A 57671-nucleotide genomic window follows, 5' to 3' on the forward strand; every position below is an offset into this window, starting at 1 on the left:
CCACCAACGCGGCGCGACTTAACTTCGACAGTCGGGCGAACGTTGTCCAGAGCTACTTCAAAAGCTTCCAGATGATCTTTACCAGAGCGCTGAGCCAGGGTCTCCAGCGCGGTATAGACGATTGCTTCAGCAGTAGATTTTTTACCATCTACCATCAGGATGTTTACAAATTTGGCCAGCAGTTCTGATCCGAACTTAGGATCCGGCAGAATTTTACGTTGACCAATGACGCGACGACGTGGCATGGAAATACTCCGTTGTTAATTCAGGATTGTCCAAAACTCTACGAGTTTAGTTTGACATTTAAGTTAAAACGTTTGGCCTTACTTAACGGAGAACCATTAAGCCTTTGGCTTCTTCACGCCGTATTTGGAACGGGATTGCTTACGGTCTTTAACACCTGAGCAGTCCAGCGCGCCACGAACGGTGTGGTAACGCACACCTGGCAGGTCTTTAACACGACCGCCACGGATCAGGATCACGGAGTGCTCCTGCAGGTTATGACCTTCACCACCAATATAGGAGGTAACTTCAAAACCGTTAGTTAAACGAACACGACATACTTTACGCAGTGCGGAGTTCGGTTTTTTAGGGGTGGTAGTATATACACGGGTACATACGCCACGTTTCTGCGGGCATGCTTCCAGCGCCGGAACGTTGCTTTTAGCAGCCTTCAGGGAGCGTGGTTTGCGTACCAGCTGGTTAATCGTTGCCATTCAAAAAGCTCCTGGGTTTTGCTTCGTAAACACGTAATAAATCGCCTCATGTTTGCGCAAGGCAAAGTATGAGGACGCAGAATTTTAGGGCTGGCAGTGGAAGGAGTCAAGAAATATACAAAAATTCGGCGTTACCACGCGAGTTGCTGCGGGTGTTCCACTGTCAGTTGGACAAACTGATTATAGTCAATGAGCGTCACATTGTTTGAAATTTGTTCAGTCATTCCTCTTGCCGCCGTATCAGGCTGGAGCGCGTAGAGAAGAACCGCTGAATCAAGGAGACGCTGAATAATATCTCCACCAGCTAGCGCAGCGATAACACCGTCTTGCAATAAGACCAACGCATCACCCTGACCCAAAGTGAGCAGAAGTGCATCCAGGTCAACGTGATAAGGAGAACGTGAGAGCGTATGCAGCATATAAAAGGAGAAATCCGTCGCTAGAATGAAAGGATGGAATGATAATCGGCCAACTTACTACGCCATGCTTGCGGCGCTAATAGCTCTACATCCAAAACCCAGTCTGTTTCTATACTCAACCCACGCTGGCGCGCAGAAGTCTCGCACAGATAACAAGCTTCGATATCGTACAAGGGCAGCACACCAAACGTTGCGATGTAATTACGCATCAAAATCTTTTCCGGCTGTTGATGCGGCAGCAGTTGAAGTACGCCATCGCCAACAAAAAATACGCCAATCTCTTCCGTCAGTGCTGACATCGCTAATAGTGCATCCAGCCCCTCTCGCCCAGCAGCACTCCCATGTGGAGAATGCGTAAAAACAAATGCGACTCGCTTCATAACGCTACCTTAAAACTGAATAACCCGATCGCAGGTCAGCACCGATTGCGCCAGCTCCCCCAGCCCGCTCAGAACAAAGCCGGGTTGCAGATTCGCGCCAGCAAGGTTGAGCTGAGTCGCTTGCTGCGCATCGGTCACACCTCTGCGTAATGCAGCGGCGACACAGACATTCAGCGCCACCTGATGCATTTCACCCAACTTCTGCCAGGCGCGTACAAGATCAAACTCATCATTAGCGGGTGACGTTAGCTGGTTGGCATTTAGCACACCCTCGCGATAGAAGAACACACTTTTCAGTCTGTGCCCTTCAGCCAACAGCGCCTGTGCAAACTGCAACGCGCTGCTTGCCTGCTGTGTGCCATAAGCCGGGCCAGTCACCAGCAAACAGTAACTCAGCATTAACGTTCGTGCCCGCTGAAGTCGCCGCTTTTGAATTGACGGATATAAAGGTAGACCGTGTGTTTGGAGATATTGAGGCGTTCGGCGACCTGGTTGATGGCGTCTTTAATATCAAAGATGCCTTTCTCATAGAGGCTCAGTACGATTTGGCGATTTTTCGCATTATTGGAGACGTTGCGATCCGCATTAACTTCCTCAATCGAAAACTCCAGCGTTTGTGCCACGAGATCATCAACGGATGACGCAAAGTTAACGGAAGAAGCGGCATCATGCGTTTCAGGTGGAATAAAGGTCTGCACGATTTGGGAGAAAGGCACATCCAAATTCATGTTGATACACAGCAGCCCGATCACGCGCTGATCGCGATTGCGAATGGCAATCGTCACTGACTTCATCAACACGCCGCTTTTTGCGCGGGTAAAATAGGCTTTCGACACGCTGCTATCTTCACCTGCCATGTCATGCAGCATGCGCAATGCAAGATCCGTAATCGGCGAGCCAATCTTCCTACCCGTATGTTCTCCATTGGCAATACGCACGGCAGAACATTTAAGATCCTCAAGCGAGTGCAACACAATCTCACAATGCTCGCCAATCAACATGGCCAAGCCATCAACCACCGCTTCATACGATTTCAGGATCTCATAGTCCGTTTGACTGAAAGGACGTTCATCCAGCAAATCAAGCTCATAAGATTCGCCAGATACAAGCGAATTAGACATGGCAGACACCACCCTCAACGTCATTATCCCCTAAATAATTCGAGTTGCGTGAAGGCGGCAACCGCGCAAATCGCCAGGAGCTTACTTAGGTAAGTGACTGGGGTGAGTAAGGGCGGCCAACGCACAAGCAGCTTGAAGTATGACGGGTCCATTTATTTTGTATTGACAAGGGGCATAGTCTAGCAAATGTCCACACTCGCGTCCCTGAATTTAACGGGCTACCTCTTAAGGTTGTATTAATTTAACCCCGCTAGAGTCAGCGTCTTCTTTCCTCTCCATAATGGAAATCACGAGAGACGTGTATGAAAAATCCAATACCGATGGGCAGACCACACCTGAACAGCATTACGTTCGTGCTGGTATTTTCTGCCTTTATTACTCTGGTCCAAAACATCGCCTACTATCGTCAGACGCTGCAACTGCTGGATATGACAGACTGGATCAGTATTCCTTTCTTTCTCAGCATGCCCGTTGTGATTTTCGCGGTGCTGAATATTATTTTCACACTGCTGGCAGTCCCTTATCTGCGTAAGGCCGTCATTGTTCTCTTCTTGCTGACCGGTGCCGCCGCGCAATACTTTATGCTGAACTACGGCATTATCATTGACCGAACCATGATCCAGAATATCCTGGAGACAACAGCTGGCGAATCCTTTTCACTACTTACGCCGCAGCTTGTCGCCTGGGTATTCTTTATTGGCGTCATTCCCGCAGCGCTCGCCATATGGATAAAAATAAAGCCCGCCAAGCCGACAACTGTCTATATTGGCATGCGCTTTCTCAGCGTCATTATTTCGCTATTTGCCATTTTATCTGTCGCGGCATTCTTTTATAAAGATTACGCCTCGTTCATGCGTAATAACAAAGAGTTGGTCAAAGCGATTACGCCCAGCAATATTGTGGCGGCCAGTTTGTCGTACCATAAACATAGTGTGCTGGCTAATTTGCCTCTGGAGCAAATTGGTCTGGATGCCCACAAAGCGGCCCCACCATCCCCGACGGCAAAGAAGAACCTGGTTATTCTGGTCGTAGGTGAAACCTCGCGGGCGCAAAATTTTTCGTTGGGTGGCTACGGGAAAGAGACCAATCCGCTGCTGGCGAAAGACAACGTTATTTATTTTGAAAACACATCATCGTGCGGCACATCAACAGGCGTTTCCGTTCCCTGCATGTTTTCCAACATGCCGCGCCAAAGTTTTAATGGTGACTTAGCCAGCCATCAGGAAGGGTTGCTGGATATATTACAGCGGGCAAAAGTTAACGTGCTCTGGCAGGAAAATGATGGCGGCTGTAAAGATGCCTGTACACGTGTGCCAACGGTTGATGTGACATCGCTGAAACTGCCGGGACTATGCACCAATGGTGAATGCCACGATGAAGCGTTATTCCACGGCGTCGAAGACTATATTAATAAGCTCGATAACGACGGCATTATCGTATTACATACGATAGGCAGCCACGGCCCGAGCTATTATCAGCGCTATCCTGACGCCTTTAAGAAATTTACCCCAACGTGTGATACCAATCAGATTCAAACCTGTACGCAGGAAGCACTGACCAATACGTATGACAACACGATTCTGTATGTCGATTTTGTTCTGGATAAAGCGATCAATGTACTGAAACAGCATCAGGATAAATTTAATACATCACTGGTTTACCTGTCAGACCACGGCGAATCGTTAGGGGAAAACGGCATCTACCTGCATAGCATGCCCTACTCTATTGCGCCGAAACAGCAAACGCACGTCCCGATGTTGATGTGGTTATCAACGGGTTATCAGCAACAACAAGCCATTCAGGACACCTGCCTGCGCCAGAACGCGAAACAGCTGGATTACTCGCAAGATAATCTTTTCCATACCATACTGGGGATGTTTACTATCGCCACGAAAGAATATCAGCCTCAGCTCGATATCCTTCAGCCGTGCAGGGATAAGGCAACATGAAATTATTGATTGTTGAAGACGATAAGCTGTTGCAGGAAGGATTATTATTGGCGTTGAGTCATGAAGGTTATGCCTGCGATTGCGCAGGCACGGCCAAAGAAGCAGACGCGCTCATCAGCAGCGCGCATTACAGTCTGGTTATTCTCGATCTTGGCTTACCGGATGAAGATGGGCTCACTCTGCTCTCACGCTGGCGTAAGAATCATTACCAGCATCCCGTGCTCATCTTAACAGCGCGGGATAAGGTAAACGATCGCGTCAGCGGGCTGGATGTCGGCGCAGACGATTACCTTGCCAAGCCTTTCGCTCTGACGGAATTACAAGCGCGCGTACGCGCACTGATTCGCCGCAATCAGGGTTCAAGTAACAGCACAATACAGGTCGACAACATTACGCTGGATTTAAACAATCAACAGGTGTTGCTGGATGACAAGCCGGTGGTGCTGACGCCGAAAGAGTTTGCGATCCTGTCCCGCCTGGTGCTGAAAGCCGGCTCTCAGGTACACCGTGAGGTTCTGCATCAGGATATTTATGCCTGGAATGATGACCCGTCTTCCAACTCGCTGGAAGTGCATATCCACAATCTGCGTCACAAGATAGGGAAAGACCGCATCCGAACCCTGCGAGGCTTTGGCTATCTGCTGACTAAAGGTGAACAACCATGAAGGGCGATACCGACGCCGTCACTAGCATGCGTCGTCGTTTGGTGCTGGCTCTAGGCGGCATCCTGCTCGTCTGCCAGATGATTAGCGTATTCTGGCTTTGGCACGAAAGCGAAGAACAGATTGGGCTGCTAGTTGATAAATCCCTGAGCGCCAGCGCCCAGAACATGCAGATCGATCAAGAGATCAATGAGGCGATCGCCTCGCTCAGTATTCCAAGTCTGGTAATGGTCATCCTGACGCTGCTCATGTGCTTTCAGGCGGTCAGTTGGATCACACGTCCGCTTTCCCGCCTACAGGAAGAATTACAAGATCGCACGGCAGAAAACCTGGAACCGCTGCCGCAACAGAGTGACATAAAAGAGGTTGCGGCGGTCACGCATACCATCAACCAGCTTTTTCAGCGTCTGGACGAAACGTTGAAACGCGACAGGCAATTTACTGCGGATGTCGCGCATGAGTTACGAACCCCGCTAGCCGGAATTCGGCTGCACCTTGAGCTACACCAGCAGCAACATCAGATTGATTGCAGTTCGCTCATCAAACGTATCGATAAAATGGTGAAGACGGTAGAACAGCTTTTGCTGCTTGCCCGTGTCGGACAGGAGTTTTCGGCAGGTCACCACCAGAATGTTGCGTTCCTGCAAGACGTCATTTTTCCTATGCAGGATGAACTGGCCGAGATGCTGCAAAAGCGTCAGCAGACGCTGAAATGGGTATTGCCACCAGAAGATATCACTCTGCGCGGCGATGCGACGTTGCTCCAACTACTGCTACGCAATCTGGTAGAAAACGCCTATCGCTATAGCCCGGAAGCAAGTCAGATCACCGTGAGCCTGAGCAAGCTGCCACATATTGAACTACAGGTTGAGGATGAAGGATCGGGTATTGATGAAAGCAAAGTCGGTGAATTGAGTAAGGCGTTCGTTCGCATGGATAGCCGCTATGGCGGTATCGGCCTCGGGCTAAGTATCGTGACGCGCATTGCTCAGTTGCACGATGGAAAATTTTTCCTCTGCAACCGGCCACAACGTTCCGGCGCCCTCGCTCGCGTGGTACTCACCGCCCTTGACGAATCCCCGGATGAGGCCTGAAGAGCAATAATAGCGGGTCTACTCAGCAATATAGAGACGGAACACCTCCCTGTGCTCAGCCTCGAGTGCCCTACCGGTATACAGGATAGCGGCCGCACAACGTCACCACTTGCTGGCGTACCCGATCGCGTATTGCCGTTAACGCTTCATCACCCGCGCCAAGCCCATCCAGCACGTCACAGAGCCACCCCGCCAATTGCTCACACTCCGCTACACCGAAACCGCGCGTCGTCACGGCTGGCGTACCAATACGCAGGCCCGAGGTAACAAAAGGCGAACGTGGGTCGTTAGGCACCGAATTCTTATTTGCCGTGATGTAAGCATCGCTCAGCGCAGCATCGGCATCCTTACCGGTATACGGCTTGTCGGACAGGTCGATCAGCAGCAAGTGGTTGTCGGTGCCACCAGAGACGATCTTGTAACCGCGCTGCTGGAGAACATGAGCCATGGCCCGGGCGTTGGCCACAACCTGACGCTGGTACACCGTGAATTCAGGACGTAATGCCTCCTTGAATGCCACGGCTTTAGCAGCGATAACATGCATCAACGGGCCGCCCTGAATACCAGGGAACACGGCGGAATTGAGCTTTTTGTAGAAATCCTCGCTCTGCCCTTTGGCTAAAATAATCCCACCACGCGGGCCGCGTAGGGTTTTATGGGTTGTACTCGTTACGACATGTGCGTGAGGAAGCGGATTCGGGTATTCGCCCGCCGCAACCAAACCCGCGACATGTGCCATATCCACCCAGAAGATCGCGCCCACCTTGTCAGCAATCGCGCGCATCCGCGCCCAATCCTTGTGGCGTGAATAGGCAGAGAACCCGCCTATCAGCATCTTGGGTCGGGTTTCCAACGCAATACGTTCCATTTCGTCGTAGTCGATCAACCCTGTTTCAGGATCAAGCCCATAAGGTACGATCTTATAGTGGCGACCAGAAAAGTTGGATGGGTTACCGTGAGTCAAATGCCCGCCTTGAGCGAGATTCATGCCCATCACGGTATCACCCGGGTTAGTCAATGCCAGAAACACGGCCGCATTAGCCTGAGCACCGGCATGAGGCTGGACGTTGGCATAATCACAGTCAAACAGTGCTTTAACCCGTTCAATCGCCAGACGCTCGGCTACGTCTACATACTCGCAGCCGCTGTAGTAGCGCTTGCCGGGATAACCTTCTGCATATTTGTTGGTGAACACGGAATTCTGGATCGCCATCACCAGCGGACTGGCATAGTTCTCTGAAGCGATAAGTTCAATATGGGTTTCCTGACGGTGTTCTTCGTGCAGGATGGCATCGGCCAACTCGGGGTCAAAATCCGTGAGAGTCAAAGAGGTGTCATACATGGGCATCGTCCTATGCGTTAATCATGGTTTTTTTAAAGATTTGCTTCTGTGCTAATTTCATCAGGCCAGTAGTAGCTATCCGGCAGAGGACGCGCCCCGAAGATGGCCTGACCGACACGAACGACGGTGGCACCTTCCTCAATGGCTATTTCAAAATCGCCGGACATCCCCATGGATAATTCATCCAGCCCAATACCAACAGGGGCGTTTTGCTGCAATTTATCACGTAGGTTACGTAGTCGGATGAAACACTGGCGCACGCGTTCAGCCTCGCTGGAGAACAACGCCAGTGTCATAAGCCCACGCACACGTAGCGTAGGGAATGCGGGAAGAGTCTGAATAAAAGCGGGTACGTCTTCAGGAGACAGGCCGTACTTACTGGCCTCACCAGAGGTATTAACCTGCACGAATACATCCAGCGAACGTCCTTCAATCTGCAAGCGACGATCCAGCGCTTCAGCCAGTCGCAGGCTGTCCAACGCTTGAAATTCGGTAGCAAAGCGTGCCACCAGCTTAGCTTTGTTGGTTTGCAGATGACCAATGACCGACCACTGTAAGTCGGCTAAGTCCTGCATGGTTTCCCATTTACGAAACGCCTCCTGCACCTTGTTTTCGCCCAATATCCGACAACCTGCCGCATGGGCCATGCGTAGGCGATTTTCGGGCTTGGTCTTGCTGACAGGCAGCAGTCGTACGGTGGCAGGATCGCGGCCGACGCGGTGACAGGCCGCCGCGATGCGCATCTGTACCGCCGCCAGATTAAGTTGGAAATCCTCAACCGTGGCGGCTTCGGGATAGCAACCGTGGCTGTCGTGGCGAGTGGGTGTATCGGAAGGTATCGGCATCAGCTTAACTCCTGATGAAGAGGATAAATGGATTGTGAAACGTATTTATAGATTTAAAATAGCCGGATGTTCCCCACCATTTTCTTGATAAGAGGCAGACCAATTGTTCAAACACGCCCAGCTTGAATCGGTCAAAGCCTGGATTGGCGACCCCGCGCACGGTGCTTTACCCTTACACGCTCGTATCCAGCGAGCTATTCGCCAGTTAATCCTCGATGGCGTTCTCGACGTGGGCAAGCCCCTACCCGCATCGCGCGCGCTGGCGACATCACTCGGGGTTTCACGTGATACGGTCGAATCGGCTTACAGCCAGCTGCATGCGGAAGGATTTATCGAACGTCGCGTCGGCAGCGGCAGTTTCGTGTCGGAGCGGGCAAAGCGTCTGCCGGGACGTGGCAAAGCCCGAAAAACGGGAGATAGCAAAGCAGAACTGCACCTCAGTCAACGCGGCAGCGCTATGTTCCAGAATGGTGGAGTTCGCGATTTCATCATACCGCGTGCGTTCGCACCCGGCGTGCCGGAAACCCGCAGCTTTCCCCTCCAGACATGGGAACGGCTAGAACGACAGGTGCTAAAAGAATATGGCACGCGGGCGCTGCTACATAGCCCTCCACAGGGCATGGAAGTGCTGAGACGTGCCATCGCAGATTATGTCAACCTCGAACGGGGAGCCCGTGCTACGCCCGATCGCGTACTGGTGCTGACCAGTTCCCAGCAAGCGCTCACCCTGTGTGCGACTGTATTGTTGGATGCTGGCGACCCGATCTTCCTTGAAGATCCCGTGTACCACGGTGCCCGCAAGGCATTCGAAGCCGCTGGACTTGCCTGTGTACCGATTCCATTAGATGCCGATGGTTTGCAGATTGATCACCTGCTTGAGGCAAGCAACGCACACAGTGTGCCCGATAAAGCTGTATTCCTGACACCCTCACACCAGTTCCCAACCGGCGCGACGCTGACGTTGGATCGACGGCTGGCCGTGATTGAATGGGCCTGGCAGCAACAGAGCTGGATTATTGAAGACGACTACGACAGCGAGTTCCACTATGCAGGCAAACCTACTGCCTGCGTGCAGGGGCTCGACCCGCACGATCGAACGATCTATATCGGCACCTTCACCAAATCGCTGTTTCCCGGCCTGCGCATCGGCTACATGGTACTGCCGCCGCAGCTGGTTGCCCCAATGACCGTGGCCCGTACGCTGATGGATGGACACAGCGCACCCATTCCACAGCTCACGTTGGCACGTTTTATCGAAGGAGGCCACTTCGGTGCCCACGTACGCACGATGCGTACCGTTTATGCCGAACGCCGCGATGCGCTGGCACGGCTGGTGCGTCAACATCTGGCTGACTTCGTGGAGCCACGGGTGCCGGCCGGAGGCATGCAGATGCCCTGTATATTCACCCGTGACATATCTGAACACGACGCGGTGGAATCCGCGCGTCGAGCCGGTATCGATCTGCTCGGGCTGACAGCGCTGTATGCATCGGGCCAGCATAAAGCTGGTTTCCTCATGGGATTTGCCGCCCACGCACCGCATGAACTGGAAGCTGCGGTCAAGACGTTGGCGAAGGTACTACGCGCGCTGTGCTGATGATGGGTAGCAGGTGGTGGATGACAGATAGGTGCCGTCACGGTTAACAGGAAAAAGGATTCAATCGCAGGGAAGTGATAGTGAAAAACAAAAAAACCGCAGGTCGAAGCCTGCGGTCATATCACCATTATCGCGATGCTTATTTAGCCGCTTTCTCTTCGGCTGCTGGTTTTTCAGCTTTCGCATCATCCGCTGCTTTCAGGTCAGCTTCAGATTTAATGTCCAGCAGTTCAACGTCAAACACCAGCGTGGAGTTAGCCGGAATGCCAGGCACGCCGTTTTCGCCATAGGCCAGTGCCGGTGGGATAGCCAGCTTGATTTTGCCGCCTTTCTTAACGTGCTTCAGACCTTCAGTCCAACCTGGGATCACGCCGTCCAGACGGAAAGAAAGTGGCTCACCACGTTTGTAGGAGTTGTCGAACTCGCTACCGTCAACCAGCGTACCTTTGTAGTTAACGACTACAGTATCGCTGTCTTTCGGCGCGTTGCCGCTACCTTCTTTCTCAACCTGATACAGAAGGCCAGATTCAGTTTTCTTCACGCCTTTTTCTTTGGCGAAGGACTCAAGATACTTAGTGCCTTTATCCGCGTTATCTTTTGCATCTTGCTTCATCTTGGCTTCAGCCGCAGCTTTCACTTTACCTTCAAAGCCTTGCAGCGTTTTTTCGATTTCTTCGTCAGTCAGCTTGCTCTTATCAGCAAAGGCATCCTGAACGCCAGCAATCAGCTGATCCTTATCCAGTTTGATACCTAATTTTTCTTGCTCTTTCAGAGAGTTATCCATGTAACGCCCTAAAGATGCACCTAACGCATAAGCCGCTGCCTGCTCATCGTTCTTGAATTTGGCTGCCGCAGTGGTATCAGATGCCTGCGCTTTGTCTGCCGCCAGAGCCTGGCCTGCGTTCAGAGCCAGAGCCATCGTTGTTGCTAACAGCGTTACTTTAAACAGTGATTTCATCCATTTCTCCAGCATCTGGAGCGACGCGCTCCAGCCATCATTAAAATAAATTCGCGCCTACTATAACTGTGCGGACGAAGACAACACAACGACGCACGCGACAATCCTTTGATAAAAAACGTCAGGAAGCTTTTCCGACATCATTTGTGTCGTCCTAAGGCCTTCTGGCAACGATATGCCCCATTCAGGATAGTGTATTGCGCCCTACTGCGACCGTTTTTACTACCAGAAGTTTCCGCTTTCTGACAAACTCGCGGGTAACAAGAAGTAAGGGGAATACCGATGTCACCATCAGCACTTGAAGAACGGCTCGAACAGTTGGAAAGCCGACAGGCCTTTCAGGAATTAACCATAGAAGAGCTTAACCAAACGGTTATTCAACACGAGCGGGAAATTAGCCGCCTGCGTGAACATGTCCGTCTACTCACAGACAGGCTGCGCAGCCAGCAAACCTCGCTTGTCGCATCACAGGCAGAAGAAACACCGCCGCCGCATTACTGAGATCGGCCCCCGCTATACTGGCGCTCACCAAGCCCAGATATAAAAAAACCTCAGGTGATCTTCATCAACCTGAGGTTTTTTTTATGCGCTACGACTCATTAGTGGCAGCCGCATCCACCATTGCCGCCGCAGCCGCCTTTACCGTGCTGGTGACCGTGATCGTGGTCATGATCATGGCCATGACCGCCACAGCAGCCGTCGCCGTGTTCATGATCGTGTTCGCCGTGAACGTGACCGTGCGCCAGCTCTTCTTCCGTCGCTTCGCGGATAGCAACAACTTCAACGTTGAAGCTCAGGTTTTGGCCTGCCAGCATGTGGTTGCCGTCGACAACAACGTGGTCATCTTCAACTTCGGTGATTTCAACTGGTACTGGACCCTGATCGGTCTCAGCCAGGAAACGCATGCCAACCTGCAGCTCGTCAACGCCCATAAAGACATCTTTCGGTACACGCTGAACCAGATTTTCATCGTAGTTGCCGTAAGCGTCGCTGGAACCAATGTTCACATCAAACTTCGCGCCAGCTTCACGGCCTTCCAAGGCTTTTTCCAAACCAGAAATCAGGGAACCGTGACCATGCAGATAGTCCAACGGCGCGCTCACCGGAGACTCATCAACCAACACACCGTCTTCTGTACGTACCTGATAGGCCAGGCTGACCACCAGATCTTTTGCTACTTTCATGATATCTCCTACCGTTGGAAATCAAACTGGCGCAAATTGTAGCTGAAAAATATCCCTATGTACCGTCTGGAATCAAAAAACGTCAACGGTTGGCGACAATGCCACCATGAGACTCATCCCTCATTCTGGCCGGAAGATCCCGATAATCTCGTTAGCCTGTGGGGCGGGTGCCGTCGTGGGCTCATCCGCCTGGCTCTGGCGATATCCGCACTTCACACACACCACAACCTCGACATCATCCTCTCGTCCAACCGCCAGCGTATCCTGAGCCTGACACGTCGGGCACACGGCCCCTGCAATAAAGCGTTTACGCATGATAACTCCAATTCATCGCCGTTCTAAAACCTAGAACCTATCCCGGTAGGCGTTATTGGCGCAGCCAGTTTGGACACGGACAGCGCGCAGAAACCGGAGCGTACACGTAGTACGTGAGGATTTCGAGCACTGCCTAGGTTCAAAATGGCAAGTAAAATAGCCTAGGGGATAGGTTCTTACTCGTCGTCCTCATCCCACACACTAGGCCGACGGCGCTCGCGCAGCATTTCCCGTTGGAAAATATCCTCTAGCTCACGGCGTGCCTCTTTCACACGGGAGATTTGTGCGACATCCCCCGTCAGCTGCGGCATCAGCTCACGCAGCATGCGCATATCCAGACGGCGGAAATGCTGTTGGGCACGCATCGCCTGATGTGGGTGCATGCCCACCGTCACCAGCGTTTTCCGCCCTAGCTCCAGCGCGCTAGAAAAGGTTTCGCGCGAGAAATGTTTTACGCCTGTCTGTAACAGCTCGTGGGCTTCAACACGACCGCGTGCCCGCGCCAGAATTTCCAGATTTGGAAAGTGTTGCTGGCATAGGTGCACAATCTCCATCGTATCCTCTGGCGCATTACAGGTGATCACAATGGAGCGCGCTTTATCCGCCCCCGCCGAGCGCAGCAGTTCAAGCTCCGTGGCATCACCATAATAAACCTTATAACCATAGCTGCGCATCAGGCTCACGGCGCTGATATCACGCTCCAGAACGGTAATCCGCATTTTGTTCGCCATTAATAAGCGGCCAATCACCTGCCCGAAACGCCCGAAGCCCACCACGATTACCTGCGGTTCGTCATCCTCGACATACGGTTTCTCATCCGGTATATCCTGCACGTTGTAACGACGTACCAGAATGCGGTCGATTAACTGCATCAGCAGCGGCGTCGTCATCATTGATAGCGTCACCGTCACCAGCAACAGCGGCAGTTGCTCACCTTTCAATACGTTGAATGAAGCCGCAGCGGAAAACAGGACGAAAGCAAACTCGCCGCCCTGACTCAACACCCCGGCAAACTGCAAGCGCTCGGAGCGGCGCATACGATTAATCCGCGCAAGGAAATACAGTACAGCCGCTTTCACCGCCACCAACACCAATACCGCAACCATAATCTTCACGATGTGGGTGTAGAGGATCCCGAGATTCAGCGCCATTCCTACAGAGATAAAGAACAGACCAAGCAGCAAACCTTTGAACGGCTCAATTGCGATTTCCAGTTCATGCCGATACTCACTTTCCGCCAGCAGAATACCGGCGATAAAGGTGCCTAACGCCATGGAAAGCCCTAATGCTTCCATAAACAGCGCAGAACCGAGCACCAGCAACAGCGCGGCGGCAGTGAACACCTCGCGCACACCGGATGCCGCAATAAAGCGGAACAGCGGACGCACCAGATAGCGGCCGCCGATTAACATGCCGAGAAACGCGGCGACCTTCAGCCCAATCCGTTCCCAATCGCCGAAATCCCCCTGCACACCGGCCAGAATCGGAATCAGCGCCAGCGCAGGGATAACGGCCAAATCCTGAAACAGCAGAACGGAGAAACCTAATTGCCCCGATTCATTGCGGTTCATGCCCTTTTCGCGCATCAGTTGCAGCGCCATGGCCGTTGACGACATCGCGAGCCCCACGCCACCAATCAGCGCGGACTGCCACGAGAAGTCCGTCAGATACAAGGCTCCGCCTAAAATCAGCGCACTCAGGCCGACCTGAGCGGCCCCCACGCCAAAGATCGAGCGGCGCAGCGTCCAGAGCTTGGAGGGATTTAACTCCAGACCGATGATGAACATCAGGAAAACGACACCCAGCTCCGAGAAATGCAGGATGGCTTCCACGTCACGGATAAAGCCAAGCCCCCAAGGGCCAATGGCGATCCCGGCGATCAAATAGCCCAGTACGGCACCAATCCCTAATCGGGCAGCGATCGGTACGGCTACTACCGCCACAAACAAAAACAAGACTCCGGCGGTCAGGAGCGAAGAACTCTCCATACTAGCGTTCCTCTTCAGGTAAAGGGGAGGATAGCCATTCACCGTAAGCTTTGGCTTGACTCAACAACACATCGGGCTGTAACCGACGCGCCCAGTAAATGATCATGGGATGCATCCAATGCATACGGCACATTGCTGCCGTCAGCTCAAACGGGCGTAACAAATCGTCCATCGGGTAGCGATTGCTCCCATCGGCGTGGTAGGCATCTTCCGGCTCACCGGTCGTAATCACCGAGCGCCAGTATTTCCCCGCCAGCGCATTCCCGCCAATTCCATTAGCAAAGCCACGAGATAACACCCTATCGAGCCACTCTTTCAGCAGCGCCGGACAGCTGTAGGTATAAAACGGATGCTGGAAAATAATGACCTGATGCTCACGCAGCAGCTGTTGTTCGTGATGAATATCGATAAAAAAATCAGGATAGTGTGCGTAAAGATCGTGCACGGTTACATTCGCCAACTGCTGAGCCGGTTGCAATAAGATCCGGTTTGCTACCGAGTCCTGTGGTTCCGGATGGGCATACAGCAGCAAAATCTTAGGTGGCTGCGACATCATTCCCCTCCAAAGCGTCGTCATAATAATCGTTTTCCGTTACCATGCAGCGCAACGACTAAAAACAGGACACCGCGTGTCCTGAGATGTCCATAATTTAACATACTCTGAACATACGGCGCTTTATGATTGTTTTCTCTTCGCTGCAAATTCGACGTGGTGTACGCGTTCTGATCGACAACGCGACAGCAACGGTTAATCCCGGCCAGAAAGTCGGTCTGGTTGGCAAAAACGGCTGTGGCAAATCTACGCTGCTGTCATTACTGAAAGGTGAAATCAGCGCCGACGGTGGCAGCGCAACATTTCCGCAAAACTGGTCATTGGCGTGGGTCAATCAGGAAACGCCTGCGTTGGACAAACCCGCGCTGGACTACGTGATTGACGGCGACCGCGAGTTTCGCCAACTGGAAGCCGCATTGCAAACCGCCAACGAAGAGAACGACGGTAATGCGATTGCCACGCTGCACGGCAAGTTGGATGCCATCCAAGCCTGGACGATTCAGGCCAGAGCATCAAGCCTGCTCAATGGGTTAGGATTTTCTCAGTCACAGCTACAACAGCCCGTCAGCGCCTTTTCCGGCGGCTGGCGGATGCGTTTGAATCTGGCACAGGCACTGATCTGTCGTTCAGATCTGCTGTTGCTGGATGAACCGACCAACCACCTCGATCTGGATGCGGTTATCTGGCTGGAAAAGTGGCTGAAAAACTACGCCGGCACGCTGGTCCTGATCTCGCATGACCGCGATTTTCTCGATCCCGTAGTGACCAAGATTCTGCACATCGAACAGCAGTCGCTCAACGAGTACACCGGTAACTATTCCTCGTTTGAACGCCAGCGCGCCACTCGCCTCGCACAGCAGCAATCGCTCTATGAGCACCAGCAGGAGCGGGTCGCGCACCTGCAACACTACATTGACCGCTTCCGCGCGCAGGCGACCAAAGCCAAGCAGGCACAAAGCCGGATAAAAATGCTGGAACGCATGGAGATGATTGCACCAGCGCATGTCGATAACCCTTTCCGTTTCAGTTTTCGCGCCCCGGAATCGCTGCCCAATCCACTGATGAAGATGGAAAAGGTCAGCGCAGGCTATAACGACAAGCTAATTCTGGAATCGATCAAACTTAATTTAGTACCGGGTTCCCGCATTGGGCTGCTCGGCCATAACGGCGCGGGTAAATCCACGCTGATCAAGCTGCTTGCTGGCACACTTGCCCCACTGAAAGGGGAAATCGGGCTGGCGAAAGGCGTGAAGCTCGGTTATTTCGCTCAGCATCAGTTAGAGTTTCTACGTGCGGACGAATCGCCCTTGCAGCATCTGGTGCGTCTGGCAGAGCGGGAAACGGAACAGCAACTGCGCGACTACCTTGGCGGCTTCGGTTTTCAAGGCGACAAAGTCACGGAGATCACCGAGCGCTTCTCCGGTGGCGAAAAGGCCCGTCTGGTGCTGGCGCTGATCGTCTGGCAGCGCCCGAATCTCCTGCTGCTCGACGAACCAACCAACCACCTCGATCTGGATATGCGTCAGGCACTGACCGAAGCGTTAATCGATTTTGAAGGTGCACTGGTTGTCGTCTCGCACGATCGACACCTGATCCGTTCTACCACCGACGATCTCTATCTGGTACACGACCAGAAAGTAGAACCGTTCGACGGCGATTTGGAAGACTACCAACAGTGGCTGGTCGGCCTGCAACGTCAGGAAAATGCGGCCGATGAAACACCAAAAGAAAATATCGCCAACAGTGCGCAGGGCAGAAAAGATCAGAAACGCCGCGAAGCTGAGTTGAGAACGCAAACGCAACCGCTGCGCAAACAGATAACCAAGCTTGAGCAGCAGATGGAAAAGCTGGGGGAAACGCTAGCGGCGCTGGAAGCCCGACTGGCGGACAGCGCCATCTATGACATCAGCCGCAAAGCCGAACTCACCGACTGCCTGCAACAACAAACCAAAGTCAAAATCGAGCTGGAAGAAACGGAAATGTCCTGGCTGGACGCGCAGGAACAGCTAGAGCAGATGATGCAGAGCGAGTAAATTGCATTTACCCACCCGAGCGGGTGTCTCCCCCGCTCGCTATACTCGTGAACAAAGCCTTAATGCCAAATCAACAGCACGCAGGCGGCGGTCAGCAGCCCCATTGATACATTAAAGATAATCCACGCTTTCTTACTGCGCAGCAGTCGCCCAATCATCGTGCCAAACCCGAGCCAGATGACGCCGGACACCAGATTAACCAGCACAATCCCGATGCTTATGGCGATTACAGACTGGTTATAACCTTCCCCCGCCAGACTAAAGCTGGCAACCGCCCCCAGCGCCATGAGCCACGCTTTCGGGTTCAGGAATTGCAGCAACCACCCTTGATAAAACCGGATCGGTTGAGGCGGCGCAGCGGACGTTTCCAGCCGTTCATAAGCCGCCGTGGCGATTTTCCACGCCAGCCAGAGCAGATAGGCACTGCCGAGGACTTTCAGGATAAAATGCAGCGAAGGGTAAATCAGAATCAAACTACCTACACCGAATGCCACCAGCAGCAAAATGCTCTGCATGCCCAGTATGATGCCAACCATCAGCCACAGTGAACGCATAAAGCCAAAATTCGCGCCCGAGGTAGTCAACAGCATATTGTTCGGCCCCGGTGTGATGGCTGCTACCCACAAAAATCCCAACATCGAAAGAAATAAACTCAGTTCCATTATTTGTGGGCGCTCCTGACCCAAATGTCGTACCAACTGGCAGCATTGAAGCTAACAGTGTGATATTGATCGTACAAGAGTCGACAACAAGATTTCCATATCCTTTATGCATAATCACTTTCGTCCGCTGAGCGGCGCCCATAACCCACATCTGCAAACGCTATTGCCGCGTCTGATTCGCCGTCACGCACAGTTCTCGCCAGTCTGGCAGTCACTGGAATTACCGGACGGCGATTTCGTCGATCTGGCCTGGAGCGAAGCCCCTGAGCAAGCGCGACACAAACCGCGCGTGGTGCTGTTTCACGGGCTGGAAGGCAGCTTTCATAGCCCCTACGCTCACGGCCTGCTACATGCCTGTAAGCAGCGCGGCTGGCTGGCCGTCATCATGCATTTTCGCGGATGCAGCGGGAAGCCCAACAGGATGAAGCGCATTTATCATTCTGGCGAAACCAGCGATGCCAGCTATTTTCTGCACTGGATGCAAGAGACGCTGGGCAATGCGCCTACCGCCGCCATCGGCGTGTCTCTCGGCGGCAATATGCTGGCCTACCTGCTCGCTCAGCAAGGCGAAGCCTGCTCCCTGTCCGCGGCCGTCATTGTTTCCGCCCCCTTGATGCTCGAACCCTGTAGCCGCAGGATGGAACAAGGCTTCTCTCGCGTCTATCAGCACTACCTGCTGCGTCTGCTGAAGCAAAACGCCGGTCGTAAGCTGGCGGCTTATCCAGACACGCTGCCGATTCAGTTGCCGCAGCTGAAGCGAATCCGCCAGCTACGAGAGTTTGATGACGTCATTACTTCACGTATCTACGGCTTTCGCGATGCGGCCGACTACTATCGACGCTGTAGCGCTCTGCCGCTGTTGCCTCAGATTCGTAAACCGCTGCTCATTATCCATGCGAAGGACGATCCCTTCATGACGTCGGAGGTGATTCCCGATCTGTCGCAGTTACCGTCTAATATTGAGTATCAGCTGACGGAACATGGTGGGCATGTCGGCTTCGTCGGTGGAACGTTGCTGAAACCGGAAATGTGGCTGGAACAGCGCATTCCCAATTGGCTTAGCCCATTTTTGGACCATGCCACCGATTCTTTTTCTTCGGGATCTTTTCATTCAGGAACTTTTTATTCAGGAACTTTTTATTCAGGAGGAATGGCGTGATTATTCCCTGGCAACAGCTCGATCCAGAAACACTAGATAGCATCATTGAATCTTTCGTCCTGCGGGAAGGCACCGATTACGGCGAACAGGAGCGATCGCTGGCGCAGAAAGTGGAAGATATCCGCAGCCAGCTCCAATCTGGCGAGGTGGTATTGGTGTGGTCTGAGTTACATGAAACGCTCAATATCATGCCCCGCAACCAGCTCAATGCCGGAGGACATGCCCCTTATTGAGCATGGCGAAAGTCGTGAAAGAACGCGCCAAACATGCTAACAATGATAACTAATTACGTCTTTTTTGAGGATACGCGCAGGCCTTCGGTCTATGCGAACCTCGCGATCACGGAGTCACGCGCCTTATGTCACATCAGCATCCGATTATTGCGGTTACCGGCTCCAGCGGAGCGGGAACCACAACAACCAGTCTGGCCTTCCGTAAGATTTTCCAGCAGTTTGATCTGCGTGCAGCCCAGTTGGAAGGCGATAGCTTTCACCGCTATACCCGCCCGGAAATGGATATGGCGATTCGTAAAGCGCGTGATTCAGGACGCCACATCAGCTATTTCGGCCCGGAAGCGAATGATTTCAGCCTGCTAGAACAGTCGTTTATCGAATATGGCCTGCACGGGCGCGGCCAGACGCGCAAATATCTGCATACCTACGATGAAGCGATTCCCTATAATCAGGTTCCTGGGACGTTCACACCGTGGGAGCCGATGCCGGAACCCACCGACATTCTGTTCTATGAAGGGCTGCACGGCGGCGTGGTCACCGAGCAAAACGACGTGGCACAGCATGTCGATTTGCTCGTCGGCGTGGTGCCAATCGTCAACCTGGAATGGATCCAAAAGCTGATTCGTGACGTCAATGAGCGCGGCCATTCGCGTGAAGCGGTGATGGATTCCGTCGTCCGCTCGATGGAAGACTACATCACCTACATAACGCCGCAGTTCTCTCGCACACACATCAACTTCCAGCGCGTGCCTACCGTGGACACCTCCAACCCGTTCGCCGCCAAGTCGATTCCCTCACTGGACGAAAGCTTCGTCGTGATTCACTTTCAGGGATTGGATAATATTGATTATCCCTATCTGCTCGCCATGTTGCAGGGTTCATTTATCTCCCATATCAACACGCTGGTCGTTCCCGGCGGGAAGATGGGGTTGGCGATGGAATTAATCATGGCACCGCTGGTGCAGCGGTTAATCGAAGGGAAAACGATCGAATAAGCTAAACGGGCACGGCAGCGTCGTGCCCAGAGAAAGAAATTACTCCAGCACCCTAACTTCGTGGCTGTGCGTCACCTCAACGGCTTTGCCCAGCATCAGTGCCACAGAACAGTACTTTTCCGCCGACAGGGCGACAGCTCGCTCAACAACTTTGTCAGTCAGTCCTTTTCCCGTCACGATAAAATGCAGATTGATGTGGGTAAATAAACGCGGCGCGTCAGACCGACGCTCTGACGTTAATTTCACCTCACAATCCGCCACATCGTTGCGACCTTTTTGCAGAATCGACACCACGTCAATCGCGCTGCATCCTCCTACGGACATCAATACCATTTCCATCGGACTGGGCGCTTTATCGCCAGAATTGCCGTCCATCAATATCTGATGCCCTGATGCGGATTCGCCCAAAAACGTTAAGCCTTCAACCCATTTTACCCGAGCCTGCATGATGCCTCTCCACTAAAAATTTTTTGAAAATTTATATCGTTACTGTACAAAAACCAGCGTTAATCAGAGCTTTGTCATGCTGAAGCGAGACAACACAAGACACATCCTTAAAGCTGTGTTAAAACGAAAATAGAATAGACCTTTTCTGGACAAACCCAGAAACGAAGAAGATGATTACGTGGCCAGATATACCCAGCCACGTTTACGATGCGGCAAGGCAGCAACCGGAAAATCAAGGGTACAGTGGTTCCAGTATATTCCCTGACGTCATTCTGCCTAGACTGAATTTTATTTTTTAGCAGTTAAACACGCCGTACAGGGAACTCTGACCCCTGTAATTTGCGCAGTGAATTACAACAGAGGATGATAGCGAATGGTTCTCGGCAAACCGCAAACAGACCCAACTCTCGAATGGTTCCTTTCCCATTGTCATATTCACAAGTATCCATCGAAGAGCACGCTGATTCACCAAGGTGAAAAAGCAGAAACGCTTTACTACATCGTGAAAGGCTCTGTCGCAGTGCTAATCAAAGATGAAGAAGGCAAGGAAATGATCCTCTCCTACCTCAATCAGGGCGATTTTATCGGCGAGCTCGGCCTGTTTGAAGAAGGTCAGGAACGCAGTGCCTGGGTTCGGGCAAAAACCGCTTGTGAAGTGGCTGAAATTTCCTATAAAAAATTCCGCCAGCTCATCCAGGTTAACCCGGATATTCTCATGCGTCTGTCTGCGCAAATGGCAAGCAGACTTCAGGTTACCTCTGAGAAAGTCGGCAACCTCGCCTTCCTTGATGTGACCGGCCGTATTGCCCAAACCCTACTCAACCTGGCCAAACAACCTGATGCCATGACGCATCCAGATGGCATGCAAATTAAAATTACCCGTCAGGAAATTGGGCAAATCGTTGGCTGCTCGCGTGAAACCGTGGGCCGCATTCTGAAAATGTTAGAAGACCAGAACCTGATCTCTGCACACGGTAAAACGATTGTCGTTTACGGCACTCGCTAAACCCCTGTCGCTGTACCCTACCAATAAAAAAGCGTGAAGCCTCGGCCTCACGCTTTTTTTATGGCGAGCTTCCTGCTCGCCACCCTTCGGGCCGTTGCTAACGCAACGTTGAAAAACGTTCCCTACGTTTTTTTATGTCTAATCAGTTTGCTGCGTTAACGACCTGCGCGACGGCTTTGGCGAACTTCGCCATCCCCTGCGCAATATCGTCTTCATCAATGATCAAAGACGGTACAAAGCGGATCACGTTAGGCCCAGCCATCAGTACCATAAGCCCCTGAGCCGTTGCGGCAGCCAGGAACTCGCCCGCGCGACCGTGCCATTGCGGTTTCAGTTCTGCACCCAGCAGCAGCCCCATACCGCGAACCTGTTCGAATACACCGTACTGCTGATTGATTTTCTCAAGCTCACTGACAAAGCGATCGTGACGATCCGCCACGCCCGACAACACGTCCGGCGTGTTAATGATATCCAGCGCGGCTTCCGCCACCGCACAGGCCAACGGGTTGCCGCCATAGGTCGTGCCGTGTACCCCAACCGTCATGGCTGATGCGATCTCTTCCGTCGTCAGCATCGCGCTAATCGGGAACCCGCCGCCCAATGCTTTAGCCGTTGTGAGAATATCCGGCGTAATACCGTAGTGCATGTAGCTGAATAATTTACCGGTACGCCCCATCCCACTCTGCACTTCATCAAATACCAGCAGCGCTTTGTGTTGATCGCACAGATCGCGCACACCTTGTAAAAACTCAGGCGTCGCAGGCGTAATTCCGCCCTCGCCTTGAATCGGCTCCAGCACGACCGCACAGGTGTGATCGTCCATCACCGCTTTTACCGCAGCCAGATCGTTGAAGGGAACATGGACAATGTCCGCAGGCTTAGGCCCGAAACCATCAGCATATTTAGGCTGTCCGCCAACCGAGACGGTGAACAGCGTCCGGCCATGGAACGCATTGTAGAAGGCGATGATCTTGGTTTTATACGGACTATGGCGTTTAACCGCATAGTGACGCGCCAGTTTAAAGGCGGCTTCGTTAGCCTCAGCGCCGGAGTTAACAAAGAACACGCGATCGGCAAAAGTGGCATCAATCAATTTGCTAGCGAGGCGTAGCGCAGGCTCATTAGTGAAAATATTGCTGGTGTGCCACAGCGTTTCACCCTGCTGCTGCAACGCGCTAACCAGTGCAGGATGGCAATGGCCCAGCGCCGTAACCGCAATACCGCCGGAGAAATCGATATACTCGCGGCCTTCCTGATCCCAGACGCGGCTCCCTTTACCTTTCACAGGTACAAACTTCGCGGGTGCATAAACCGGCAAAATCACTTTATCGTGAGTATCCCGTGTCACTGCTTTCTGCTCTGCTGCCATTTGCTGCCTCACTCTGCTGTCCATCATGTCGGAATGAAAATATAGTCAATAAATATGCATAAAAAATCAATTTCAGGCAATATTAAATCAGCTACTGAAGAGAATAACTTTCTATATGGCTAAATTTTAAGGAAATTATCCAAAAGCTGATGCCCTTGCTGACTAAGAATGCTCTCTGGGTGAAATTGCACCCCTTCCAGCGGCAATGCGCGATGGCGGATCCCCATAATCTCATCACGCTTTCCTTCATGTTCGCTCCAAGCCGTGACTTCAAAGCAATCGGGTAGTGAGGCGGCATCAATAATGAGCGAATGATAACGGGTGACCGTCAAAGGCTGAGCCAACCCCGTGAAAACCCCCGTGTCGCTATGCGCAATCGCTGAGGTTTTCCCGTGCATGACCTGCCGTGCTCGCACCACACGCGCGCCGAACGCCTGCCCCATCGCCTGATGACCAAGACACACGCCCAGAATAGGCAGTTTATCGGCAAAGTGACGGATAGCAGCCAGTGAAATGCCCGCCTCATCCGGCGTACAAGGGCCAGGTGAAATGACCAATCGCTCAGGCGCAAGCCGTTCAATCTCGCGCAGCGTCAGTTCATCATTACGCTTCACCACGACCTGTGCGCCAAGCTCACAAAAGTATTGGTAAAGGTTGTAGGTAAAGGAGTCGTAGTTATCGATAATTAGCAGCATAGTCATTGCACTGTTAGTCGGAAAAGCCGTACTAACATACATGAAATCCGCGTCAGGTACCCACCCCTCGTCACCATCAAAGACAAAGGTGGCGATCTCGCTGTTTAAGAAATTAGCATGGTAATAATTTTATCGATCATAAATCATTTATTTCATCAGTAAACATCTTTATTAATAGGCCTTATTTATTATCCCAATTCACAGTAAACGATTACCTTGAAATTATTTTTAACAAAAAAAATAATAAGAAAAAACCGCCTATGAATTAATTCATTTTTTTTAAAAGAAAGAAAAACTAAAGGGATCATTTCTAAAATGATATTTTTTGATGGCGATCACAATCGCTCAACAAGCGAATAAACCACGCATATCAAATGGATAAAAAATAAAGAATCCAGATTGAAACAACAAAGATTAAAAAACACAACACTATGAATTTAAATGATTTAAATGGAAATTAGTTTCTATTTAAAATAGATAGACACAAATCCTCTCAACTGTCCTCTGTTATTTAATTAATATATTTAACGCCCCATCTTGTATTGTTTATTTTTTCTGTTAACACTTAGCTCGGCTTTATAGACAAACCTTATTTTCATTTTTGTTGAAACAGCCTTTTTAAATTACACAGGGTGTGTAGTGATAAATACCCAAAAAAATTCTATGTCAAGGAGAGTACATAATGAAATACCTACTGCCTTCTGCAGCAGCTGGGCTGTTGCTGCTCGCTGCCCAACCGACAATGGCGGCAAATACGGGGGGTTATGCCACCACTGACGGCGGCGACGTTTCTGGTGCGGTGAAAAAAACGGCGCGTTCTCTGCAAGAGATCGTCGATATCATTGAGGCCGCGAAAAAGGACTCAAGCGGTAAAGCGGTAAAAGGTGGGGCCTACCCGCTCGTGATTACCTATAACGGTAATGAAGATGCGCTAATCAAAGCCGCCGAAGCTAACATCTGCGGCCAGTGGAGCAAAGATCCGCGCGGTGTGGAAATCAAAGAGTTCACCAAAGGGATCACCATCCTCGGAACCAACGGTTCTTCCGCTAACTTCGGTATCTGGATGGTTAACTCTTCCAACGTTATCGTACGTAACATGCGCTTCGGCTATATGCCTGGCGGTGCAAAAGATGGTGATGCCATCCGTATCGATAATTCACCGAACGTCTGGATCGACCACAACGAGATCTTCGCCAAGAACTTCGAATGTGCCGGTACGCCAGACAACGACACCACCTTTGAATCCGCGGTTGATATCAAGAAAGCCTCAACCAACGTCACCGTGTCGTACAACTATATCCATGGCGTGAAAAAGGTAGGGTTGAGCGGTTCAAGCAACACGGATACCGGTCGTAACCTGACTTACCATCACAATATTTACAGCGATGTTAACTCACGTCTGCCGCTGCAACGTGGTGGCCAAGTCCATGCTTATAACAACCTGTATGACGGCATCAAAAGTTCAGGCTTTAACGTCCGTCAGAAAGGGATCGCACTGATCGAAAGTAACTGGTTCGAAAATGCGCTCAACCCAGTGACCGCACGTAATGACGATTCCAACTTCGGTACTTGGGAACTCCGTAACAACAACATTACCAGCCCATCTGATTTTGCTAAATACAACATCACCTGGGGTAAACCATCCACACCGCACATCAATGCGGATGACTGGAAGAGCACCGGTAAATTCCCAGCCGTCCCATATAGCTACTCTCCAGTTTCTGCACAGTGCGTGAAGGATAAACTGGCAAGCTACGCTGGCGTAGGTAAAAACCAGGCAGTACTGACAGCAGCCAACTGTAAATAAACGCGTTAAGCCCGACGCATTCATTCTGCGTCGGGTTCTTCCCAGGGCCGGATCACACTTTGTTAAAAAATTGAACTATTCTCTAATAGACTGATCTCAAAGTAGAATAACTTTTTGAGGTCTTGATATGACACTTTTTGACCACCTCTCTCTGGTAGAGGAAACTCGTTCTCCTATTAATCAACAACATCATCTTGTTGATGTCCTATTTCTTGTTCTCGCTGCGGTCGCCAGTGGACAAAATGGGTGGGCTGAAATTCAACAGTTTGGTGAACTACGCCTCGACTGGTTAAGAAAATTTCGATTATTTTCCAATGGCATACCACGGCGTCATACTATTGCCAGAATAATGAAAGCCGTCGATCCCGACAGCTTTCAGTTCTGTATTTTTAGCTGGATTAATGACATTCGCGCCAAATCAAGCAAGCCACTCATTGCGATTGATGGAAAGACGCTGAAAAGTGCCTCTCTGTGGAGTCGTAACGATTTTCACTCTGTTAATGCTTATGACCTGAATAATGGCATTGCGCTTTATCAGGATATGGCCGAGGGAAAAGGAAAAGAAATCAAAACAGTACAGAATCTTGTTTGCATGCTTAACATCAAGGATGCACTGATAACGCTTGATGCGTTACATGCACAAAAAGAAACGCTTGAAAGCATTGTGGCGAGAAAAGGTCATTACCTTGTACAAGTCAAAGGAAATCAGCCGACATTGTTTAATGCAGTGAAAGCGCAATTCCATGAGGCGTTTAACGATAATACCGCGTTAGCACAATATGAAATGCAGGATAAAGGGCATGGCCGAATGGAGCGCCGTATTACTTTTCAAATACCGGCAGAGTTGAGCCCGGAGTTACAGGAGAAATGGCCTTCAATAAAAACACTGGTCGCGGTTGAAAGACACCGTAAAGACAAAAAATCGAATACGCTGGATACGGCATTTTATCTGTCATCTTACGATATTGATGCAGAGTTTATGGCGACATCGGTCCGTCATCACTGGGGCATAGAGAACAGTCTGCACTGGGTATTAGATGTTGTTTATAAAGAAGATGCTTGCCGTATTCACGATGAGAATGGTACAAAAGTCTTGTCATTAGTCAGAAAGATGGCGCTCAATCTGGCAAAGATGGAGAGCACACAAAACCGGAGTATGAAAAGCAAAGTGCAACGTGCACTATTGGATGATGACTATCGGGAGTTAATGATTTTTGCGAATGTTAAATGTCATTAACAAAGTATGCTCCGGCCCTGGGGTTCTTCCTGAGCGAGTGCTTCGGCCTCGCTCATTTTTGAGAGGCCCGAGCAAGATTGTCAGCGTGACCGCCATGAAAATAGACGTCGTACTCATGACAATTTCACCAATAAGCCGAGGTCTATTTTTCTTTTATCACGTAAAGAAACGCCATATAGCGATTAATAATCGTTATTTCTTAAAAAACTAAAATTCACGATAAAACTGACTCATCACGTAAACAATATTGAATAGGCCTGTGATAGTATATTTTGACTTAAGATGATTTCCTTACGCTAGCGGCAGCGATTGCCACAAGAAAAATAACAATTTAAAAACCAATCAATAAAGAAACCCGAGTGCATTTATTATCTACTAAAAAAGTAACCTTATGATTTACCGTTAATTTAAAAGAAAATTATTTCCTATAAAACCAAAATCGTCCAATCATCAGTATTACAAAATGTTTCACCCGCAATACATTTAACATTTCACCCTTGAACTGATCTTATTTTTTGACCACACTTCCCTTGGTTTTTCATCAAAATTGAAATTCATTTTTGTTGAAAAATTTATACTTGTTACATCGGGCATAGGGATCGATAAATGCCCATGAAAATTCTATTCCAAGGAGACAGTGATAATGAAATACCTATTGCCTACGGCAGCTGCCGGATTGCTATTACTCGCGGCTCAACCCGCAATGGCCGCAAATACGGGCGGCTATGCCACTACGGATGGTGGAGAAGTATCCGGTGCCGTGAAAAAAACAGCACGTTCTATGAAAGAAATTGTGGATATTATTGAAGCCGCGCAAGTGGATTCAAAAGGCAAGAAAGTCAAAGGCGGTGCTTACCCGCTCATCATCACCTATAGCGGTAATGAAGATTCATTAATCAAAGCGGCTGAAAAGAATATCTGCGGCCAGTGGAGTAAAGACGCACGCGGCGTGCAAATCAAAGAATTCACCAAAGGCATTACTATCCAGGGAACCAATGGCTCATCCGCCAACTTCGGTGTCTGGATTGTGAACTCTTCTAATGTCGTGGTACGTAATATGCGCTTTGGCTATATGCCGGGCGGCGCGCAAGACGGCGATGCCATTCGTATCGATAACTCCCCGAACGTCTGGATCGACCACAACGAAATCTTTGCCAAGAACTTTGAGTGTAAAGGCACGCCAGACAATGACACCACCTTTGAATCGGCTGTCGATATCAAAAAAGGGTCAACTAACGTCACGGTATCCTACAACTATATTCATGGTATCAAGAAAGTCGGCCTGAGCGGCGCAAGCAATACGGATACGGGCCGTAACCTGACTTACCATCACAATATTTATAGCGATGTTAACTCACGCCTGCCGCTGCAACGTGGTGGTCTGGTTCACGCGTACAACAACCTGTATGACGGCATCACCGGTTCAGGCTTTAACGTGCGTCAGAAAGGGATCGCACTGATTGAAAGCAACTGGTTCGAGAATGCGCTCAACCCAGTGACAGCACGTAACGACAGCTCAAACTTTGGTACCTGGGAGCTGCGTAACAACAACATCACGAAACCGGCAGACTTCTCCAAATACAAAATCACCTGGGGCAAGCCTTCCTCTCCTCACATCAATGCGGATGACTGGAAGAGCACCGGTAAGTTCCCTGCCGTCTCCTATAAGTACACTCCAGTTTCTGCACAGTGCGTGAAGGATAAACTGGCAAACTATGCTGGCGTCGGTAAAAACCTGGCAGTACTGACAGCAGCTAACTGCAAATAAACGCGGTCAGTCTTTCTCCGTCGTCGCAAGACAGGAAGCAATAAGTCTGAATATCCCGCGCCGTGACTCTTCATACAGAAGCATGGTTCTACCCAAGCGAGCTCTTAGAGCTCGCTCATTTTTTATGGAAACTCAGGCGCGAACATGGATATGCATTCCTAAAGAGCATGCATAAATTAAATATCAGACTAACTATTTATAGAATAAATTAATAGCTTGGTTTATTAATGAAGAAAACCATCCTTTAATTAAGGAGTAATCAATAGAAATAACAACAGCCCATCAACACGTGATTAATTAATAATTTGATCGGCATCAACTATTTCTGACACCATTATCTCAGTGAGTAATAAAACGAAATATAATTTTATTTTTCATAAAACTCTCAACGGCCTAATTTTAGAAAAAATGAAAAAAAATATTACCATTTAAAATAGGCACTTATTAGTTTTTGTGATTTCCACCGTTACTCACTCTATATATTTAATATCGAAATATTGAATTCTTTTAATTTTATGGTAAGAATTAATTGGGATTTCAATAAACCTTGATTTCATTTTTATTGAAACACCAAAATAATATAATCTGGGCTATGTGGATCATAAATGCCCAAACAAAAATTCTATTCCAAGGAGAGTACCCTAATGAAATACCTACTGCCTTCTGCAGCCGCTGGGCTGTTATTGCTTGCGGCCCAACCAACGATGGCGGCAAATACGGGGGGTTATGCCACCACTGACGGTGGTGACGTTGCCGGTGCCGTGAAAAAAACAGCGCGCTCCATGCAAGATATTATTGATATCATCGAAGCCGCGAAGCTGGATTCCAATGGCAAGAAAGTCAAAGGTGGCGCTTACCCGCTTGTCATCACCTATAACGGTAATGAAGACGCGCTGATCAAAGCCGCTGAGGCCAACATCTGCGGCCAGTGGAGTAAGGATGCCCGAGGTGTGGAAATCAAAGAGTTCACCAAAGGGATTACCATCCTTGGAACTAACGGATCGTCCGCCAACTTCGGGATCTGGCTGACAAAGTCATCCGATATCGTCATACGTAACATGCGTTTTGGTTACATGCCGGGCGGCGCGCAGGATGGCGATGCCATTCGTATCGATAACACGCCGAACGTCTGGATTGACCACAACGAGATCTTCGCGAAAAACTTTGAATGCGCAGGTACAAAAGACGGTGACACGACATTCGAGTCCGCGATTGATATTAAGAAAGCTTCGACCAACGTGACCATTTCGTACAACTACATTCATGGCATCAAAAAAGTGGGGCTGAGCGGCTTCAGCAGCAGCGATACGGGCCGTGACCTGACTTATCATCACAATATTTACGACGACGTTAACGCTCGCCTCCCACTGCAACGTGGTGGTCAGGTTCATGCCTACAACAACTTGTATACTGGCATCACCAGCTCTGGCCTGAACGTGCGTCAGAAAGGGATTGCGCTGATCGAACGTAACTGGTTCGAGAATGCGAAAAACCCAGTGACCTCACGTTATGACGGTTCCAACTTCGGTACGTGGGAACTGCGTAATAACAACGTCATGAGCCCAGCCGACTTCGCTAAATACAACATCACTTGGGATAAAGATACCAAACCCTACGTGAATGCCGAAGACTGGAAAAGCACCGGTACGTTCGCTTCTGTTCCTTACAGCTACTCTCCAGTTTCTGCACAGTGTGTGAAGGACAAACTGGCGAACTATGCTGGCGTGAACAAAAACCTTGCCGTGCTGACAGCAGCAAATTGCAACTAGTTGCAAAGCGTGAAAGGTAAATAAGCGAATTGCAGGCCCCGCCCCTCATTGTCCTGTGCTAACTGGAGCCTGCAAACAAGCTTAACGCCCGTCGGTTTATCGTTCGGGCCGCACTTGAGCGAGCCCTAAGGGCTCGCTCATTTTTATCGTTAATATTCAAGGAAATGAAATGAAACGTTCTCTTCTGTTCGCCGCACTGTTCAGCACCGGCTTAGTGTTTAGTGTTGGTATACCGATGGCGAGCGCCGCCACACCGGCAGCACCAGAGTTGAAAGGATTCGGAACGGATACCGTAGCAGGCAGCGGTGGACGCATTATTCGCGTCACCACGCTAGCCTCTTCTGGAGCAGGTTCACTCAGGGAAGCGCTGGCCGCCAAAGGACCGCGCATTATCGTTTTTGAGGTTGGCGGCATTATCGACCTAAATAAAAGTGACCTTCGGTTATCAGAACCGTTTGTCACCATTGCCGGCCAGACCGCTCCCTCTCCCGGTATCACCATCATTCGCGGCGGAATGGGGATCAGCACACATGATGTGCTGATGCAGCATATTCGTTTCCGCATCGGCGATGCCGGTACGGGTAAAAAAAGCGGCTTTGAACGCGATGTTTCCATCAACGGCAAAGATGCCTACAACGTCGTGATCGACCACTCTAGTTTCGCCTGGGGTACGGACGAAAACCTGTCTATTTCCGGCCCACGCTATGACGGACCGCAGGGCACCGCACACCGCATTACGCTTTCGAATAATATCGTTGCTGAAGGCCTATACGATTCGGCTCACACCAAAGGTATTCACTCGATGGGGACGCTGGTTCACGATAACGTGACCGACGTATCGATCGTGGGCAGCCTGTACGCGCACAACAACGAGCGCAATGCCTGGTTTAAAGCAGGTTCTACAGGTGTCATGGTCAATAACCTGATCTACAACCCCGGCATTTGGGGCGTTCGCGTTGGTGGCGTAAAAGGAGAGTGGGAAGGGAAAACCATGCCCGCCAGCCCACGCGTCTCCGTTGCGGGTAACGTGATGCACTACGGCGCGAATACCAAAGCAGGTTTAGGACTGGTAGGAAGCAACAGCTCCGGCGATGTCTGGATGTCAGATAACCTCGCGTACGATGCTCAGGGAAAAGCGGCACCGCAAACGTCAGGCAGCGGGATTAATTTACTTAAAGTGTCCCCTATTTGGCCAGCAGGCTTAACGGCATCACCGGCCAGCGCCGTCACTAATCAAGTACTGCAAGGCGCAGGCGCACGCCCTAAAGATCGTGATGCCGTTGATAAACGTATCGTGGAGAATTTCAAACAGCGGAAAGGTGGCTTCGTGAACAGCCAGGAAGACGTCGGCGGCTATCCCGTTGCAACCGCGACCTACCGTCAGCTGAACGTACCGAGCACTGGCGTAGATGCCTGGCTACAGCAGATGGCCAACGCGCTGGAATAAAACGGTGCTACTGGAATAGCAGAGTAAAATGCTAAAAGGCCACATCAGTGGCCTTTGTCGTATTCTCGGTTCTTTGCTTATCTATTTTGCCAATCCGGGTAGCACTTTCGCGGACTGAATCACGACTGGCGTGGTCGGCACGTTCTGGTAAGGCCCGACATTCTTCGTTGGCACCTGAGAGATCTTATCCACGACGTCCATGCCCTTCACTACTTTACCGAACACGGCATAGCCAAAATCACGCTGGCCATGATCGAGGAACGCATTGTCCGCGATGTTGATAAAGAACTGGCTGGTCGCACTGTCTTTATCAGACGTGCGCGCCATCGCAATCGTGCCGCGCTGGTTACGTAAACCGTTATCGGCTTCATTCTTGATCGGCGCATTCGTCGCTTTTTGGCTCATTTCGCCAGAAAAGCCGCCGCCCTGCACCATAAAGCCAGGGATCACACGGTGAAATGTCGTCCCGTTATAAAAACCGTTGTTAACGTACTCGACGAAATTTTTTACCGAAACTGGTGCCTTTTGATTATCTAAAGACAGTTCGATATTGCCCGCAGACGTCGTCAACAGCACACGCGTGGTGGCGTCGGAAGCCGCAAAGGCGGGAGAAAATGCCGTCAGTGAAATAAGGGCTGCCGCAGCAACCAGAGTACGTTTGAACATGAGAATTCCTTTTTGAAGAGGCCGACTACAGAAAGCGTAATGATTGTAAGTATCCGCACTCTTCAACGCTACCCATTTACCTTTTTTTACGTATAAAAGTCTGTTCGTAACCAACTGTGAGCAAAAACCTGTGCCCAAGATAGAAAAAGGGCCGATTGCTCGGCCCTCATCATGATGATTATCGCGCAGCGCGACGAGTCCATAAGTACCTAGCCCATGCGCTCCGAACGCACCGCCAGATCGCGGCTGTACTGACGGCTGGCGTCCACCAGCATGGAAGTATAGGCATCCTTCGGCATATCGCTGGTCAGGTCGTCGGTTTCCAACGTTTCCAGTATCTTACCGTATTGCATCACCGCCACTTTATGGCACAGGTGGGAAATCACGCCCAAGTCATGCGTCACCATCAGGTAGGTCAGCTTTTCCTGCTGCTGCAACTCCGTTAGCAGATTGAGAATTTCCGCCTGCACCGACACATCCAGCGCCGACGTCGGCTCATCCAACAGCAGAACTCTCGGCTCCAGAATCAGCGCTCGGGCAATCGCCACACGCTGACGCTGTCCACCCGAAAGCTGGTGCGGATAACGCCGGCGGAAGTGCGTTCCCAGCCCCACCTTCTCCAGCAAGGTATCGATACGATCGTCACGATCGTCAAAGCGGTGGATCGACAGCGGCTCTTCCAGAATCGACTCCACGGTATGACGAGGATGCAGCGATCCGTACGGATCCTGAAACACCATCTGCACCCGGCGACAACGCGCCTGATCGATTCGGTGTGCCAGTTTCTTCCCGTCAATATGCAGCGTGCCTTCCCAATGATTAAAAAGCCCGGCCAGACACTTCAGCACTGTGGTTTTACCGGAACCCGATTCCCCCACCAGACCAAAGATATCGCCGTCGTTGACGGTAAGATTCACATCGTACAATACCTGATTCGACGTGCTGCCCTGCCCAAAAGAGAGATTCAGGTTATTCACTTCGATCATCGGCTTGCGCTGACTCATTGCTTCAGTTGCCATGATTATCCCCTTTATCCATTGATCCAGGCTGGATCGCGATTCATCACCGGCAAACGCGGGCGTCGATGGTCGATATCCGGCAGCGAATTCAGCAGCCCACGCGTGTACGGATGCTGCGCGTTGTCCAGATCGGCGGCGGCAATGGATTCCACGACGCGCCCGGCATACATCACCAACACCCGATCGCAGAAGCTACGTACCAGATTGATATCGTGGCTGATGAAAATCAGCCCCAGACCGCGCTCGCTGACCAGATCGTCCAGCATCGCTAGCACTTGCAGTCGCACGGACACATCCAGTGCGGAGGTCGGTTCATCGGCAATCACAATTTCAGGTTCAGTAATCAGCATCATCGCAATCATGATGCGCTGCCCCTGTCCGCCCGAGATCTCATGAGGGTACAGATTGTATACGCGCTCTGGCTGACGAATACGTACCACGTCTAGCATCGCCATGACCTTTTCCTTCGCATCGCGGTGCGACACCCGATGGTGCGCCAGATAGGCTTCGGCAATCTGATCGCCAACGCACACCACCGGATTCAGCGAATATTTTGGGTCCTGCATAATCATGGAGATGCGCTTGCCGCGGATCTGACGCATCCGCGCCTCATCCGCTTTCAGCAGGTCGGTATCGCCGAAGCGCAGTTTATCCGCCGTAATCCGCGCGCTGTGCGGATGCAACTGCAACAGCGCACGGCCGACCGTCGATTTACCGGAGCCCGATTCGCCGACAATGGCCAGCTTTTCACAGCCCAGCGTAAAGGAGACGCCGCGCACGGCATCCGTCACAGCACCACGGTTCACGAAGCTTACCCGCAGATTTTCCACTTCCATCAGGGGCGAGCTTCCCGGCGCACGTTGAGAAGACTTATTCAGTTCTGGGATCGAGGATGTCACGTAGGCCGTCTCCAAGGAAGTTGAACGCCAGGCTGTTAATTAAAATCGCCAGCCCCGGAATAGTTACTAACCACCAGCACTCCATCATGTAACGACGACCCGCAGAGATCATCGCGCCCCATTCAGGATCGGGCGGCTGTGCCCCCAACCCCAGAAAGCCCAGACCCGCCGCTGTCAGAATGATGCCCGCCATATTCATCGTGATACGAATAATCACCGACGGCAGACACAGCGGCACAATGTGGTGCAGCAGGATACGGATAGAGGATGCGCCTTGCAGCTTCACGGCAGAAACAAAGTCCGCGTGACGCAGTGACAGCGTCTCCGCCCTTGCCAGACGGGCAATCGGCGGCCAGGCCGTCAGCGTAATCGCAATCACCACATGCTCCAGACCCGGGCCAAGCGCCGCAACGAACGCCAGCGCCAACACTAGGCTAGGGAACGAAATGAAGATATCGGTGATACGCATCAGGATGGTATCGACGATGCCGCCGTAATACCCTGCAACGACACCCAGCGCCAGCCCGATAGGCCCAACGGTGACCGACACCAGCGCCACGATATACAGCGTGATGCGTGAACCATAGACCAGACGACTAAACACATCGCGCCCAAACTCATCGGTGCCAAAGTAATGCGCCGCACTCGGAGCCTGTAACGCATTAGCCAAATCCTGTACCAGCGGATCGTGCGTGGCAATCCACGGGGCGAAGATGGCGACCAGAATCAACATCAGCACAATCGCAGAACCAATCGCGGTCAGCGGATTGCGCATCATCGTCAAGAGAAACCCGCCGATTCGCGCACCGCGTAGCCGCAGGCGGCTCACACGTTTTTCCGGTGGTGTTCGCATTACCGATTCACGGCTGACCGGCGGCTCAGAGGAAATATTCATGCGTTCGTCCTCGGATCAAAGATTTGATACAACATGTCCGACAGCAGGTTAAGCGTCACGAAGATCAACCCGACTAGCAGCACACATCCCATAACCGCGTTCATATCCCCCAGCAGCAGGCTGCCTGTCAGATAGGAACCAAAGCCTGGCCATGAGAAGACCGTTTCGATCAGTACCGCCCCTTCCAGCAGCGAGCCATACGCCAGCGCCACTACCGTCAGAAGCTGAACCAGAATATTGCGAAACGCGTGCGCCCAGACAACGCGGAACTCAGACAACCCTTTCACTCGCGCGGTAATGATGTATTCCTGCGAAAGCTGCGCCAGCATGAAGCTACGCGTCATACGGCTGATATAGGCCAGCGAGTGGAAACCGAGAATCGTGGCGGGCAACACCAGATGGTTCAGCGCGCTGCGGAACACCTCCCACTCGCCCGCCAGTAGCGAATCCACCAGCAGCAGGCCGGTACGGTTCTCCACCAGACCGTCGTAGGCCATATCAACCCGTCCGGCACCGCCCACCCAGTTTAGCCAAGCGTAGAACACCAGCAGCCCCATCATCCCGACCCAGAATATTGGCGTGGAATAACCGGCCAGACTGATAAAACGCACCACATAATCCGCCCACTTGCCGCGTCGCGCCGCCGCCAGCACGCCTAATGGCACGCCCAGACCGGCACCCACGATAATCGCCATGGTGGCAAGCTCGATGGTGGCAGGGAAAACGCGGATAATGTCATCCACGACCGGTCGCCCGGTCAGGAGGGCATTGCCCAAATCCCCATGCATCAGTGAATTGAAGTAAATAAAGAACTGCACATACAGCGGCTTATCCAACCCCAGCTGTTGGTAAACCTGTTGATAGGTACTTTGGTCGGCATCCTGTCCGACAATAGCCAGGACTGGATCGATTGGCATCACGCGGCCGATCACGAAGGTCAGGATTAATAACCCGAACAGCGTGACGACGACCTGAAACAGACGTTTTGCCAAACGACGCAATACTCCACCCGGCTTGATCCAATCAGAGAAAACCATGTTCTTTCTCCTGATATCCCGGTGAACGGCGACAGCAAATCACCACTCACGCGGTCATCTCTTTTTAACGTATCTGATCGGGATGATTAGCCGGGAACGTATCGACTAATCATCCGGTTTAACGTGTGGACACTAGCGCTGCTTATACACCTCACGCAGATGCGTCGTAGAAGACGGATGCGGCACATAGCCTTTCACGTCCTTACGCAACACCACAGAATCGATCATCTGCGACACCGGAATGATGGCCGGGAACAGTTCTTCATAGCGATTCTGCACGTTGATATACATCTGCTTCTGTTTCTGAGGATCTTTCTCCAACAGCGCCTGATCGATCATGTCGTTCAGAGGTTTGTCGTAGAAAGAGGTGCGCCAGCCCTGGAAGTTGGTCAGTTTGGCTTCGTCGCTGTTATCTGGGTTATAGACAACAGAACGCAGGCTGGAGTGAGGATGCGGATCGACGCCGCCACCGCCGCGACCGACCAGCATATCGAAGTTACGATCGCGCATCGCGCCGTAAACCTGATTACCGGTGCCGGAGATGATTTTGGCTTTGATGCCCGCCTGTGCCAGCGTGGACTGTACCGACGTCGCCAAATTCAGGAACGGCTGATCGGACAGGACACGCAGCGTGGTTTCAAATCCATTCGGGTAGCCCGCTTCGGCCAGCAACGCCTTGGCGCGTGGCACATCTAGCTTGTAGCCAGGATCCGGCAGCGTCGCATCCATCCCTTTCTGGATAGGACGCTGATGATAGAAACCATAGCCAGGCATTACCGTCTTATTGACGCCATCGTAATCAATCAGGTAACGAACCGCTTCGCGCACTTTCGGTTTAGCGAAGTATTCGTTTTTCAGGCTCATTGCAACGTAGTACAGCGTGCCTTTTTTCACCTCATCAACCACAACGTCTTTATCTTGTTTCAATGCATTGATATCCGGCACCGACATCCCAGAGGCAACATCAATATCGCCTTTTTCAATCATCAGGCGCAGCGCCTGTGACTCGGTCATGTGACGGAAAATCACGCGGCGCATTTTCGCGTCGCCCTGCCAGTTGTTCTCAACCTTGCTGATGCGCAGCACGTCTTTCGCCTGCCACACGTCCAGCTTGAACGGGCCAGATCCGGCTTCGTTCGTGGTCAGCCAACCATTACCCCAGTCACCGTTTTTCTCATGCTGCAGAACCGTTTTGCTGTCCAGCACGGAACCGCTACCCAGCGTCGCCAACGAGTAGAGCACCAGTTTTGGATCGTTCGGTTTTGGCAGTTCGATTTCAACGGTGTGTGCGTCTTTGGCGCGGATCATTTTCTCCACGTTTTCCGCGGTGAAGCCGTAGGATTTCCACGTCGTGGCCTGTGCCATGTTGAGGTTAAGCAGACGCTTCATCGACCAGGCGAAGTCTTGCGCCGTTACGGGGTTACCGGAATGGAACTTGGCGTTATCCACCAGATTGAAGGTAATGACGTTGCCCGCCTCATTGACGCTCCAGCTTTTCGCCAGAGAAGGCTGGATATTACTCAGATTGGCGGGATCCAGCACCACCAGCGAGTCATAGAGGTTGACGATAATGCCCACCACTTCGTTACCGGTCATGGCGGCCGGATCGAGTGAGAGCATGTTGTTCATGTTCATCCCCACGATCAGCTGATCGTCAGGGGTTTTTGCCGATAGAATGGCCGGCGTGGCGGCCATGCAGAGTGAACCTAACAGCAGGGTACGGAGTATTGCTCGTGCTTTCATCATTATTCTCCAAGGTGTGGGAGCATGGAAGACGACAACTTTTTATTTTTTAGGTAAGGCTATCTTTCAGATCGAAAAAAACTATTCATATAGAACACAAAGCTATTCTTTACTTAGGGTATGCTCCTCAATCCAGTCAAAATTAATATCTTCTCCCAGCCCCGGACGTTGCGGCAGATGCACAAAGCCCTCGTTGTCCATCGGATCGACAATCGAATTCAGATACGCAGCAGGTTCGTCATAATCGAGGAAAGGATGCAGCAGCCCGCGCTCATACCAGCGGCAGTTTTTGATCGCCCCAACGACGTTGAGGTTTGGCGCACCGTTACCGTGAACTTCGCAGTCCATACCGAAGGATTCAGCCAGGCTCGCGACCTTCATACACGGCCAGAGACCGCCCACGCCCTGCACGCCCGCACGTAAAATGTCGCATGCGCCTTCTTTAACCCAGTCAGCACGGCTAAAGTATTTTCCTGACAGACTTTCCGGCCCGATGACATCGATATCTAGGCTCTTGGTCAGCCAGCTGTAAGACGCCATGCTCTGTTCTTCCATCGGCTCTTCAAACCAGGTGAAATCGAGCTTTTGCAGTTCACGGCCGATGTACAGCGCATCGCTACGGCTGTACCAGTGGTAACCATCCAGCATCAGACAGATATCCGGGCCGACCGCTTCACGTACTGCCGCACAGGCTTGTACGTCAATCTTCGGGCTAGGCGCGAATGACACCGGCGGCATCCAGGTATGCAACTTGATGGCTTTATAGCCGCGCTGCACCAGCTTTTCTGCGAACTGGCCGTATTCCTCTGGCGTAGATAAGCCACCTTCGAGCTCATCACCACACATGGTGCTGCCGTAAGCAGGGACTTTTTCACGATAGCCGCCGAGCAGTTTATGCACCGGCATATTCAGCACGCGACCTTGCAGATCCCACAGTGCGGATTCCACAATCGACAGCGCACGGTCGGTCAGTTGGTTGGCACTACCGCGTTGCCAGTGCACCAGATCCTGCCACAGGCGCTCACGATCGAACGGGTTCTGCCCGATCAGCACTTTGCGGAAGAAAGCATTAACGATATGAGGACGAATCACTTCCGGCGGAGCGAAAGCGTAACCTTTTTGGCCGTCATCTGCCGTGATGGTTAACAGCGCCATCTTGGCCTGATTCTCGGCTCCCGGGTGTGAATGACCCGCACTGTCGGAAACCCGGCGTGTGGGATAAGTGAAGACGGTGACATCAATTGATTCTATTTTCACGTTGTTACCTGCCTTGATGTTTAACACAACTCATGTACACGATGACGAATGTAAGCCACATAAATAATTAAAGAATAACTTCACTAACTGTGTTGGTCCTGTCGATAAAAAACATCGCTATCTTTCTGGTACGGCCTCATAAGTCGATCAACATCACAGAAAAGAAATAGCGTGCTAATTAAAAAAAAATGCCGTTTTATTTTCAATTATTAAGGTTGCGACGCCGTTAGTCATTAGGCAATTTCTTCCATATGACGAAATTATGTCGTCGATAACTGTGCAATTGCACACAAACCTGTGAGCATTATCACCAGAAAATTTCATATCCTTATTAAACAAATGGATAATCCCTTAGTTTTATTTTTAAACGCTCAGGAACGTGAATGATTGACGAGAGGGACGATTACTCTGATAGCAGATTGGCCGCTAACCAGTCGGCTTCTGACCAAAAGCGTGCTATAGGTCTCATTTTTGTCAGTCGCTAAAACCCCAACAAAAACCAAGGCTTAAGAAAAAATAAGCAAAATCAGCAAGATACTCATAAAGTAGTATATAAAAGACAATTTGATGTACATCAATAAGCGCCCACGGTGGAGCGATAAGGTAACCTCAGAAGAAGCAATTTTGAGGCAAAAATGAACAAAGTCAGACTCGCTGTTATCGGTAACGGGATGGTTGGCCACCGTTTTATCGAAGAGTTGCTGGATAAGGCCCCAACGTCCACCTACGATATTACCGTTTTTTGTGAAGAACCCCGCGTCGCCTACGATCGTGTCCACCTCTCTTCTTACTTCGCACACCACACGGTAGAAGAGCTCTCTTTAGTACGCGAAGGCTACTACGAAAAAAATGGCGTTAAAGTCCTGCTCGGTGAACGCGCCATCACCATCAACCGCAGTGAAAAAGCCATTCACTCCAATTCCGGCCGTACCGTGTATTACGACAAGTTAATCATGGCCACCGGCTCCTATCCGTGGATCCCGTCAATCAAAGGATCAAACGGGCAAGACTGTTTCGTGTACCGCACGATTGAAGATCTGAACGCCATCGAAAACTGCGCACGCCGCAGCAAACGCGGCGCGGTAATCGGCGGAGGTCTATTAGGTCTGGAAGCCGCTGGCGCACTGAAACACCTTGGCGTGGAAACGCACGTCATTGAGTTCGCTCCCGTGCTCATGGCCGAACAGTTGGATGCACAGGGTGGTGCCCTGCTGCAACGCAAGATTGAAAACATGGGTGTGCGTGTGCACACCAGCAAGAATACGCAGGCCATTCAGCATTCCGGTCTGGAAAACCGCAAGACGATGGTGTTTGCCGACGGCAGCACGCTGGAAGTCGACTTTATCGTGTTCTCTACCGGTATCCGCGCACAGGATAAACTGGCGCGCCAGTGTGCGCTGGAAATCGGCCCACGCGGCGGTATCGCGATTAACGACTGGTGCCAAACCTCCGACCCAGACGTCTACGCTATCGGCGAATGTGCCGCCTGGCAGGGCCGTCCATTTGGGCTGGTCGCACCCGGTTACAAGATGGCGCAGGTTACCGTCGACCACCTGTTAGGGCATGAAAACCGATTCCAGGGTGCCGACATGAGCGCCAAGCTCAAGCTGATGGGTGTCGATGTCGGCGGGATTGGCGACGCACACGGCCATACGCCGGGCTCTCGCAGCTACATGTGGCTGGATGAAAATAAAGAAACCTACAAACGTCTGATCGTCAGTGCCGATAATAAAACGCTGCTCGGTGCCGTATTGGTCGGCGACACGCGGGATTACGGCAACCTGCTGCAATTCATGCTGAACAAGATCCCGCTGCCAGATTCTCCTGAAGCACTGATTCTTCCTGCATCCGCTGGCAGTGCGAAACCGACGCTGGGTGTCGATGCTCTGCCGGAAAGTGCGCAAATCTGCTCCTGCTTCGACGTGTCTAAAGGCGATATCATCAAAGCGATTAACGGCGGCTGTCATACCGTCGCGGCGCTTAAGGAAACCACCAAAGCCGGTACGGGCTGCGGCGGCTGTATCCCGCTACTTACGCAGGTGTTGAACGCGGAACTCAGCAAGCAGGGGATCGAAGTCAATAATCACCTGTGTGAACACTTCGCCTATTCGCGCCAAGAGCTGTACCACCTGATCCAAATCGAAAAAATCAAAACGTTCGATCAACTGCTGGAGAAACACGGTTCAGGCTACGGCTGTGAGGTCTGTAAACCGACTGCTGCGTCCCTGCTGGCTTCCTGCTGGAACGAGTACGTTCTCAAACCGCAGCACACGCCGTTGCAAGATTCCAACGATAACTTCCTCGGCAATATTCAGAAAGACGGCACCTACTCCGTGATCCCACGCTCCGCAGGCGGGGAAATCACACCGGATGGCCTGATCGCCATTGGTCGCATCGCGAAGCAATACAACCTGTACACCAAAATGACCGGCTCTCAGCGCATGGCGCTCTTTGGCGTACAGAAAGACGATCTGCCTGACGTGTGGGCTCAGCTCATCGAAGCTGGGTTTGAAACTGGCCACGCTTACGCCAAGGCGTTACGTATGGCGAAAACCTGCGTCGGCAGCACCTGGTGCCGCTTTGGTGTCGGCGACAGCGTGGGCTTTGGCGTAGAATTAGAAAACCGCTACAAAGGTATCCGCACCCCACACAAAATGAAATTTGGCGTCTCCGGCTGTACGCGGGAATGTGCAGAAGCACAGGGTAAAGACGTGGGGATTATCGCCACCGAAAAAGGCTGGAACCTCTATGTATGTGGTAACGGCGGGATGAAACCACGCCACGCCGATCTGCTGGCAGCCGACTTAGACCGCGAAACGGTAGTCCGCTATCTGGACCGCTTCATGATGTTCTACATCCGTACGGCCGATAAGCTCCAGCGTACGTCCGTCTGGCTGGATAACCTCGAAGGCGGCATCGACTATCTGCGCAATGTGATTGTGAAAGACAAGCTGGGCATTAACGATCAGCTTGAAGCCGATATCGCACGGCTGCGAGAAGGCTATATCTGCGAATGGCAGGCGACGCTGGAAGATCCTGAAGCACAGAAACGCTTTGCTCACTTCATTAACAGCCCAGAACGTGACCCGAATGTGCAAATGGTGGGTGAACGTCAACAACACCGTCCGGCGCGCCCTGCCGAGCGCATTCCGGTGAAACAGATTGAACTGGAAGGGGAAAGCGCATGAGCCAGTGGACAACCGTATGTAAGTTAGACGACATCCTGCCCGGCACTGGCGTTTGCGCCCTCGTCGAGCAGCAACAGATTGCCGTGTTCCGCCCACGTAACGATCAGCAGGTTTACGCCATCAGCAATATCGATCCGTTCGCGCAGGCGAGCGTATTAAGTCGCGGGATAGTGGGCGAGCATCAGGACGATCTTTGGGTCGCAAGCCCATTGAAAAAACAGCATTTCCGCCTTTATGATGGCTTCTGTCTGGAGGATGGAGCCTATTCTGTTGCAGCTTATGATACTCAGGTAACAAACGGTAATGTGCAAATATCTATCGCAGACCGTGACATCGCGGTTGATAATAGCCAACCATTACCCTAATAACCTGAGCTTTCAAGAGGCGTTACATGGATTACCTGCCAATATTCTGTCAGTTGCACGATAAACCTTGTCTATTGGTAGGAGGGGGTGAAATAGCCGAGCGTAAAGCCCGGCTATTGCTGGATGCTGGCGCAGTGATTACCGTCAATGCGCTCGATTTTAACGATCAATTTCGAGCGTGGGAGCAGGATGCTCAATTAACACTGGTACACGGCACCTTCGATCCCACGTTACTGGACAAGGTGTGGCTGGTGATTGCCGCCACCGACGATCAGGACGTCAATAACCATGTCTATGCCAGCGCCAGTGAACGCCGGATTTTCTGTAACGTAGTGGATTCACCAGAACGCGCCAGCTTCATTATGCCGTCGATCATTGATCGTTCACCGCTGATGGTCGCGGTGTCTTCTGGCGGTGCCGCACCGGTATTGGCTCGACTACTGCGGGAAAAACTGGAAAGTATTCTGCCGCAAAATCTCGGTAAGCTGGCGACATACGCAGGCGAATTGCGCAGTCGGGTCAAAAGCCGGTTCCGCAATATGAGCGCGCGCCGTCGCTTCTGGGAAAAGCTCTTCGTACACGATCGGCTGGCGCAGGCGCTGGCAAACGACAATAGCCAAAGCGTTAACCAACTGACGGAACTGCTTTTCTCCGCGCCGCTTGATGACCGGGGTGAGGTGACGCTGGTCGGCGCCGGGCCGGGCGACGCAGGATTACTGACGCTGAAAGGGCTACAGCATCTCCAGCAGGCCGACATCGTCGTTTACGATCGACTGGTATCGAAAGAGATTCTCAATCTGTCACGCCGTGACGCCGAGCGAATCTTCGTCGGCAAAGCCTCTGGCTATCACAGCGTTCCTCAGGATCAAATCAATCAGTTGCTGGAAGAAAAGGCACGCGCCGGTCATCGGGTCGTCAGGCTGAAAGGCGGCGACCCCTTTATCTTCGGCCGTGGTGCCGAAGAGCTGGAATACCTGCAACAGGCGGGCATACCGTTCTCCGTCGTCCCCGGTATTACTGCCGCGTCGGGCTGCTCAGCCTACAGCGGTATCCCACTCACCCATCGCGATCACTCGCAGGGCGTCAGGCTGATCACCGGACACGTCAAGCACGACACCGATCTGGACTGGTCCAGCCTCGCAGCGGAAAAACAGACGCTGGTGTTTTACATGGGCCTTCAGCAGGCTGAGCACATTCAAAGTAAGCTCATCGAACAGCAGTTACCGGAAACCGTGCCTGTTGCGATTATCGAAAACGGCACCTCAACCAAACAGCGCGTTCTGAGTGGACAGCTCTCCCAACTGAGCGAATTAGCGCAGCAGGCCAGCAGCCCGAGTTTGATCATCATCGGCAACGTTGTCGGGCTGCGGGAAAAATTGAGCTGGTTCTCTGACCAGACAGCATAATTCTCTCCCTATCGCCCTACTCACCCGCTATCCGCTCTGCCGGATAGCGGTTATTGCACCATCATAATGCAATGCCCCGCCAGATAGCATAACAATGCACTATTTTGAACATACTCCCTTACAAAATGTCACTTTAATGCTTTACCGCAGGCCACATCTGCCTTATTTTGACTAAAACAAAACCCATTAATAAGCAGACTATATGAATAAATAATCAATAATCGTTTACATAAAACGTGGCCCGACTATTGCTTAGCTTTTTAATAGATTCGCGGCACGACCTCTGAATCGTTCCTATCGAACCGATTTCATCGTCAAGCCATCGTGGTTTATCGAAATTAGTGCCTCATCGAATGAGTACATATCGAAGGGTGATACATCGCGTCATTACGTATTTCTACTTTCGTTCCTGAACGGAGTATGTAGTCCTCTCATCACAAAAACAGTTCTGTTCAGCAGAACAATAAGCAAGCAGTTTGGAGTCACTTGTGGAAGACGTTACTTTCTGGCAGCTCATCAGTTTTGGTGAACATGGCTGGGGGAAATTATTACTAATCGGGGCAGGAATGACGCTCGCACTGGCGATCGGCGGCTTCCTGCTGGGGGCGGTGATCGGCACGATCGGTGCCTGGTCAAAAATTTGCGGCAATCGCCCCGTGCGCTATCTGGCTGACGGCTACACCACCCTCATCCGTGGCGTCCCCGACCTACTCATCATCTACCTGCTGTATTTCGGCGGCAGCTCTGCGTTAACCCTGCTCGCCAAACTGTTTGGCAGCAATGAGTTCTTTGGCTTTCCTGGCTTCCTCGCAGGGGTAATCGCCGTCGGCATTTCCTCCGGCGCGCAGCAGACGGAAGTCTATCGCGGCGCGTTCTACGCCGTCTCCAAAGGGGAAATTGAGGCCGCCAAAGCCTGCGGTATGCCAACGTTACTGCGTCTGCGCCGCATCATCGTACCGCTCCTGCTGCGCCACGCGATCCCCCCACTCGGCAACGTGTGGCAGTTGGTGTTGAAAACCTCCGCACTGGTTTCCGTTACCGGCGTCGCTGAACTATTGACGCAGGCGCAAACTGGCGCAGGCTCTACTGGCAAACCGTTTGATTTCTTCATGGCGGCCGCGCTGCTGTATCTGGCTATTTCAATCTGTTCCGGCTGGATTATGCGCCGTGCTGAGTCTCATTATTCCCGGGGTGTGAAACGCTGATGGATTTTCCTTTTCTGTACGAAACGTTTCTGGAGATTATTCCCGGTATTCCGTTAACCCTGCAACTGGCGGTCAGCTCGGTCTTTCTGGGCTTCTTTCTGGCGCTAGGCTTGGCGTTGATGCAGCTGTCATCCCTTGCCGTCCTGCGCTCCATTGCCCGAACCTACGTGCTGTTTTTCCGCGGTACGCCGCTGCTGGTTCAGCTGTTCCTGATTTACTACGGGCTGGGGCAATTCCCTTGGGTTCGGGAAAGTATGCTTTGGCCATTCCTGCGGGAGCCGCACTGGTGCGCCCTGCTGTCGCTCAGCCTGTGTACCGGTGCCTATGCCAGTGAAATTATCCGTGGCGGATTGCAGTCCGTTCCGGTGGGCCAGATCGAATCTGCACGCGCCTGCGGCATGCCGTCGTTCATGATTTTCAAGCGTATCGTTTTTCCGCTGGCAATCCGTCAGGCGCTTCCCGCTTACGGTAATGAGCTGATCTCGATGGTCAAGTCGACCTCGCTGGCTTCCATCATCACGCTGATGGAAATCACTGGGATCGCTGCACGCCTCATCGCGGAAACTTACCGAGCGCTTGAAGTGTTCCTGGTCGCCGGTGCTATTTATCTGTTTATTAACCTTATTCTGACACGTTTACTGATGTGGACAGAATTTACGCTTACCCCTCATCTCCGTGCGCCGGGTGCGCAACCGGCAGCGAAAAAAATTAAGAAATTAGGAGATCTGCAATGACGACACCCGCCATTAGCCTGCGCAACATTCATAAAAGCTTCGGCTCTCTGGACGTCCTGAAAGGGATTTCGATTGAGGCCAATCAGGGGGAAGTCATCTCAATTCTGGGATCGTCCGGTTCAGGTAAATCGACGCTGCTGCGCTGTAGCAACCTGCTTGAGCTTCCCGATCAGGGCGAGATTATCGTCGGCGGAGAAGCAATTGAAATGAAGCCGAACCGCAAAGGGCAGAACCGCCCGTCGAACCTCAAACAGATCGACAGAATTCGCACTCAGTTGGGCATGGTGTTCCAGAATTTTAACCTCTGGTCACACAAGACTGTGCTAGAAAACATCATCGAAGCGCCCGTGCACGTCTTAAAGCGTCCACAGGCGGAGTGCGTAGAGCACGCCGAACAGCTGTTAGAGAAAGTCGGTCTGGCGGATAAGCGTCACTACTATCCTGCGCATTTGTCCGGTGGACAGCAGCAGCGCGCCGCGATTGCCCGTGCGCTCGCGATGGAACCGAAAGTGATGTTGTTTGATGAGCCAACCTCCGCGCTCGACCCAGAGCTGGTCGGCGAAGTGCTGCGCGTCATGCGCACGCTGGCGGACGAAGGGATGACCATGCTGGTCGTGACTCACGAAATGGATTTTGCCCGCGAAGTCTCCAACCGCATCGTCTTCCTCCATCAGGGGGAAATTGAAGAACAGGGAACGCCGGAACACGTTTTCACAGCCAGCCAGTCGGCTCGCTTCCGGCAATTTATTGCCAGTTGGTAAACACAACCCCACAGATTTCGTACACAGGTATAAACATCAACCTGAGGTAAGAAAATAATGGGAATCATAATTTTATAATAGACATACCCTAAATAATTCAAGTTGCGTGAAGGCGGCAACCGCGCGAGTCCCCAGGAGCTTACAAAAGTAAGTGACTGGGGTGAGTAAGGACAGCCAACGCACAAGCAGCTTGAAGTATGACGGGTATGAAATGCCGGGAGAAAAAATAATATGATCAAATCAAAACTCACACTGCTCGCCTGCTCGCTGTGTATGGCAGGAACGCTGGCTGCCTCATTCACTGCCTCAGCAGAAGAGAAAAAATGGACGACCGTCCGCATCGCGACCGAAGGCGCTTACCACCCGTATAACTTCACCAAACCAGACGGTACGCTGGATGGCATGGAGATCGAGCTGTACAAAGTGCTGTGTAACAACATGCAGGTGAAATGCGAGATCATGGTTCAACCCTTCGCCAGCGCTATTCCTGCGCTGAACGCGGGTAAATATGATGCGATCATCGCAGGTATGTCCGCTACGGCAAAACGCCGTGAGGTGATCGATTTCAGCCAGCCGTACACGCAGGCAGGGCAGACTTTCGCCGTGCTGAAATCCAGCTCACTCGCCAAAGATTTCCCAGACGCGGGCGTGCGTTTCTCCATTGAGCCTGCCGATGAAGCAAAAGCACTGGCAGAGGTTGAAAAGCTGAAACCGCTGCTGGAAGGCAAAACCATCGGCGTGCAGTCCGCCTCTATCGCCAGCGCCTTTTTGGATAAATATCTGAAAGGCGTAATGAAAGTACGCGAATATAAAACCACACAGGAACACGATCTGGATCTGAAAGCAGGCCGTGTGGATCTGGTCATCGCTTCCGCACCTTACCTGAAAAGTACAACGGACAAACCGGGCAATGACAACATCGTGATGCCAGGGCCACAGTTCATCGGCGGCATTCTGGGCAGCGGTTCTTCCGTTGGTCTGCGTAAAAGCGATCCTGAGCTGAAAGCCATGTTCGATAAGGCAATCGATCAGGCTAAACAAGACGGTACCATCAGAAAGCTGAGCGAAAAATGGTTCGGCATGGACACCACGCCGCTCTAAGCGTTACCCAATCGCTGAATCGCGTGTCATGGCTGACTGGCTGTGACACGCTCCTCGCCAACGCCATCAAAAAAATCAAACGAGCACACCACGCATGAATGCAACACACACTGAAGGAACGCTGCCGGCCGTTAATCGTCAGAACGTGGAAGAGATCTGCGATCTGATTGCCGCCAAGCGGCAGCAGTTCTGTACGCTGAGCGACGGCATCTGGGATACGCCGGAGCTGAACTATGAAGAGCATCGTTCGGCGGCACAGCACGAGGCCATCCTGAAAGCAGAAGGCTTCCGCCTGACGAAAGGCATCGCCGACATGCCGACTGCACTGCTGGGTGAATTCGGCGAAGGTCTGCCGATTATCGCCATTCTGGGTGAATACGATGCGCTGCCAGGCCTGAGCCAGCAGGCGAATGTCGCTGAACCAAAGCCGCTGGAAAACGGAGGCAACGGCCACGGCTGCGGACATAACCTGCTCGGTACCGCAGCGCTACAGGCAGCTACGGCAGTGAAAGATTATCTGCAAAAGCACGCACTGGCTGGAACCGTCCGCTTTTACGGCTGCCCTGCGGAAGAAGGTGGATCGTCCAAAGGTTTTATGGTCAAGGAAGGCGTTTTTGACGACGTTGATATCGCCCTCTGCTGGCACCCAGCGACCTTCACCGGTGTTAACAGCCCAGTATCGCTGGCCTGTAACGAACTGAATTTTCACTTTAAAGGCCGCGCTGCTCATGCAGCCAGCAGCCCACATCTGGGACGCAGCGCGCTGGATGCCGTGGAACTGATGAACGTTGGCGTGAACTACATGCGCGAACACATGCCGTCCTCTGCCCGCATCCACTATGCGATTACCGACAGCGGCGGCCACGCCCCGAACGTCGTTCAGGCCAACGCCACCGTGCGTTACCTCGTACGGGCACGTCAATTGCCGGAACTGCACCAGTTGGTCAAACGCGTGAAGAAAATTGCCGAAGGTGCGGCGCTGATGACGGAAACCGAAGTCAGCAGCGAAGTGATCAGCGGTGATGCCAATCTGCTGGCGAACCCGCCGCTGGAAGCACGTATGCACGAACATCTGCTGGCGCTCGGCCCGATACCGTTCGATGACGAAGACCGCAAAATGGCAGCGATGTTCCAGACCGCGCTGAGCGCCGAAGACATTGCCGAATCCTACGCGCGTTTCGGCGTTAAACCGCAGCCGGGTTTAACGCTGCATGACGGAATTTATCCTCTGTATAGCCCGAATGATGCTTTCATCGGTTCTACGGACGTGGGGACGGTCAGTTGGGTTGTGCCAACCGTGCAGATTCGCAGCGCCACTTACGCCATCGGCACGCCAGCGCATTCATGGCAGTTGGTCGCACAGGGGAAAACCGGGGCCGCACACAAAGGCACAGAATACGCAGCGAAAGCAATGGCCTCACTGGCTATCGATCTGCTGGCCACGCCCGAACTGATTGCACAGGCAAAAGCCGACCACCAGGAAAGGTTGCAGCAGACACCGTTTGAAAACCCGATTCCAGATGACGTGTTTGCACCTATCCCACGGGGATAAGAGGCCAATTCGCAGGGATTAGATAAGCAGTAGCAGGAAACCGTCAGGAGAGAGCCTCCTGACGGCAATTAAGGCTTACGGACGGCCAACAAAACCGATAGCGTCGTAGACTTTCTTCAGCGTTTCCTGTGCGCGAGCACTCGCTTTGTCAGCCCCTTCGCGCATGATCTGTTGCAGGAAAGCCTCATCGTTACGGTAACGGTGATAACGCTCTTGCAGCTCAGACAGCATACCGGATACGGCATCCGCCACCGCGCCTTTCAGGTGACCATACATCTGGCCGTTAAATTCCTGCTCCAGTTCAGGGATGGTTTTTCCCGTCACGCCGGACAGAATATCCAACAGGTTGGATACCCCGGCTTTATTCGCCAGGTCATAACGCACGACTGGTGGCTCATCGGAATCCGTCATCGCGCGTTTGATCTTCTTCACCACCGCTTTCGGATCTTCCAGCAGCCCGATAACGTTATTGCGGTTATCGTCAGACTTGGACATCTTCTTGGTCGGTTCCAGCAGCGACATCACGCGGGCGCCCGATTTCGGAATGAACGGCTCTGGTATTTTGAAAATATCGCCATACAGGCTGTTGAAGCGCTGACCGACGTCACGGCTCAGCTCCAGATGCTGCTTCTGATCTTCACCCACCGGCACCTGATTCGTTTGGTATAGCAGGATATCCGCCGCCATCAGCACGGGATAACTAAACAGACCGGCGTTGATGTTCTCTTCGTAACGCGCGGATTTATCCTTGAACTGCGTCATGCGGCTCAATTCGCCGAAATACGCGTAGCAGTTCAGTATCCAGCTCAGTTGGCTGTGCTCAGGCACGTGCGACTGAACAAAAATGGTGCTCTTTTTCGGATCGATGCCACAGGCCAGATACAACGCCAGCGTATCCAGCGTCGCTTTTCTCAGCGCCTGCGGATCCTGACGTACCGTGATGGCATGCAAATCCACAATGCAATAGATGCAGTCGTAATCGTCCTGCATGTTGACCCACTGACGTAACGCCCCCATGTAGTTACCAATGGTCAATTCACCAGACGGCTGCGCACCGCTAAATACAATGGGCTTGCTCATACTAAGGGTTCCTGATTGTGTGAAGAAGAATGCCCGATCAGGGGCAAAATATCGGCAAAACGATCCAGAACGACATCCGGCTGACTCAGCTCGATCGCTTCACCATAGTTATAACCATACGTCATGCCGACACTGCGGCAGCTCGCCGCCTGTGCCGCCTGAATATCATTGCGGGAATCGCCGACGAACAGGAGTTCGCTGGCACGCAGCCCCAGCTTACCGAGTACCAGATAGAGCGGCGCAGGATGTGGCTTTTTCACAATAACGTCATCGCCACCGATGATCAGCGAGAAATAGTCGCCGATCCCTAATCCTGCCAGCAACGGCGCAACGAACGGCGTGGGTTTATTGGTCACCACCGCCATCGGAACGCCCTGCTGCGCTAACTGCGCCAGCGTCTCTTTTACCTGCGGGAACAGCGTGCTGCCGCTATCCACCGTCTGCGCATAATAGCTATCGAACAGCTCGCGGGTTTCCTGCAAGCGTGCGGCAGTTGGCTCAACGCCAGCCCAGCGCAGCGCCCGTTCAACCATCACATCCGCACCGTTACCAATCCAGGTTGCGACACGGGCTTCGCCCGCAGCAGGCAACGACTGCGCCACTAAGGCCTGATCGATAGCCGCCGCCAGACCCGGAGCACTGTGAACCAGCGTCCCGTCCAAATCAAAAGCCAATCCGCGAACTGCGGTTAATTCAGTCATGTGTCGTCCTTGAAATTTCACTACGCATTTGATCAATGACGGCGCGGTAATCTGGATGACCAAAAATAGCCGAGCCCGCCACAAACATATCCGCGCCCGCTTCAGCAATCGCGCCGATATTTTCTACTTTTACGCCGCCATCGACTTCCAGTCGAATGTCGTAACCGCTGTCGTCGATCAAGCGACGAACCTGACGCAGTTTATCCAGCGTGCTGGGAATAAAGGACTGGCCGCCAAATCCAGGGTTAACCGACATCAGCAGAATGATGTCCAGCTTATCCATGACGTAATCGAGATAGCTCAGCGGCGTCGCTGGGTTAAACACCAAGCCAGCTTTGCAGCCGTGATCTTTAATCAGCTGCAATGAACGATCGAGATGATCCGTGGCTTCGGGATGAAAGGTAATGAAACTGGCACCCGCGTTGGCGAAATCCGGGATGATACGATCGACCGGTTTCACCATCAGGTGAACGTCAATCGGCGCGGTAATGCCGTAATCGCGCAGGGATTTCAGGACCAGTGGGCCAATCGTCAAATTTGGCACATAGTGGTTATCCATGACATCAAAATGGACCACATCAGCCCCGGCAGCCAACACGTTAGCGGTATCTTCACCAAGACGGGCAAAATCAGCCGACAAAATGGACGGCGCGATTAAAAACGGTTTCATTCATTTCTCCAAACGGTAAAGTCTGAATGCCTGCGGGTAACCTATTCCCGGCTAATGACGCCTCTCAGACGGCATTAACCGATTCACCGCGCTCTGTTTACCCCAAACGGTATTACCGATATAGGGCTAATAACTCGTTTACTTTACTACGCCCTAAAATATTACGGCTAATCGTTCTGCGCGCTTTAACAACATACAGCACAGCTTCCTGATACCACTCACGAGTCAGTAACGTGTCATGATTGGAAATCAGTACCGGAATCTGGCTTTCTGCTGACAAACGGCGCGCCAATTGCGCCAAACTCTGCTGGTCGGCACGACTGAAATTATTGGTGTGATAGGCCGTAAAATTCGCGGTCGCAGACAGCGGCGCATAAGGCGGATCGCAATAAATGACCGACCCTTTCTCTGCTTTTTCCAGCGTGTCCTGATAATGCTCACAGACGAAAGTGGCATTTTTCGCTTTGAAGGCGAACCAGCGAATTTCTTCTTCAGGAAAATAGGGCTTCTTGTAGCGCCCGAAAGGAACATTGAATTCACCGCGCATGTTGTAACGGCACAGGCCGTTATAGCAGTGGCGATTCAAATAGAGAAACAGCAGCGCGCGCCGATAGGCATCGCTGCAAAGATTAAATTCTTCACGCAGTAGATAAAACGTCTCTGACGTGTTGACCTCATCCGTAAAAAGTTTACGGGCGTCGGCAACAAACTCATCTGCATTCGATTTAACGATATTGTAGAGATTAATCAGATCGCTATTAATATCAGCCAGTATGTAGCGCTCGTATTCCGTATTCAGAAATACGGAACCCGCACCAACAAAGGGCTCAATAAGACAGTCTCCTGCGGGTAAATAGCGACGAATTTCTTCTACCAGCGGATATTTACCACCAGCCCATTTTAAAAAAGCGCGGTTCTTCTTCATGCCGTCGTTAGTTACTCATACGTTTCAGAGCCGCGGATTGTACTCTGTGTCAGACAGCACATCAGGGCTAAAATTGGTGTTACTTATTCAAGTCCTGCTTCACCTGACGGATCGGCTTAACCCATGGTTTTTTCGCTTGTACCTCTGCGGGCAACGCGGCAATCGCCTGTTTCGCGTCCGCAGAAGAAGCATAGACTCCGGTCACTAACACATACCAGGATTTTCCGTCTCGTTTTGTTTCATACACCCATGAATGGGCAAGATTATGTTGTTTTGCGTAGGCTTTCAGCGTATCCGAGCGTGACGCGCTGCTCAGTTGCAGCGTAAAACTGCTGGCAGGCGCATTCTGTACGGAGACGTTCTGTCCAGCCGCCGCAGGAGCTGCTTTTGCGGTAGCCGCAGGTTTGCTTGCTACTGGCGCTTTTGGCGCACTGTTCGCAGCAGGCTTAGCGTTGCTAGCGTGTGCAGGCGTCGTATTATGCGTATTCTTAGCGGATGAGGTCGCCGGCGTTTTCCCCGTTGGAGCAACCGTCGCAGGCGCCGTTGGCAGCGTCGAGTTTCCTGCAGCACCCTGAGAGAATTCGCTAACACGCCCTTGCTGTTGCGACAGCGCATCGGTGATATTGCCCGGCAGCTCAATACGCTGCTGGCCTGCCACCGGCGGTTGAATCTGTGCATCCGTCGGCGTACCGGAAATCGGTGGAGCACTTAATGTCTGAGGCGACGTCGGCGTTTGAGAAGACGCCTGCCCTAGCATTTGACCATGACTGGCCTCGCCGGAAACGGCCGCAGGGCTTTCACTCGGTGAGGAAGGCTGCGCGCTCTGGGTCATTGCGGACGAGGAAGAGAGATCGATATTTCGCTCGCCACCCGCCTGATTCTGCGTCTGTGACGTTTGTGGCTGAGAAGGTGCTTGCAAAGCCGATCCAATACCTACGATCAGCAACACCAGCACCACGATCCCGATGCCAATCATCAGGTGCTGTCTGGAAAGCGCGATCTTAGGTACCGCGAAGTTGCTGCTTTTCTGCTGACGAGTAGGTCGACGGTCACTGGTATCAGGCTTCAGCTCATCTTCCGGCTTGAACTCATCCATTTAACATCTCCCCACTAAAAAGCTCGAATTCGCCACGCGGTCGCCAAGGCGAATCATTGAATCGTAACGCATTGTATTTTATTAACCATAACCCATCAGGGCGTGTCTGTCGTTAATACTTATCTTTCATAACGGATAGTCTTTCATAACGGATTGTCTTTCATCACCCGATAGCATTACGCATCAGGCAAGACAATCAGCTATCGAAGCCAACACCATGTCATGCGCGACGCCACCACGGACTTCTGATTGACCAATCGCCGTTGGCAGCACCAAGCGTAATTCACCCGCCAGTACTTTCTTGTCACGCATCATATGAGGAAGATAGGATTCAGGTGTCATTTGCGTCGGGCCGTTTACCGGCAGGCCAGCGCGGATCAGCAAAGACTTGACTCGCTCGACATCCTCAACAGAGAACTGCCCGAGACGACGTGCCGTATGTGCCGCCATCACCATGCCAGCCGCAACCGCTTCGCCGTGAAGCCAGTTACCGTAGCCCATTTCTGCTTCAATGGCATGCCCGTAAGTATGGCCCAAGTTGAGCAACGCACGCATACCACTTTCACGTTCATCTGCTGCAACCACCGCCGCTTTAATCTCGCAGCAGCGACGAATGCAGTAAGCCAGCGCGTCATGCTGTAGCGCACGCACGGCTTCAATGTTTTCTTCGAGCCAAAGAAAGAAATCGCGATCCAGAATAATGCCGTACTTGATGACTTCCGCCAGCCCGGATGACAATTCCCGTGCCGGTAAAGATTTCAGGCAGTCCAGATCGATCACGACCGATACGGGCTGGTAGAACGCCCCGATCATATTTTTACCCAATGGGTGATTGACGGCGGTTTTACCACCGACGGAAGAATCTACCTGCGATAACAGCGTTGTCGGCACCTGGATAAACCGGACGCCACGCTGATAACTGGCCGCGGCAAAACCGGCTAAATCGCCGATAACACCGCCACCCAAGGCAACAATCGTCGTATCACGACCATGCGGTTTCGCCAACAGCGCGGTAAAAACCTGATCCAATACGGTCAACGATTTGTGCTGCTCGCCGTCAGGTAAAATAACCTGATCAACATGCACGCCACTGTTTTCCAACACACCACGAACGCGGTCAAGGTACAGAGGAGCCAACGTCTGGTTCGTCACCAGCATGGCCTGCTCCCCCGCTTTCAACGGCATAAAAGAAGCCGAATCATCAAATAATCCAGCGGCTATCGTAATGGGGTAACTACGTTCCCCTAGTGTTACGGTAATTCTTTCCATGCGCGTTAAACAACCCGTTCAGGATCCGCTCAATGCGGATAAGGTATGCTCTTAGTTACTTTCCAGCATATTGATAATCTGGTTAGCAACGACCTTGGCACTTTGCTCGTCAGTCCGAATGGTAACGTCAGCGATTTCTTCATAAAGCGGGTTCCGCTCTTTCGCCAACGCTTCCAATACTTCACGTGGAGGGGTTTCAACCTGAAGTAACGGACGTTTCTTATCACGCTGCGTGCGGGCCAGCTGTTTCTCGATTGTCGTTTCCAAATAAACGACAACGCCGCGCGCGGAAAGACGATTGCGCGTCTCACGTGATTTGACTGAGCCACCGCCTGTCGCCAGTACGATGCCTTGCTTTTCCGTCAATTCATTAATGACTTTCTCTTCACGATCGCGGAAGCCTTCTTCGCCTTCCACATCGAATACCCAGCCCACATCAGCCCCAGTGCGTCGCTCAATTTCTTGATCGGAGTCGAAAAACTCCATATTGAGTTGCTGAGCTAATTGACGGCCAATAGTGCTTTTGCCGGCACCCATAGGCCCAACCAGAAAGATATTGCGTTTCTCTGCCATGTTTTTTGGTATTACTAAGACAATTCGTTAATGATAACCCGCCCCGCCAATCAACCCAGCGGCGGGACCTAAACTGAAACCTCATGAGCGATAGTGCGAGAATCAGACAAAAAATTATCTCAAGACTCAGGGTAGTTTGGCAACCGAATAAAATGTCACACCGACCACAGGTGGTCAATGTAGTATGTTTTATCGACATTTTCGGTGGAACAACACTTCAGTGCTCAATTCGCTAACCCTTGTAAGCTAAATCCGCCGCAGCGTCAAACTCATAAGCGACGAACGTGACAAAATATTGCGCCCAATCCGAAAAAAAAACACCGTATAACATCAGAGCCTGCCTGGGTTTACTCACGATGACGCGGGTATCAGCGTCGGCGTAATGAAAATGACCAATTCTCGTCGCGTATGCTGCTGAGTATGGTTTCTGAACAGATGACCAAATACAGGAACCTCACCCAATATTGGCACCTGTCTGTCGCTGTTCTTTTTTTGCTGCTGGAAAATGCCGCCTAAAACGATAGTTTCTCCATCAGCGACCGTCACCTGGGTTTGGATTTCCTGTTTGTCGATCGCTAACGCTTCACCATTATCACCCTGCTTGATCGTCTGCCCCGGCATGTTTTGGCTGATTTTCAGGTTCAGCGTAATCCGCCCGGCACGCAGAATGTCCGGCGTAACTTCCATCCCTAATACCGCTTCTTTGAACTCGATAGACGTCGATCCGCTGGCACCGCTGGAAACCTGATACGGAATTTCCGTGCCTTGTTTAATACTGGCGGTCTGCTGGTGTGCAGTAAACAAGCGAGGGCTGGCGATAATCTCGACCTGACTTTCCTGTTCCAGCGCCATTAACTCCAGATCCAGCAGGCGGCCATTCAGTCGCGCCAAATGGAACCCGGCATTGATCGCTGGCGTATCCACAGGCAGGCCAACGTTAAAATTATTCAGCCTGAGCGCCTTGTTCGCCGCGTCCCCTTCTCCCAGTCCCCAGTTTACGCCCAACGCTTGCAGGTGCTCGCTGCTGATAGTGACGATATGCGCCGCCAGTTGTACCTGTGCTAAGGGCAGATCAAGTTCCTTCACCCACGGTTCGAGCTGTGCCAGAGCCTCTTCCGTATCGCGAATCAATAAAGTATTCGTCCGTTTATCCACGGTTACGCTGCCACGTGTAGACAGCAGTGTCCCACGTTGAGCCAGAACACTGGCCGCCACTTCCGTTGCATCAGCATACTGCAACGCCACAGAAAGGTTGTGCAGCGGCAATTTCTGCGCCTGCTCCGCTACACGCTCGTCTCGTTCCTTCTGCAAGGACTCCAGGTGATCGGCAGGGAAAACCATCAGTACGTTGCCGTTACGCTCGACGCTGAGCTTCCCCATGCGTAAAACAATATCCAGTGCCTGCTGCCAGGGAATATCTGCCAGCCTCAGGCTCAGATTCCCCGTCACGCCCGGTGCGATCACCACATTGAGCTGCTGGTGATCCGCTAACGCCTGTAGCACCCGAGGTATCGGTGAGTCTTCAAACGCCATCGATACCGAACTTTCCGCACTGGCCTGAAACGGCGCGGCGAGAAGAAGTAGCCAGCTCCACGCCACTACCCGACATAACATCCTCATATTCATAACCTTCCTTGTTATCGAGATATGCTGTTGCCAGCGTTGTTTTCAAAGAACGATTGTCCAAAGACTGCGTTCAAAATACGTGTCGTCAGGCAGACTTCACTTATTCCACTGACTTATTGATAAACGGAGAAACCAGCAGCAGGCTATCTGGCA

The 57671-nt window shown here is 51.9% G+C and carries 56 protein-coding genes (2 of these 56 running past the window's edge); 23 read left to right on the forward strand and 33 right to left on the reverse strand.

The annotated features are described in order from the left end of the window. The 6 genes from rpsG to EIP93_RS20140 form a co-directional block, all read right to left on the reverse strand. Positions 1–245 carry the 5' portion of a 30S ribosomal protein S7 gene (gene rpsG / locus EIP93_RS20115; RefSeq protein ID WP_009111198.1) on the reverse strand. 226 nt of this gene lie to the left of the window's left edge, so only the first 245 of its 471 coding nucleotides appear in the window; the start codon lies at positions 243–245; the stop codon falls past the left edge of the window. Between the two features lie 96 nt (positions 246–341). Continuing rightward, positions 342–716, reverse strand: coding sequence for a 30S ribosomal protein S12 (gene rpsL / locus EIP93_RS20120; protein WP_005969567.1), 375 nt, complete (start codon positions 714–716; stop codon positions 342–344). Between the two features lie 131 nt (positions 717–847). Next, complete coding sequence (tusB, locus tag EIP93_RS20125) at positions 848–1135, reverse strand: sulfurtransferase complex subunit TusB (RefSeq protein ID WP_103862615.1); 288 nt, start codon at positions 1133–1135, stop codon at positions 848–850. A 20-nt stretch (positions 1136–1155) separates the two neighbouring features. Continuing rightward, positions 1156–1515: a sulfurtransferase complex subunit TusC gene (gene tusC / locus EIP93_RS20130; RefSeq protein ID WP_103862616.1), complete on the reverse strand. Its 360-nt coding sequence runs from the start codon at positions 1513–1515 to the stop codon at positions 1156–1158. A gap of 9 nt (positions 1516–1524) precedes the next feature. Then, a complete protein-coding gene (gene tusD, locus EIP93_RS20135) occupies positions 1525–1914 on the reverse strand; it encodes a sulfurtransferase complex subunit TusD (protein WP_103862617.1) in 390 nt (129 codons plus the stop codon). Next, positions 1914–2636 (reverse strand): helix-turn-helix transcriptional regulator, encoded by a 723-nt coding sequence (locus EIP93_RS20140; RefSeq protein WP_010296984.1) that lies wholly within the window; start codon positions 2634–2636, stop codon positions 1914–1916. Before EIP93_RS20140 ends, tusD begins: the two co-directional genes overlap by 1 nt. 302 nt (positions 2637–2938) lie before the next feature. On the opposite strand from EIP93_RS20140, the gene eptA reads away from it, so the two are divergent. Genes eptA through pmrB form a run of 3 tightly spaced genes read left to right on the forward strand, consistent with a single transcriptional unit; the run spans position 2939 to position 6341 of the window. Continuing rightward, positions 2939–4585, forward strand: coding sequence for a phosphoethanolamine transferase EptA (gene eptA, locus EIP93_RS20145; protein ID WP_116586441.1), 1647 nt, complete (start codon positions 2939–2941; stop codon positions 4583–4585). Then, positions 4582–5250, forward strand: a complete 669-nt coding sequence (gene pmrA / locus EIP93_RS20150) for a two-component system response regulator PmrA (protein ID WP_039484538.1) — start codon at positions 4582–4584, stop codon at positions 5248–5250. The genes eptA and pmrA overlap by 4 nt, the downstream gene beginning before the upstream one ends. After that, positions 5247–6341 carry a two-component system sensor histidine kinase PmrB gene (pmrB, locus tag EIP93_RS20155; protein ID WP_103942992.1) on the forward strand — a complete coding sequence of 365 codons (1095 nt, stop codon included), beginning with the start codon at positions 5247–5249 and terminating at the stop codon, positions 6339–6341. The genes pmrA and pmrB overlap by 4 nt, the downstream gene beginning before the upstream one ends. A gap of 70 nt (positions 6342–6411) precedes the next feature. On the opposite strand, the gene glyA is transcribed toward pmrB, so the two are convergent. Together glyA and EIP93_RS20165 are read right to left on the reverse strand one after the other, a co-directional pair. Next, the gene (gene glyA / locus EIP93_RS20160; RefSeq protein WP_103971745.1) at positions 6412–7683 is read right to left on the reverse strand and encodes a serine hydroxymethyltransferase; all 1272 of its coding nucleotides are present in this window, start codon (positions 7681–7683) and stop codon (positions 6412–6414) included. 32 nt (positions 7684–7715) lie between these two features. Beyond that, positions 7716–8528, reverse strand: coding sequence for a YggS family pyridoxal phosphate-dependent enzyme (locus EIP93_RS20165; RefSeq protein WP_125233180.1), 813 nt, complete (start codon positions 8526–8528; stop codon positions 7716–7718). 103 nt (positions 8529–8631) lie between these two features. Here EIP93_RS20165 and pdxR point away from each other — a divergent pair, with 103 nt between their 5' ends. Further along, positions 8632–10125, forward strand: a complete 1494-nt coding sequence (gene pdxR, locus EIP93_RS20170; protein WP_125233181.1) for a MocR-like pyridoxine biosynthesis transcription factor PdxR — start codon at positions 8632–8634, stop codon at positions 10123–10125. Between the two features lie 139 nt (positions 10126–10264). Here pdxR and fkpA read toward each other — a convergent pair whose 3' ends face one another. After that, positions 10265–11083, reverse strand: a complete 819-nt coding sequence (gene fkpA / locus EIP93_RS20175; protein ID WP_103862623.1) for an FKBP-type peptidyl-prolyl cis-trans isomerase — start codon at positions 11081–11083, stop codon at positions 10265–10267. Between the two features lie 282 nt (positions 11084–11365). Between fkpA and EIP93_RS20180 the strand changes: the two genes are divergently transcribed. Further along, positions 11366–11584, forward strand: a complete 219-nt coding sequence (locus EIP93_RS20180) for a protein SlyX (protein WP_010297012.1) — start codon at positions 11366–11368, stop codon at positions 11582–11584. A gap of 98 nt (positions 11585–11682) precedes the next feature. On the opposite strand, the gene slyD is transcribed toward EIP93_RS20180, so the two are convergent. The 4 genes from slyD to kefG all read right to left on the reverse strand — a co-directional run bounded on the left by slyD (position 11683) and on the right by kefG (position 15123). After that, entirely contained in the window at positions 11683–12267 is a 585-nt protein-coding gene (slyD, locus tag EIP93_RS20185; protein WP_010277503.1) for a peptidylprolyl isomerase, read from the reverse strand. A 120-nt stretch (positions 12268–12387) separates the two neighbouring features. Then, positions 12388–12582: a YheV family putative zinc ribbon protein gene (locus tag EIP93_RS20190; protein WP_039362780.1), complete on the reverse strand. Its 195-nt coding sequence runs from the start codon at positions 12580–12582 to the stop codon at positions 12388–12390. A gap of 176 nt (positions 12583–12758) precedes the next feature. Continuing rightward, entirely contained in the window at positions 12759–14570 is a 1812-nt protein-coding gene (kefB, locus tag EIP93_RS20195; RefSeq protein ID WP_125233182.1) for a glutathione-regulated potassium-efflux system protein KefB, read from the reverse strand. Between the two features lies 1 nt (position 14571). Further along, complete coding sequence (kefG, locus tag EIP93_RS20200; protein ID WP_164498034.1) at positions 14572–15123, reverse strand: glutathione-regulated potassium-efflux system ancillary protein KefG; 552 nt, start codon at positions 15121–15123, stop codon at positions 14572–14574. A gap of 125 nt (positions 15124–15248) precedes the next feature. Here kefG and EIP93_RS20205 point away from each other — a divergent pair, with 125 nt between their 5' ends. Beyond that, complete coding sequence (locus tag EIP93_RS20205) at positions 15249–17156, forward strand: ABC transporter ATP-binding protein (protein WP_103862626.1); 1908 nt, start codon at positions 15249–15251, stop codon at positions 17154–17156. 59 nt (positions 17157–17215) lie between these two features. Here the strand turns inward: EIP93_RS20205 and EIP93_RS20210 are convergent, their stop codons facing one another. Beyond that, the gene (locus EIP93_RS20210) at positions 17216–17818 is read right to left on the reverse strand and encodes a LysE family translocator (RefSeq protein WP_109225890.1); all 603 of its coding nucleotides are present in this window, start codon (positions 17816–17818) and stop codon (positions 17216–17218) included. A 106-nt stretch (positions 17819–17924) separates the two neighbouring features. Between EIP93_RS20210 and EIP93_RS20215 the strand changes: the two genes are divergently transcribed. From EIP93_RS20215 to EIP93_RS20225, 3 genes are all read left to right on the forward strand, one after another. Next, positions 17925–18977 (forward strand): hydrolase, encoded by a 1053-nt coding sequence (locus EIP93_RS20215; RefSeq protein WP_125233183.1) that lies wholly within the window; start codon positions 17925–17927, stop codon positions 18975–18977. Beyond that, positions 18974–19210 (forward strand): YheU family protein, encoded by a 237-nt coding sequence (locus EIP93_RS20220; RefSeq protein ID WP_102116844.1) that lies wholly within the window; start codon positions 18974–18976, stop codon positions 19208–19210. The genes EIP93_RS20215 and EIP93_RS20220 overlap by 4 nt, the downstream gene beginning before the upstream one ends. Positions 19211–19335: 125 nt before the next feature. After that, positions 19336–20205: a phosphoribulokinase gene (locus EIP93_RS20225; RefSeq protein WP_010297039.1), complete on the forward strand. Its 870-nt coding sequence runs from the start codon at positions 19336–19338 to the stop codon at positions 20203–20205. A 39-nt stretch (positions 20206–20244) separates the two neighbouring features. On the opposite strand, the gene EIP93_RS20230 is transcribed toward EIP93_RS20225, so the two are convergent. Further along, positions 20245–20652, reverse strand: a complete 408-nt coding sequence (locus EIP93_RS20230) for an OsmC family protein (protein WP_103971751.1) — start codon at positions 20650–20652, stop codon at positions 20245–20247. 373 nt (positions 20653–21025) lie between these two features. Here EIP93_RS20230 and crp point away from each other — a divergent pair, with 373 nt between their 5' ends. Continuing rightward, positions 21026–21658 (forward strand): cAMP-activated global transcriptional regulator CRP, encoded by a 633-nt coding sequence (gene crp / locus EIP93_RS20235; RefSeq protein ID WP_004090925.1) that lies wholly within the window; start codon positions 21026–21028, stop codon positions 21656–21658. 142 nt (positions 21659–21800) lie between these two features. On the opposite strand, the gene argD is transcribed toward crp, so the two are convergent. Both argD and EIP93_RS20245 read right to left on the reverse strand, forming a co-directional pair. Further along, positions 21801–23027: a bifunctional acetylornithine/succinyldiaminopimelate transaminase gene (gene argD / locus EIP93_RS20240; protein WP_039508541.1), complete on the reverse strand. Its 1227-nt coding sequence runs from the start codon at positions 23025–23027 to the stop codon at positions 21801–21803. 119 nt (positions 23028–23146) lie between these two features. Then, complete coding sequence (locus tag EIP93_RS20245; protein WP_103971752.1) at positions 23147–23722, reverse strand: aminodeoxychorismate synthase component II; 576 nt, start codon at positions 23720–23722, stop codon at positions 23147–23149. Between the two features lie 682 nt (positions 23723–24404). On the opposite strand from EIP93_RS20245, the gene pelA reads away from it, so the two are divergent. The 5 genes from pelA (at position 24405) to pelZ (ending at position 31750) form a co-directional block, all read left to right on the forward strand. Continuing rightward, on the forward strand, positions 24405–25529 hold the full coding sequence (gene pelA / locus EIP93_RS20250; RefSeq protein ID WP_040032978.1) for a pectate lyase PelA: 1125 nt from the start codon (positions 24405–24407) through the stop codon (positions 25527–25529). A gap of 127 nt (positions 25530–25656) precedes the next feature. Next, positions 25657–26766, forward strand: a complete 1110-nt coding sequence (locus tag EIP93_RS20255) for an ISAs1 family transposase (RefSeq protein ID WP_025919286.1) — start codon at positions 25657–25659, stop codon at positions 26764–26766. A gap of 643 nt (positions 26767–27409) precedes the next feature. Further along, positions 27410–28534, forward strand: a complete 1125-nt coding sequence (gene pelB / locus EIP93_RS20260) for a pectate lyase PelB (protein WP_040032979.1) — start codon at positions 27410–27412, stop codon at positions 28532–28534. A gap of 644 nt (positions 28535–29178) precedes the next feature. Beyond that, on the forward strand, positions 29179–30303 hold the full coding sequence (gene pelC / locus EIP93_RS20265; protein WP_103862631.1) for a pectate lyase PelC: 1125 nt from the start codon (positions 29179–29181) through the stop codon (positions 30301–30303). Between the two features lie 169 nt (positions 30304–30472). Beyond that, on the forward strand, positions 30473–31750 hold the full coding sequence (gene pelZ / locus EIP93_RS20270) for a pectate lyase PelZ (RefSeq protein ID WP_103862632.1): 1278 nt from the start codon (positions 30473–30475) through the stop codon (positions 31748–31750). Positions 31751–31831: 81 nt separating this feature from the next. On the opposite strand, the gene ppiA is transcribed toward pelZ, so the two are convergent. The 7 genes from ppiA to EIP93_RS20305 form a co-directional block, all read right to left on the reverse strand. Further along, on the reverse strand, positions 31832–32416 hold the full coding sequence (gene ppiA, locus EIP93_RS20275; RefSeq protein WP_103862633.1) for a peptidylprolyl isomerase A: 585 nt from the start codon (positions 32414–32416) through the stop codon (positions 31832–31834). A gap of 209 nt (positions 32417–32625) precedes the next feature. Continuing rightward, entirely contained in the window at positions 32626–33402 is a 777-nt protein-coding gene (locus EIP93_RS20280; RefSeq protein WP_170310045.1) for an ABC transporter ATP-binding protein, read from the reverse strand. A gap of 44 nt (positions 33403–33446) precedes the next feature. Then, positions 33447–34334, reverse strand: a complete 888-nt coding sequence (locus tag EIP93_RS20285; protein ID WP_080726795.1) for an ABC transporter ATP-binding protein — start codon at positions 34332–34334, stop codon at positions 33447–33449. Further along, positions 34306–35187 (reverse strand): ABC transporter permease, encoded by an 882-nt coding sequence (locus EIP93_RS20290; RefSeq protein WP_100018545.1) that lies wholly within the window; start codon positions 35185–35187, stop codon positions 34306–34308. The genes EIP93_RS20285 and EIP93_RS20290 overlap by 29 nt, the downstream gene beginning before the upstream one ends. Positions 35188–35225: 38 nt before the next feature. After that, positions 35226–36266, reverse strand: a complete 1041-nt coding sequence (locus EIP93_RS20295; RefSeq protein ID WP_102116854.1) for an ABC transporter permease — start codon at positions 36264–36266, stop codon at positions 35226–35228. Positions 36267–36398: 132 nt separating this feature from the next. Continuing rightward, positions 36399–38009 carry an ABC transporter substrate-binding protein gene (locus EIP93_RS20300; RefSeq protein WP_105879954.1) on the reverse strand — a complete coding sequence of 537 codons (1611 nt, stop codon included), beginning with the start codon at positions 38007–38009 and terminating at the stop codon, positions 36399–36401. Between the two features lie 102 nt (positions 38010–38111). Then, a complete protein-coding gene (locus tag EIP93_RS20305; RefSeq protein WP_103199182.1) occupies positions 38112–39266 on the reverse strand; it encodes a mandelate racemase family protein in 1155 nt (384 codons plus the stop codon). Between the two features lie 635 nt (positions 39267–39901). On the opposite strand from EIP93_RS20305, the gene nirB reads away from it, so the two are divergent. From nirB to EIP93_RS20345, 8 genes are all read left to right on the forward strand, one after another. Continuing rightward, positions 39902–42454 (forward strand): nitrite reductase large subunit NirB, encoded by a 2553-nt coding sequence (gene nirB / locus EIP93_RS20310; protein WP_039546638.1) that lies wholly within the window; start codon positions 39902–39904, stop codon positions 42452–42454. After that, complete coding sequence (nirD, locus tag EIP93_RS20315; protein ID WP_039310599.1) at positions 42451–42819, forward strand: nitrite reductase small subunit NirD; 369 nt, start codon at positions 42451–42453, stop codon at positions 42817–42819. The genes nirB and nirD overlap by 4 nt, the downstream gene beginning before the upstream one ends. 26 nt (positions 42820–42845) lie before the next feature. Beyond that, positions 42846–44225, forward strand: a complete 1380-nt coding sequence (cysG, locus tag EIP93_RS20320) for a siroheme synthase CysG (protein WP_125233184.1) — start codon at positions 42846–42848, stop codon at positions 44223–44225. A gap of 488 nt (positions 44226–44713) precedes the next feature. Beyond that, positions 44714–45430 carry an ABC transporter permease gene (locus tag EIP93_RS20325; protein ID WP_039310593.1) on the forward strand — a complete coding sequence of 239 codons (717 nt, stop codon included), beginning with the start codon at positions 44714–44716 and terminating at the stop codon, positions 45428–45430. Further along, positions 45430–46164: an ABC transporter permease gene (locus EIP93_RS20330; protein ID WP_039310591.1), complete on the forward strand. Its 735-nt coding sequence runs from the start codon at positions 45430–45432 to the stop codon at positions 46162–46164. The genes EIP93_RS20325 and EIP93_RS20330 overlap by 1 nt, the downstream gene beginning before the upstream one ends. After that, on the forward strand, positions 46161–46925 hold the full coding sequence (locus tag EIP93_RS20335; protein ID WP_010277637.1) for an ABC transporter ATP-binding protein: 765 nt from the start codon (positions 46161–46163) through the stop codon (positions 46923–46925). The genes EIP93_RS20330 and EIP93_RS20335 overlap by 4 nt, the downstream gene beginning before the upstream one ends. A 231-nt stretch (positions 46926–47156) precedes the next feature. After that, complete coding sequence (locus tag EIP93_RS20340) at positions 47157–48026, forward strand: transporter substrate-binding domain-containing protein (protein WP_039310588.1); 870 nt, start codon at positions 47157–47159, stop codon at positions 48024–48026. Between the two features lie 94 nt (positions 48027–48120). Continuing rightward, on the forward strand, positions 48121–49578 hold the full coding sequence (locus EIP93_RS20345) for a M20 family metallopeptidase (protein WP_103862638.1): 1458 nt from the start codon (positions 48121–48123) through the stop codon (positions 49576–49578). A 75-nt stretch (positions 49579–49653) separates the two neighbouring features. On the opposite strand, the gene trpS is transcribed toward EIP93_RS20345, so the two are convergent. The 9 genes from trpS to EIP93_RS20395 all read right to left on the reverse strand — a co-directional run. Beyond that, positions 49654–50658: a tryptophan--tRNA ligase gene (gene trpS / locus EIP93_RS20350; RefSeq protein ID WP_039310582.1), complete on the reverse strand. Its 1005-nt coding sequence runs from the start codon at positions 50656–50658 to the stop codon at positions 49654–49656. After that, the gene (locus EIP93_RS20355; RefSeq protein ID WP_125233185.1) at positions 50655–51359 is read right to left on the reverse strand and encodes a phosphoglycolate phosphatase; all 705 of its coding nucleotides are present in this window, start codon (positions 51357–51359) and stop codon (positions 50655–50657) included. Before EIP93_RS20355 ends, trpS begins: the two co-directional genes overlap by 4 nt. After that, positions 51352–52029 carry a ribulose-phosphate 3-epimerase gene (gene rpe, locus EIP93_RS20360; protein WP_010297113.1) on the reverse strand — a complete coding sequence of 226 codons (678 nt, stop codon included), beginning with the start codon at positions 52027–52029 and terminating at the stop codon, positions 51352–51354. Before rpe ends, EIP93_RS20355 begins: the two co-directional genes overlap by 8 nt. 112 nt (positions 52030–52141) lie before the next feature. Continuing rightward, positions 52142–52954 carry an adenine-specific DNA-methyltransferase gene (gene dam / locus EIP93_RS20365; protein WP_103862642.1) on the reverse strand — a complete coding sequence of 271 codons (813 nt, stop codon included), beginning with the start codon at positions 52952–52954 and terminating at the stop codon, positions 52142–52144. Between the two features lie 79 nt (positions 52955–53033). Then, positions 53034–54050, reverse strand: a complete 1017-nt coding sequence (locus EIP93_RS20370) for an SPOR domain-containing protein (protein ID WP_116362180.1) — start codon at positions 54048–54050, stop codon at positions 53034–53036. A 183-nt stretch (positions 54051–54233) separates the two neighbouring features. Continuing rightward, complete coding sequence (gene aroB / locus EIP93_RS20375) at positions 54234–55319, reverse strand: 3-dehydroquinate synthase (RefSeq protein ID WP_010277670.1); 1086 nt, start codon at positions 55317–55319, stop codon at positions 54234–54236. A 51-nt stretch (positions 55320–55370) separates the two neighbouring features. Beyond that, entirely contained in the window at positions 55371–55892 is a 522-nt protein-coding gene (aroK, locus tag EIP93_RS20380) for a shikimate kinase AroK (RefSeq protein WP_005969451.1), read from the reverse strand. 351 nt (positions 55893–56243) lie between these two features. Beyond that, the gene (gene hofQ, locus EIP93_RS20390; protein WP_119158080.1) at positions 56244–57518 is read right to left on the reverse strand and encodes a DNA uptake porin HofQ; all 1275 of its coding nucleotides are present in this window, start codon (positions 57516–57518) and stop codon (positions 56244–56246) included. 100 nt (positions 57519–57618) lie between these two features. Then, on the reverse strand, positions 57619–57671 hold the final stretch of the coding sequence (locus EIP93_RS20395) for a HofP DNA utilization family protein (protein WP_119158079.1). The gene runs 325 nt beyond the window's last position; the window shows 53 of its 378 coding nt (coding positions 326–378); the start codon falls outside the window, past its right edge; it ends in the stop codon at positions 57619–57621.

It is taken from the genome of Pectobacterium versatile, from assembly GCF_003932035.1.
Classification (GTDB): Bacteria; Pseudomonadota; Gammaproteobacteria; order Enterobacterales; family Enterobacteriaceae; genus Pectobacterium; species Pectobacterium versatile.

Coding starts and splice junctions, on each gene's coding strand:
- rpsL (WP_005969567.1), bottom strand. CDS start 716: ATGGCAACGATTAACCAGCTGGTACGCAAACCACGCTCCCTGAAGGCT.
- tusB (WP_103862615.1), bottom strand. CDS start 1,135: ATGCTGCATACGCTCTCACGTTCTCCTTATCACGTTGACCTGGATGCA.
- tusC (WP_103862616.1), bottom strand. CDS start 1,515: ATGAAGCGAGTCGCATTTGTTTTTACGCATTCTCCACATGGGAGTGCT.
- tusD (WP_103862617.1), bottom strand. CDS start 1,914: ATGCTGAGTTACTGTTTGCTGGTGACTGGCCCGGCTTATGGCACACAG.
- EIP93_RS20140 (WP_010296984.1), bottom strand. CDS start 2,636: ATGTCTAATTCGCTTGTATCTGGCGAATCTTATGAGCTTGATTTGCTG.
- eptA (WP_116586441.1), top strand. CDS start 2,939: ATGAAAAATCCAATACCGATGGGCAGACCACACCTGAACAGCATTACG.
- pmrA (WP_039484538.1), top strand. CDS start 4,582: ATGAAATTATTGATTGTTGAAGACGATAAGCTGTTGCAGGAAGGATTA.
- pmrB (WP_103942992.1), top strand. CDS start 5,247: ATGAAGGGCGATACCGACGCCGTCACTAGCATGCGTCGTCGTTTGGTG.
- glyA (WP_103971745.1), bottom strand. CDS start 7,683: ATGTATGACACCTCTTTGACTCTCACGGATTTTGACCCCGAGTTGGCC.
- EIP93_RS20165 (WP_125233180.1), bottom strand. CDS start 8,528: ATGCCGATACCTTCCGATACACCCACTCGCCACGACAGCCACGGTTGC.
- fkpA (WP_103862623.1), bottom strand. CDS start 11,083: ATGAAATCACTGTTTAAAGTAACGCTGTTAGCAACAACGATGGCTCTG.
- EIP93_RS20180 (WP_010297012.1), top strand. CDS start 11,366: ATGTCACCATCAGCACTTGAAGAACGGCTCGAACAGTTGGAAAGCCGA.
- slyD (WP_010277503.1), bottom strand. CDS start 12,267: ATGAAAGTAGCAAAAGATCTGGTGGTCAGCCTGGCCTATCAGGTACGT.
- EIP93_RS20190 (WP_039362780.1), bottom strand. CDS start 12,582: ATGCGTAAACGCTTTATTGCAGGGGCCGTGTGCCCGACGTGTCAGGCT.
- kefB (WP_125233182.1), bottom strand. CDS start 14,570: ATGGAGAGTTCTTCGCTCCTGACCGCCGGAGTCTTGTTTTTGTTTGTG.
- kefG (WP_164498034.1), bottom strand. CDS start 15,123: ATGTCGCAGCCACCTAAGATTTTGCTGCTGTATGCCCATCCGGAACCA.
- EIP93_RS20205 (WP_103862626.1), top strand. CDS start 15,249: ATGATTGTTTTCTCTTCGCTGCAAATTCGACGTGGTGTACGCGTTCTG.
- EIP93_RS20210 (WP_109225890.1), bottom strand. CDS start 17,818: ATGGAACTGAGTTTATTTCTTTCGATGTTGGGATTTTTGTGGGTAGCA.
- EIP93_RS20215 (WP_125233183.1), top strand. CDS start 17,925: ATGCATAATCACTTTCGTCCGCTGAGCGGCGCCCATAACCCACATCTG.
- EIP93_RS20225 (WP_010297039.1), top strand. CDS start 19,336: ATGTCACATCAGCATCCGATTATTGCGGTTACCGGCTCCAGCGGAGCG.
- EIP93_RS20230 (WP_103971751.1), bottom strand. CDS start 20,652: ATGCAGGCTCGGGTAAAATGGGTTGAAGGCTTAACGTTTTTGGGCGAA.
- crp (WP_004090925.1), top strand. CDS start 21,026: ATGGTTCTCGGCAAACCGCAAACAGACCCAACTCTCGAATGGTTCCTT.
- argD (WP_039508541.1), bottom strand. CDS start 23,027: ATGGCAGCAGAGCAGAAAGCAGTGACACGGGATACTCACGATAAAGTG.
- EIP93_RS20245 (WP_103971752.1), bottom strand. CDS start 23,722: ATGCTGCTAATTATCGATAACTACGACTCCTTTACCTACAACCTTTAC.
- pelA (WP_040032978.1), top strand. CDS start 24,405: ATGAAATACCTACTGCCTTCTGCAGCAGCTGGGCTGTTGCTGCTCGCT.
- EIP93_RS20255 (WP_025919286.1), top strand. CDS start 25,657: ATGACACTTTTTGACCACCTCTCTCTGGTAGAGGAAACTCGTTCTCCT.
- pelB (WP_040032979.1), top strand. CDS start 27,410: ATGAAATACCTATTGCCTACGGCAGCTGCCGGATTGCTATTACTCGCG.
- pelC (WP_103862631.1), top strand. CDS start 29,179: ATGAAATACCTACTGCCTTCTGCAGCCGCTGGGCTGTTATTGCTTGCG.
- pelZ (WP_103862632.1), top strand. CDS start 30,473: ATGAAACGTTCTCTTCTGTTCGCCGCACTGTTCAGCACCGGCTTAGTG.
- ppiA (WP_103862633.1), bottom strand. CDS start 32,416: ATGTTCAAACGTACTCTGGTTGCTGCGGCAGCCCTTATTTCACTGACG.
- EIP93_RS20280 (WP_170310045.1), bottom strand. CDS start 33,402: ATGATCGAAGTGAATAACCTGAATCTCTCTTTTGGGCAGGGCAGCACG.
- EIP93_RS20290 (WP_100018545.1), bottom strand. CDS start 35,187: ATGCGAACACCACCGGAAAAACGTGTGAGCCGCCTGCGGCTACGCGGT.
- EIP93_RS20295 (WP_102116854.1), bottom strand. CDS start 36,266: ATGGTTTTCTCTGATTGGATCAAGCCGGGTGGAGTATTGCGTCGTTTG.
- EIP93_RS20300 (WP_105879954.1), bottom strand. CDS start 38,009: ATGAAAGCACGAGCAATACTCCGTACCCTGCTGTTAGGTTCACTCTGC.
- nirB (WP_039546638.1), top strand. CDS start 39,902: ATGAACAAAGTCAGACTCGCTGTTATCGGTAACGGGATGGTTGGCCAC.
- nirD (WP_039310599.1), top strand. CDS start 42,451: ATGAGCCAGTGGACAACCGTATGTAAGTTAGACGACATCCTGCCCGGC.
- cysG (WP_125233184.1), top strand. CDS start 42,846: ATGGATTACCTGCCAATATTCTGTCAGTTGCACGATAAACCTTGTCTA.
- EIP93_RS20330 (WP_039310591.1), top strand. CDS start 45,430: ATGGATTTTCCTTTTCTGTACGAAACGTTTCTGGAGATTATTCCCGGT.
- EIP93_RS20335 (WP_010277637.1), top strand. CDS start 46,161: ATGACGACACCCGCCATTAGCCTGCGCAACATTCATAAAAGCTTCGGC.
- EIP93_RS20340 (WP_039310588.1), top strand. CDS start 47,157: ATGATCAAATCAAAACTCACACTGCTCGCCTGCTCGCTGTGTATGGCA.
- EIP93_RS20345 (WP_103862638.1), top strand. CDS start 48,121: ATGAATGCAACACACACTGAAGGAACGCTGCCGGCCGTTAATCGTCAG.
- trpS (WP_039310582.1), bottom strand. CDS start 50,658: ATGAGCAAGCCCATTGTATTTAGCGGTGCGCAGCCGTCTGGTGAATTG.
- EIP93_RS20355 (WP_125233185.1), bottom strand. CDS start 51,359: ATGACTGAATTAACCGCAGTTCGCGGATTGGCTTTTGATTTGGACGGG.
- rpe (WP_010297113.1), bottom strand. CDS start 52,029: ATGAAACCGTTTTTAATCGCGCCGTCCATTTTGTCGGCTGATTTTGCC.
- dam (WP_103862642.1), bottom strand. CDS start 52,954: ATGAAGAAGAACCGCGCTTTTTTAAAATGGGCTGGTGGTAAATATCCG.
- EIP93_RS20370 (WP_116362180.1), bottom strand. CDS start 54,050: ATGGATGAGTTCAAGCCGGAAGATGAGCTGAAGCCTGATACCAGTGAC.
- aroB (WP_010277670.1), bottom strand. CDS start 55,319: ATGGAAAGAATTACCGTAACACTAGGGGAACGTAGTTACCCCATTACG.
- aroK (WP_005969451.1), bottom strand. CDS start 55,892: ATGGCAGAGAAACGCAATATCTTTCTGGTTGGGCCTATGGGTGCCGGC.
- hofQ (WP_119158080.1), bottom strand. CDS start 57,518: ATGAATATGAGGATGTTATGTCGGGTAGTGGCGTGGAGCTGGCTACTT.